Source organism: Providencia rettgeri (assembly GCF_023205015.1).
GTDB lineage: Bacteria > Pseudomonadota > Gammaproteobacteria > Enterobacterales > Enterobacteriaceae > Providencia > Providencia rettgeri_E.
Genome location: NZ_CP096258.1, coordinates 2,364,532 through 2,422,202 on the forward strand (window position 1 = coordinate 2,364,532; position 57,671 = coordinate 2,422,202).

Sequence of the window (57,671 nt, forward strand, 5' to 3'; positions counted from 1 at the left end):
ATTGATTAGCTACTTTTTACCGCATTCCAAAGCGTCCAAACTGCATTATCATCATTAGGCAGCCATAAGTTTCGGCCAAGTTCTATCCAAGAGCATGGTCGATGAAAATCTGAACCAACGGATGTATGTAAGCTAGCATTATTGGCTAATTCAGCTAAGTATTGTTTTTCATTTGGGGGTTGCTGGCAATGAGAAACTTCCATGGCATCACCTTCACACTGTTTAAAATACGCAACCAACCGTTTTAGCCATTTATTGGATAGTTGATACTTAGCAGGATGCGCCAATACCGCAACACCGCCTGCTGCATGGATTGCGTCAATGGAGGCTTGAATTGTGCACCACTTCGCAGGGACATATCCTGTTTTCCCTTTTGATAAATAGCGCTTAAACACGTTATTAATGGTTTTTTCTTTTCCTATTTGCACGATATATTGTGCAAAATGTGCCCGTGTTACCTGCCCGCCACCAGAAATGCACTGTGCGTTCTCCCACGCATCATCAATGCCTGCTTTTTGTAATCGCCTGCCCATCTCAATACCACGTTCGAAACGACGCTCAGATTGCTCTTTTAACAATTCAACCATAGCTGGATGCGAAGGAGAAAAATTTAATCCCACAATATGTATTTCAATATTTTCCCAAAGCGTCGAAATTTCAACACCATTGATGAGCTCAATTGGCCTTTCATTTTCAGTAAGATAGCGGCGGGCCTCAAGTACCCCCTCACAAGTATCGTGATCGGTAATTGCTAAAATATTAACCCCTTTTTCAATCGCGCGTTCGATTAACGCGGCAGGAGTGAGTTCACCATCCGAGGCAGTCGTATGGCTATGCAAATCATAACGAGTCACTAATGGCGTCGAGGTTGTCGACATATTGATATCTTCTCCAATTTCCATGAAAAACTATTTTCCTAATAAATTAACAAAGTCCTTGACATAAATATCATGATCCAGTTAACTAGTACGCAAGATAACTAAAACCGAAAATAATCAATTTATCCAGTGAGGCATACAATGACTTTATTTAACTTATCAAATCGTTGGTGGCGTGACTTCCCAAATTGGGCGGAAGCCGCACGCGCATAGTTATTGTATGTTTCAGTGCCAGACCCGCCCTTCCTCGGCGGGTTTTTTAATGTCAAAAATTAATGTAAGGCAACAAAATGAACGAACAAAGCACCACATTAGCACATTTTACGTATCTGGATAGCCCAATTAATTATCAGCCTGATCCAACATTATTATTTAATCATCTGTGTCATCAAGTTCCATCAACAATGCTGTTGGAATCTGCTGAAATTAATAATAAAGCTAACTTACAAAGCTTGCTTGTTGTCAACAGTGCGCTGCGTATTCGTGCTTTTGGCCAAAAAGTTGAAATCGAAGCGTTAACGCCAAATGGCCAGGCTTTACTGCCAAAACTGTTAGCGCAATTAATAGATTTAATCGCACATCATAACCTGCAAGAAAATAGCTTAACGGTAACCTTTAGCCTGCCAGCAACAGATTTAGACGAAGACAGTCGTCTAAAGGCGGCATCTTGTTTGGATGTTTTGCGTGCGCTACCCGCGCTCGCGCAAACTTATTCAACAAAACCTGAAAATATGTTTGTTAGTGGGCTATTTGCTTACGATTTAGTCGCCAGTTTTGAAGATTTACCCAGCGTTAATACCGTTAATCAGTGCCCTGACTATTGTTTTTTTGTTGCTGAACATTATTTAGTGATCGACCATCAAAATCAGGCTGCTCGGCTAAAAAGTGTCTTATTTACGCAAAATGAGCAAAATGTCGAAACTGTGAAGCAACGTCACTCACAAATTATTACTTCGTGCCGGCCTTTCTTACCGGCGCTTCCTTTAGCAACGGCGCCCGATTTTTCTGTATCGATAAACAAAAATGACCAAGAATATGGGGAGGTTGTTACCTCATTAAAAGAAGCCATATACCGCGGTGATATATTTCAGGTTGTCCCCTCTCGTAAATTTACGATGCCGTGCTCGCATCCTTTGATTGCGTACCAAAAACTCAAAGCACAAAACCCAAGTCCTTATATGTTCTACATGCAAGATGACGCATTCACACTTTTTGGCGCTTCGCCTGAAAGTGCTCTCAAATATGCGACAGAAAACCGCAAGGTGGAAATTTACCCAATCGCTGGAACTCGCCCTCGAGGCCGTAATGCACAAGGTGAATTAGACCTTGATTTAGATAGCCGAATTGAGCTTTCCATGCGCTCAGATGAAAAAGAGCTTGCTGAACACATTATGTTAGTTGACCTAGCACGCAACGATTTAGCCCGTATTTGTGAAGCGGGTAGCCGTTACGTTGCCAATCTAACTAAGGTTGATCGCTACTCTTTCGTGATGCATTTAGTTTCTCATGTCGTAGGAACATTACGCCAAGATTTAGATGTTTTTCATGCATATCAAGCCTGTATGAATATGGGGACTTTAACGGGGGCACCAAAGGTCAAAGCAATGCAGCTGATTGCGCAATATGAACAAGAGCGCCGCGGATCATACGGCGGAGCCGTAGGATATTTTCAAGGAAATGGTGATTTTGATACCTGCATCGTCATTCGTTCTGCTTACGTAGAAAATGGCATTGCCACTGTACAAGCGGGAGGTGGCGTCGTTCTAGACTCAGTCCCTCAAGCCGAAGCCGATGAGACCCGTAATAAAGCACGTGCAGTGATCCGCGCAATTGCCCAAGCACACCAAGTTAAGGAGTTATTCTAATGGCCAACATTTTACTGCTCGATAACGTTGACTCCTTTACTTATAACCTTGTAGACCAACTGCGTGCAGGTGGCCATAACGTGGTTATTTACCGCAACACCGTCAATGTAGAACACATTTTATCTGTATTAGAACAAATGGTTTCACCAATTTTAGTCTTATCGCCCGGTCCAGGAAAACCGAGCGAAGCAGGTTCAATGCCAGAAGTTTTAATGCGAGTAAAAGGCAAAATTCCTGTTATCGGTATTTGTTTAGGCCACCAAGCTATCGTAGAAGCCTATGGTGGAACCGTCTCTGCCGCTGGTGAAATTTTGCATGGTAAGTCATCAATCGCCACACATGATGGTTTAGCCATGTTTAACCATCTTGAAAACCCAATATCCGTGGCTCGTTACCACTCCCTAGTTGGTAGCCAAATTCCAGAAAGCTTGACCATTTGTGCCCAGTCAAATGGCATGGTCATGGCTGTTCGTAGTGATAGCGATAGAGTATGTGGATTCCAGTTTCATCCTGAATCCATTTTAACAACGCAAGGTAAACAGTTGTTAGAAAACACCGTGGCATGGGCTCTTTCTACTCCCAATGCAATCGAATCCTCTCATTCGCACTAACGGAAGACTAAAGAGCCAATTATGCAAAATATTTATGATAAATTATTTAAAGCGCAACCGCTGACTCAGCAAGAAAGCCAGTTCTTATTTAATGCCATCATTCAAGGTGAATTGACAGAGCCTCAGTTAGCAGCAGTATTAATCAGCATGAAAATGCGTGGTGAACAACCGCAAGAAATTGCGGGTGCTGCTCTAGCTTGTTTAGAAAATGCGCAACCCTTTCCTCGTCCTGACTACTCATTCAGTGATATTGTTGGCACGGGAGGTGATGGCGCAAATAGTATCAATATTTCAACAGCGAGCGCATTCGTTGCTGCGGAATGCGGTATTAAAGTCGCTAAACACGGTAATCGCAGTGTTTCGAGCCGTTCAGGATCTTCAGATTTACTTGCAGCTTTTGGTATCGCTCTAGATCTTAGCGCACAAAGTGCTCGTGACGCATTAGATGAACTTGGAGTTTGTTTCTTATTTGCACCGCAATATCACAGTGGGTTCCGCCATGCGGCCCCTGTACGTACTCAACTAAAAACTCGAACGTTATTTAATGTATTGGGGCCTTTAATTAATCCGGCTCGCCCTCCGATTGCCCTTATCGGTGTTTATCAAGCGTCATTGGTAAAACCCGTGTCTGAAACATTACAGATGCTTGGTTTTACCCGTGCTGCTGTGGTACACAGTGGGGGGATGGATGAAGTTTCATTACATGCAGTCACGCAAGTTGCTGAATTAAAAGATGGCAAAGTACAACATTACCAATTAACAGCAGATGATTTTGGGTTAGCACCATATCAATTACGTGACTTAGAAGGCGGTACACCAGATGAAAACCGCCTATTACTTAGCCATTTACTTCAAGGCCATGGGCAAGCCGCTCACGAAGCCGCGGTTGCGGCCAATGTTGCCATGTTGATGCGTATTAATGGCCATGAAGATTTAAAACAAAACAGCGAGCATGCACTCGCAATCATTCGTAGCGGTAAAGCATTTGACCGCGTTACAGCACTCGCGGCAAGGAACCAATAAAATGAAAGCGACTGTCTTACAAAAAATTGTTGATGATAAAGTTGATTATTTAATTGAACGCAAAACCAAGCAACCGTTAGAGAGCTTTATTGATGATATTCAGCCTAGTCAGCGTAGCTTCTATCACGCTCTAAGCGCAAAACGCCCTGTTTTCATTTTAGAGTGCAAAAAAGCATCTCCGTCAAAGGGCTTGCTGCGTGCAGACTTCGACCCTGCTATGATAGCCAAGGCATATGCACCTTATGCCAGCGCCATCTCAGTTCTCACAGATGAAAAATATTTTCAAGGCAAAATGGATTACCTGACGATTGTCAGTAATACCGTAACACAACCCGTGTTGTGCAAAGATTTTATTATTGACCCATACCAAATCTATCTCGCACGTTACTATCAAGCGGATGCTATCTTACTGATGTTATCTGTCTTAGATGATGATGAATATATAGCATTAGCTGAAGTTGCTCATCAACTGAGTATGGGAATTTTAACAGAAGTCAGTAATGAAGAAGAATTAGAGAGAGCGATTCAGTTAAAAGCCAAGGTTGTTGGCATCAATAACCGTGATTTACGTGACCTTTCTATTGATTTAAATCGAACTCGTGAACTCGCGCCTCGCTTAGCTGAAGATACCATCGTAATTAGTGAGTCGGGGATCAATTTACATCAGCATATCCAATCACTTAGAAAATTTGCAAATGGCTTTTTAATTGGCAGTGCCCTAATGGAGCAAGCCAACCTAGATAAAGCTATTCATCGCCTATTAGTTGGAGAGCATAAAGTCTGTGGTTTGACCCGCGAACAAGATGCAAAAGCCGCATTTGAAGCAGGCGCATACTACGGCGGGTTAATTTTTGCTGAAACCTCCCCCCGAAAAGTGACGCTGTCACGGGCGAAAAATATCATTCATGCCGCGCCTTTAAAATATGTCGGTGTTTTCCGTAATCAGTCCGCTGACTTTGTTGCCCATATCGCTAAGCAGCTTGCGTTATCTGCTGTGCAATTACATGGCGATGAAGATATTTCTTATATCAATACGTTAAGAACATTTCTACCAAGCTACTGTGAAGTTTGGAAAGCACTCGATATGTCACGAACGACTTTAAATGACTACGACACACAAGGTATTGATGTGTTACTACTGGATAATGGCTCCGGTGGAACTGGCAAAACCTTCGATTGGTCAACTGCCCCCTCGTCCACAACACAGAAATTAATGATAGCTGGCGGGCTTACCCTTGATAACTGCCTAGACGCGGCAAAGTTACTGTGCAACGGATTAGACTTTAATTCAGGGGTTGAAATTGAACCGGGTATAAAAAGCGAACAAAAAATAAATTTGGTGTTATCAGCGTTGTTAGCCGAATCAACGGCTCACTAATACACAACGAAAGATAAAACTCCAACACCAATTAATGTAACTTAAAAAATGGACAATAAATAATGAGCAAATTAGATCCGTATTTTGGCGAGTTTGGTGGGCAATATGTCCCAGAAATTCTTATTCCTGCATTAAACCAATTAGAAGACGCGTTTATCGACGCACAGAATGATGATGAATTTATTCGTGAGTTTCACGACTTACTAAAAAACTATGCAGGTCGCCCGACTGCGCTAACGTTATGTAAAAATCTAACCGCAGGTACAAAAACAAAACTCTATTTAAAGCGGGAAGATTTACTGCACGGCGGTGCCCATAAGACTAACCAAGTATTAGGCCAAGCACTACTGGCTAAGCGAATGGGAAAAACTGAAATTATTGCAGAAACAGGCGCTGGGCAACATGGGGTTGCGACAGCACTGGCTTGTGCATTACTGAACATGAAATGCCGTATCTATATGGGTGCCAAAGATGTAGAACGCCAGTCTCCCAATGTATTTCGCATGAAATTGATGGGCGCTGAAGTTATTCCTGTTCATAGTGGCTCGGCAACATTAAAAGATGCCTGTAATGAAGCATTAAGGGACTGGTCTGGCAGCTATGATAAAGCCCACTATTTATTAGGAACAGCGGCAGGTCCTCACCCATATCCAACAATTGTACGTGAATTCCAACGCATGATTGGTGACGAAGCAAAACAACAGATCCTCGAAAAAGAAGGCCGTTTGCCTGATGCTGTAGTAGCCTGTATTGGCGGTGGTTCAAATGCCATAGGTTTGTTTGCCTCTTTTATTCCAGAAGAAAATGTGAAATTAATTGGGGTTGAACCTGCTGGGTTAGGTATTGATTCAGGGCAACACGGTGCACCGTTAAAACATGGCCGTGTCGGGATTTATTTCGGTATGAAATCACCGATGATGCAAACCAGTGAAGGTCAAATTGAAGAATCGTATTCCATCTCTGCAGGATTGGACTTTCCCTCTGTAGGGCCACAACACGCGCATTTAAACAGTATTGGTCGCGCTGAATATGTTTCTATTACCGATGATGAAGCCTTGAATGCGTTTAAATTATTATCACGTAAAGAAGGGATTATTCCTGCACTAGAATCGTCTCATGCACTGGCACATGCATTGAAAATGGCAGAGCAAGAACCCAACAAAGAACAATTATTAATCGTTAATTTGTCTGGTCGCGGTGATAAAGATATTTTTACAGTGCATGATATTTTAGCCAGCAAAGGAGAAATCTAATGGAACGCTACACACAACTTTTTGAACGTTTAGCTCATAATAACCAAGGCGCATTTGTTCCATTTGTCACTTTAGGTGACCCAGATGCTGAATTATCATTAAAAATTGTCGATGCTTTGATTGCTGGTGGTGCTGATGCATTAGAGATCGGTATTCCATTTTCTGACCCTCTGGCAGATGGTCCAACCATCCAAAATGCTAATTTACGTGCATTTAAAAGTGAAATCACCCCGACAATTTGTTTCGAATTACTCCGTCGAATTAGAGAAAAGCACCCTACTGTTCCTATTGGTTTATTAGTGTATGCAAATTTAGTCTTCACCAATGGTATCGAAAATTTTTATATTCGCTGCGAAAATGCAGGCGTTGACTCTGTACTCGTTGCAGATGTTCCTATGTCTGAATCAAAACTTTTTCGTGAAGCTGCATTAAAACACAGTATCGCCCCTATTTTTATTTGCCCACCAAATGCTGATGAAAAGTTACTCCAGCAAATTGGCGAACACAGCCAAGGTTATACTTATTTGTTATCTCGTGCTGGTGTGACGGGTACAGAAAAACGCGCTGAAATGCCTTTGACTCATTTAATAAGTCAATTAAACCAATATAAAGCAGCTCCTGCCTTGCAAGGTTTTGGAATATCAGAACCGGAACAAGTCAGAGAAGCCATTAAAAATGGTGCCGCTGGTGCGATTTCAGGTTCCGCTGTAGTTAAAATTATCGAAAATAACCTCAATCGACCTGATATTATGCTTAAATCATTAACGGAGTTTGTTGAAAATATGAAAGCCGCAACACAAAGGTAGATGGACGAATAAAGAGTAATCAAGTCATATTCAAATTTAATGACTTGATTACTAAAATAAGATAATTATTTTTAAAATAGTCTACTTTGACTATTTTAGTATTATTTTCATTTCGACAATAAAAATACGCTAAAATATACTCGACCTTATTCGAATAAAAAAATCTTACATCATCAAAAACCACAAATCATAATATTTATTAATGCAATACGCTAATGTCAAAATCAATAGCTACGTGTTATTACACTGGTGTTTTTTCGTATTAAATCCGTAGCGGAGTAATCATTACCAATTGATTTAAATAATTATTTTCAGGTTAAATATATAATATACCATTTATGTTATAATATAGATATTTTACTCTTCTTACATTCCCCAGTACCGACTTAAGTACAATTAAATTTTAATGAAAATTAATATCATGCATAATTCTTATGCTTTAATGGAATTTTTATTAGCTATTTTTAATTTTATCTATAGTCTATTTTAGGGATATTTATGAAACATTCTTCTAACCATTCAATTACTCATCCTATGATGAAAATTAAACCACTCTTTTTAAATGTATCTATTATTTTAGGTTCAATATCTATTGCTCACGGCGCGGTTATTAATACCAATGGTGCTGGTGTTATAAATCAAAGCAATGGCCCTACTATTGTGCAGATTAAAGGAGCAAGTGACAAAGGTGTCTCACATAACATCTATAGCCAATTTGATGTTGACCAAAAAGGTGTTATTTTAAACAACAGTACGACCAACACAAATACCATTTTAGGCGGCCAAATTAATGGAAACCTAAATTTAGGCAATGGCAATGGCCCTGCGAAAGTTATTTTAAATGAAGTTAATTCAAATAAAGCAAGCACCTTAGGTGGTATGATTGAAGTCGCTGGTGATAAAGCACAAGTTATCGTTGCTAACGCATCTGGCATCACATGTAATAACTGTGGTTTTATCAATACCGATCGTGTGACACTCACAACGGGTAAACCAATTGTCGCTGGAGGTGAAGTTCTTGGCTACAACGTTTCAAATGGTCAAATCACGATTAACAACCGTCTACAGTCAGACTCACCAACAGATATCATCGCTCGTTCGGCAGTTATTCGTGGAAATATTACAGCTAAAGAAATTAATGTTATTACTGGTAATAACTTTGTTGATGCAGATGCAACTAACATCACTAAATTACCAGGCTCAAATTCAACACCTCGTGTTGGTATTGATGTTGCCGCTATGGGTGGTATGTACGCAGATAAAATTACTTTAGTTTCTACTGAGAGTGGAACTGGTGTCTCTAACCTAGGTATGTTATCAGCAGGTTCAGGCGGTATTAAAATAGATTCGACTGGACTAGTTTATAACCAAAATGCACTAATGAATTCGAATGGAACCATCGATATTAAATCTAACGGTGGTAATATCAAAATCGCCGCTGGTACTATCAATAACAACCAGAGGGGGGTTATTCATTCACAGCAAGATATAGAAATTAATACAAATCATTTAACTAACAACAACGGCTCAATTAAAACTAAACAAGGCAATATTGATATTACTTCTACAAACTCTATAGATAATTCATATTCTATCTATCATGGCGCTATCAATGAGCCTGAGCGTGGTATCAGAGCCGGTGGGAAATTAACCATTGATACTACCAAACTCCATAACAATAATTCAGTTCTTTCAGGACAGGACGTTGCATTAACAGGGCGTTATATTATTACTAATGATAGTAATGGCCAAATTATCGCAAAAAGAAGAATCGATATTGATGCTGAAACACTACAAAACCAGAATGCTTTGATAAAATCAACTAACGGCCAAACTAATATTACGCTATCAAGTAATTTATTAAATAACCGTTATGGTGTTATTGATAGTGGTAAGGCATTAAATATTAATGCAAATATCCTTTACAATGACGGTTCACTCATTTCAAATGCAGGTAAATCTAAATACAATGTAACTACTTTAAATAATCAAAATGGATATATCAAAGGGAACAACCTTAATATCAAAGCAACTTATGTTGGAAATGATAAAGGCTTAATTACTGCAGACTCTAATGTTGTCATAAATTCGAGTCAGATAGATAACACTAATTCAGCACAATTCAATAATAGCGGAAATATCTTCGGTGCTGCCGGCTATACTGGTGGTATCTATGCCAAAAATGGTTCTGTAACTATCAAAGGAACTAATTTAAATAATAAATATGGAATTATCTCAGCTAATACGTTCCAAAATGCAGGAACTGATGGCGATGTTAAAATTAACTTAAAAAACAACCTTGAAAATAGCTACGGAAAAATCCTAGCGTCTAAAACCATTAACTTGGATATGAATAGGTTAAATAATACCTATTCTGGCTTTATCCGTGCTGGTAAAGATCTCTCCATTAACGCATTTAGCCGCGTAGAAAACAACAATGGGGTATTAAGTTCATATGGAAAAACTGAGATTACAAGCCCTGTAATTTACAATGGTCCTTATGGCCGCATCTTAGGCTCTACTGTCGTTTTAAACACATCTAATTATTACTAATTAGCTGATTCGGGAGGCCTTTGGTCTCCTGATTCATAATATCAACCTTATATTCACTTAGCTAAAAAACTCGATAGTTATTATTTCTTATTTAAATATTTAATGGTTAAAACATACTAATGTTTATCTTATTTCCCCTTTCATTTTCGTGTTTATACACCTAAGTATAAAACCTTATTCACCCTATAACGGAGTAAATATTACCTTTTGATTTCATTAAAAAAACAATCGCATCTAAAAATATAAAACCATAACTAAATCAATATTAGCATTAACCTCCCATTTTGTTTTTCATTAGTTAGTTAATATAATTAATTTTTAATAAATTTAAATTTAAAGCATAATCTTAGTAATTTCAAATCAGCTAAAAATAAATATTTTCATAACGACAATTTTATTATAAGGGGATATATGAAAACCGTCTTAAAATGCTAACAATGCTATACATAGATAAGATAATTCTCATATAAGATAGAAATTATTTTCTACAAGCCTCTTCTAATTATATTTTAATCATAAGAATATATGTGGTAACCATGAATTTTCGATTTATTTTTTTATCTGCAACTTTATTATCTTTTCCATTATACGTATCAGGTAATACTGCACAAATTATTGACCAACAAATCAATAACCAAACCAGCCAAGATCGCTCTCGCCAACAACAGACTCAACTAGAAACTAAAGATGTCTTAGGTAAAACAAGAGAGCGGTCAAATAATATTTTAGTTTTCGATGATGAAAAAGATTGCTTTCAAATGAAGCAAGTCATTTTGCTCTCTGAACCTAAACTCCCTTCTATGCGTCCTCTTGAAACATATGCAAACCAAGTTGTTGGTGTATGTATTGGTATTAATGGTGTTGAAACCTTAGCAAAAGGCTTACAAGATAAAATAATTAAATCAGGTTACGTTACCACTAGAGTTAATATTCCAGAACAAAATATCAGTGAAGGGACTTTAACACTGCAAATTATTCCAGGCAAAGTGGCTAATGTTAAACTTGCTGAAGGTAGTGATACTTATATTACCTTGGGGGCAATTATGCCCGCTAAAGAAGGAGATATTCTGAATATCCGTGACATTGAACAAGGTTTAGAAAACCTTGAGCGGATCCCTGGTGCTAAAGTGAATATTGAATTAGCGCCAGGTAAAGAGTTTTCCACATCTGATATTTCCATACAAAGAGAAAAATCTTCTCACTTCAATGTAGGTGGATATTACAATAACCCTGGAAGCCGCCAAACAGGTAAAGATCAAGCTGGCGTAACCCTATATGCTAACAACTTAACCAGTTTAAACGATACTATATATGTCTCTGCAGGGAAAAATTTAAAAAACCAAGCACGCAATAGCACTAGTAATGCGTCTATTTATTATGCAGTTCCCTATAATTATTGGCTTTTCTCATTGTATGCAAGTAAAAGTGACTATAAGCAAACTATTAATGACTCTGTACTTAGTTATAAATATTATGGTGATAGTAAATATTATAACGCCACTGCCAGTAATGTCTTTTTACGGGGGCAAACATTTAAAGATACAGCATCAATTCAGTTAATTAAAAGAAAGTCAAAATATAAGTTGGAGGATGTAGCACTACTTTCTCAACAACGTGACCTTACCAGTCTTAAACTCGGCGTTAGCCACCGTCAAAATATCAATAATTCAACCGTCGATGCTTCAATATATTACCAACGCAATGTACCTTGGTTTGGCGCTGAAGAAAGCTGGGATATGAAGTATGGTGATGTTAGCACTATGGGCCGTGTTTATACTGCCGATATTTCCGGTATGTTTCCTTTTGTCTTTGACAATTTTATTATGAGTTATAACCCACAACTATTTGTACAATATTCACGAGATCGCTTAACCATTCAAGATCAATTCTCGTTAGGTAACCGTTGGACTGTACGTGGTTTCGATGAGGAGTTTTCATTAATCGGAGATAAGGGATTTTACTTACGAAATGAACTAAACTTTTATATTCCTGACTTTTCCTTTTACCCATACTACGCACTTGACTATGGTCGAATATTCGGAGGTGTATATCCACTTGGTCTCTATTCTGATGACCAATTATTAGGAACGGCTATAGGCATGAGGGGTAATATTAATATCTTCAGTTATGATTTGTTTTTAGGTGTACCACTTCATAAACCAGATGAATATGAAACTAGTAGCGTTAATGCAGGGTTAAACGTACAATGGTTTTGGTAATTTAATATTGCAAATTTGAATAATATCTTAAAGCTGAATATGCTCCTGTATTCAGCTTTTTTATTTCAAGGTAATTAGTCTCAATTTGTTATTATTTGCCCTAAATAGTGACAGCCAATAAGTAGCTTTACTTTATTATCACTCTATAAAAACAATTAATATATTATAAAACATCATTATCAATAATAATTGTTACTTTTATGATCGCTGACTATTAAATATATGTTTGACACTAATAAAAATTGAAAAATCCGAGAATACGAATATTCTCGGATTTCCTACTTCTCTCTAATCCTTCAGAATTCAGGTACTACCTGTATTGCGTCCTATCAAATTCTTAGAAACGGTAACCCGCACCGAACATAAATACAAATGGGTCTAAACGAGTATTCACTTTATACTGTTCACCACCTGCTTTAAATTTCACATCACTCTCAATATTCATCCACCAAAGAGAGGCGTTTAGCATCCAGTTATCAGTCAGCATGTAATCCATACCTGCTTGTGCTGCAAAGCCCCACGAGCTTGATAAATCTAGATCAGATAAGCCAGCTTCTTTCCCTGTTGAGTTAAATTTCTCATCAAAGAAGAAGGTATAGTTAACACCAGCACCTAAATAAGGGCGTAATTTATCTTCTTTACTACCAAAATAATACTGCGCCATTAATGTTGGTGGTAAATGTTTTACCGTTGCAATATTACCTGTAGGACCTGTACCAACTTTATGTTCAAACGGAGTTGCTGCTAATAATTCAACACCAATATTATCAGTGATCATATACCCAAATGTTAAACCTAATTGAGTATTATTATTTGCATCAAAGGTACCTAAATTACCTAATCCATTAATTTTAACATCATCTCCTCCAACATTAGGTCTGACTGTTGCAGTACCCGCGCGGAAAAGAAAGTCGCCAGCTTCATGAGCAATAGAAATTGCTGGAGCTAAAGTTGCAGCAGCTAATACAAGCGCAGTGAGTTTTTTCATTATCAATCCCATTCCTGTTTTTTATTTTAGGAAAATATACCGTATTATTTAAATTGATGTTCAAATCAAGATCACATCTTTTGATAATTTATAGGTAAACCAATAAATGTCGCTTTATTATTTCATCTCTTATTTTTTTATTTTTGATTTAAATCAATTTTTAGAAAATAACTAACAAAATAAAAACTTGATTTCAAAATATATATATTCCCCCAGAAACTTAAATATATATTTAAAATGCAACTTAGATACTTCCACTTATTTTGGTTAATTAAATTGAACTTTTATATCCAATATATTTCCTTAACCTCCCGGTTTTTATTATCTTTCTCTACCTCTAGGCGTGATACTCGGTTACAATTGGGCTAAAATTTTGATCCCGTTTGTAGATAGGAGCAGTGTCATGTCCATTTCGGCCAACTCACTCATTAGTGATAGTATCAATTTCTTTAAAAATCAATTGAGTGGCCTTTTCACTATTGTGCTCTTAGCCACCGTAGTGAGCCTTGTGATCTATGCAGTGATGATCCCTAGTGAGCAGATGATAGCTGTTCTAGCACAAGCACAAAGTAAGATGATTGAATCCGGTAATACGGGCTTACAAGACTGGATTTTAAGTCTATCCGAAGAAGATAAAAGTAGTATATTACGCGTTTCTTTCGGGTTGATCCTTTCCGTCACTCTTGGAAGTTTATTCCTTATTTGTGGTACGTTATCCTATATCTCTGGTATGTCTCGCGGTGAAGAGATGACCGGGCTTCAGGCAATAACATCGTCACTGAACAAAGCACCATCTATGTTTCTTCTATTGGTTGTTTGCTCACTGCTTATCCAATTAGGCATCACAATTATGGTTCTACCTGGTATTGTACTCGCCATTGGTTTCTCCTTAGCACCAGCAATTTTAATCTCAGAAAGTACCAATTCATTCAGTGCGATGGGAAAAAGCTGGAAATTGGCCTATGCAAACTGGCGTGTTGTCTTACCGATGATTTTAATTTGGATGGCAGCTCAAATGCTTATCAGTGTGCTATTGGGCAACATTAATATGAATCATATCCTTATTAATGGCATCTCTTTTCTACTCAATAATGTTGTAGCTGCATTCGCTTTAATTTACTTTTATCGTTTATATATGTTAGTCACTAAAAATTAATCTAACCCATAAAACAGAAAGGTATCAAAAGGTACCTTTCTATTTATGTTATTTCTAAGAGTTATCTGAAAGAATTTCCGTTGGTGTAATTTGATTTTCACCGTCATGCTCTAATATATCTGAATCCCTTTGGTACTCTTGTGCTTTTCTTTCCTCAACACATTTCATTTGGATTTGTTGCTTACTTTGAATTAAACGAATAGCAAAATAAATATCCGGTACTACTAATAGGTCATCATCTGAACGATTGATTTTATTTTGTTCTAACCAGCGATTTAGCGAAGTTCTACGCCCTGCTAATACCAAAGTTACCCCTTTGGCTTTCAAAGACGTTACAATGTCATTCAATGTAGAAAAGACGCTCACATCATTATGCGTAAAACTGACGGCAGCATCCACAATCACCCAAGCAGGTCTTTTTCGTTGATTATCTATATGTTTATTCAATCGCTCTTTAAAGTAATTCACATTAAAATAAGTGAGGGGGGAATTGAATCGATAAATCAGGACGCCATCGACTTCCTGAATATTATTTTCGGATGTCATAGAATGAAGCATACCATGTTCATCAACACCTAATAATTGGTCTGTTGGCCTAAATATGACTCGGATAAACTGCAACAAACCCAGTAGAACAGCTAAGCCGACACCACTGATCAAACCAACCACCAGCACTGCACATAATGTAAAAATACATAAGAAAAAAGCTTCTCTATTGCGTTTGCGCATTGATAAAATGCTACGAAAACTCAGCAATGAATAAGTCGAAATAATTAAAACCATCCCTAAAGCAGCCATAGGGATATATTCCAATAAATTCACAGAAAAAAGTAAAACCGCTAAAATTGTTACCGCCGCAACGAGAGAAACCAATTGTGTTTTCCCTCCCATCATATCATTAACCGCTGTGCGGCTACTCGCAGCACTAACTGCGAATCCCTGGCCAAAAGCAGAAGCAATATTTGCCATCCCTAACGCTCTTAATTCTTGGTCTGCATCGACGGTATAACCATTTTTGCTTGCAAAACTGCGAGCCGTCATCATAAAACTGACAAAGCTAATCACGGCTAAGTTTAATGATGGAATAACGAGGTCTCGGAGTAAGCTCGGTGGAAAATCAGGCATTGGTATATGGGGTAGCCCTTCACCTAAATCCCCTACTGTGCTAATACCATATTGCTCAAGATTAAATAAAATACTTGCCGCTGTTGCCAAAACCATTGCAATTAATAAAGATGGCCACTTACTACGCACTCGCTTAATCACTAAGGTAATCACCAATGTCACAATAGCAAGGAATAATGTTGGAATATGTGTTTCTACTATCGCTAATGGAAAAGCTATTAATCGCTCAATAAAACCTGAAGGTAAGGTCGTAATACCAAATATTTTACTGATTTGACTAACGATGATCGTGAGAGCAACCCCATTTAATAAACCTTGCAATATTGGTCTAGATAAAAAATCGGCAAAAGTCCCTAAACGAAATCTTGCAGCAATCAAACACCAAATCCCAGTCATAAAACTCATGACAATAATCAGCTGCCAACGAACAGTTTCGTCTCCCATTGCGAGTGGAGCAACTGCAGCTGCAATCACCGCACATGTTGCGGCATCAGGCCCAATAATTAATTGCTTCGACGTGCCAAACAGCGCATAGAAAAACATAGGTAAAATACATGAGTATAATCCAACAATTGCATTCACCCCCATTAATTCGGCATAGGCAATAGCAACAGGTAAAGCAACCGCAGCGACAGACAACCCTGCTTTAACATCAGGGCCTAGGTCTGTACGTTGATAGTTAAACAGTGTTTTTAAACCTGGCATCCAGACAAATAGCCTTGCCTTTATCATGGGAGAAAAGCACCTATAAATTAGTAAGTTAAATTATTTTCCATACTATATATATCCGAACTAATAAAGTTTATCTAGAAGTAAGTCAAATAATCGTAAAATAGTGCAAATATGATTGGTAACAAAGCATGTTTATTGGTAAAAAGGTGCAAACTTTTAACAATTAAAGCCAAAATCGGTTAAACTAGTCTATTACCTTTACGTTGAGGCGCTGCATTCACTGTTATGAAACAACTTATTGATTTTATTCCTTTGATAATCTTTTTTATTGTCTATAAAAGATACGATATTTTCTATGCGAGTGGTGCTTTAATGGTTACCACTCCTTTGGCGTTATTAGCAACTTATCTTATCTATAAGAAAGTTGAAAAAGTTGCAAAAATTACCTGTGCAATCGTGATGGGCTTTGCTGCCTTAACGCTTATTTTCCATAGTGATGCATTTATTAAGTGGAAAGTCACTATTATCTATGGTGCATTCGCTGGTGCATTACTCTTTAGCCAATGGTTTACTGAAAAGCCTTTAATTCAGCGAATGTTAGGTAGTAACCAAGAAATAAAATTAGCCGATAGTTATTGGATAAAACTCAATAGTGCATGGGCTATTTTCTTTATTTTCTGCGCATTGCTGAATATTTACGTTGCTTTCTGGATGGCTCAAGATATCTGGGTCAATTTCAAAGTCTTTGGTCTGACAGCAGGAACATTAATATTTACAGTACTGAGTGTGGTCTATATTTTTAAAAATATGGTTAAAGAGCCCGCAGAAAAACACGAAGAATAATTAAAAATAGTGTTAAAAACCTGCTAATACACATTGATTAGCAGGTTTTTTTATATCTTAATAACGTTTTTCACCAAATGCTTTTTCAATTTTTTTATCTGTATTGTACTGTGATAGCGCATATACCGACCAAATGGCAGCGGGTAACCAACCAATAAGGGTGATCTGTAAAATTAAGCAAATGATCCCAGCAAAAGGACGCCCTATCGTAAAAAATTGCAACCAAGGTAATAATATTGCCAATAACAATCTCATTTCATACCTCTAAGTAAATAAATAAATTTCATACTATTGAGTATAGCCAATTCAATCAATTGACTAAATATAAAAAACACTTCTTGCTTTTTCTTTGCAAAAATTGATCTTATTGCCAAGTTTAAAACCCGTTTATCAGCAATGGCTACTCTATTTATCTTGTTTTTGCAGCAATTCAATTAAATCGCTATTATCAATCAATAACTGAGTAGTTCCGGTTTACTATTGCATATGTAATTTGTTATAAATGCAAAATCAAAAGTAATAACCCTTTTAATAAGAGTCAGATATGCAATTGCCGAACGGTGAGTTAGTTTTACGTACATTAGCCATGCCTGCAGATACTAATGCAAATGGTGATATTTTTGGCGGCTGGTTGATGTCACAAATGGATATAGGTGGCGCTATCTTAGCAAAAGAGATTGCGCTAGGACGCGTGGTCACTGTGGCGGTAAACGGTATTAAATTTCAAAAGCCCGTTGCCGTAGGCGATGTTGTTTGTTGCTATGCACGCTGTTTAAAAACGGGGAAAAGCTCAATTACCATTAATATTGAGGTTTGGGTAAAAAAAGTCGCAACGGAGCCTGTTGGCCAACGTTACCGTGCTACTGATGCGATATTTACTTATGTCGCAGTTAATGATGATAGTACTTCACGTTCATTACCCAAAGAAAAACAACATTTTCAGTTAGCAAGTTCAGATCAAAAAACTAACGAAGCCTAAGTTTTTGCTCCATTCATTATGTAAAAAACAAAAAGCACCATCATCGCTGTGGTGCTTTTTTTGTACAGACTGATTATAACCATTAGACTTGGCTAACAGTGCCATCCAATTTGAAATAAATTTCAGTCACGTAGCCTTTTGCCGGTTGCTTTTCAAAAGTCCAACGGTTCATTGCGCGTTTCACGTCTCGCTCAAACAGCCCTTTAGGTGTAGCTTCAACAAATTCAATATTTGTCACTCGGCCATCATCATTAATGTCATAGCGAACTTTCACATACCCTTCTTTACCTAAACGACGCGCACGTTCTGAATAAGCAGGAGCTTGTTTATGCAGAGCCCTCGGGCCGCCTTTCTTAGTCGATTGACTATTACTTGCCCCTGTATTATTTGCAGTCTTGATAGGGCTATTATTCGTTTTAGGTGCAATGACGTCTGATTTCAGATTGTTCATGGCCAGCTGCTTCTCAACTGGCTTAACATCTTCTTTAATTTTTTTCTTTTCTTCCTGTTTTGGTTTTGGCTTAGGCTTTTTCTTCACCTCAGGCTTTTTCTTAGGCAGTGCAATGACCGGTTCAACTACCGGTTCGGGTTCTGGCTCAATAACAGGTTCAGGTTCTGGCTCTACTGGTGTTTCAACCTGCTCAACGGGCTCAGAAGCGGCTTCAGGGGCGGCAAAAGAAACCATAGCAATCGTCAATGGCTCCGGGTCTCTAACCAAGTTTGGTTGATTAAAAATCCATGCCATCGCAAGGCCCGCATGAATAGATAATGAAATGACGATTATTAAAGTCCAACGCATCCAACGCATATGCAATTTCTACCCTACACCTGTCTACCAAAAAGAATATGACTGATAGTTTAAATGCAAATAGCAATCATATTCAATAAGGTTTGTCATACAAAGTGAAAAATGTGAGTGTACGCTGTAATAACCTTACTCAATCCATTGAGTAAAAAGCAGGGAATGCCGACGATGGTAAATATCAATTTTACGCATTGCATAGATGCGCATGTTTCGCCTAGAATGCCCTTCTAACCAGCGTCTACGGCGACGTAGGGATTGTCTTAACATACGCCAACGCCCTACTTCATGCCTACTACGTCTCATTTAATCGTGTCCTTTTATTGTCTAAAAATTAGTGGAAAAAAATATTATATTCCTTTGAAAAAAAGAACCAAGAGGAAGTTTTTCTGTCGGCTTAGCACGCTTCCTTTGATTTCATCAAGGTAATATCAATTTAAGAAACTATTATTTCCTAACGAATTCCTCTATTTCACAAAGCTTTTACTGCAAAATTTTGCTAAATTCTATTAAGTTGATATTTTGCTAACAGTTTTTTTAGCTAAATTATCTTTTTCCGAACCTTTTTTCTTATTAGTGAGGCATCTGACCCGTTATGGCAACCGTCTATACACTTATGAGTTGGCTTTTGTTCTTCCTATATTGGCTAATTATTGCAGCAATTACCGTCCGCATTTTAGTCAAAAGAAGGCCTGTCACCTCAGCCATGACATGGCTCCTGATCATTTATATTCTGCCATTAGTCGGAATTATTGCATATATTGCCTTCGGTGAGCTTCACCTTGGTAAACGCCGGGTTGATAAAGCGCGTGACATGTGGCCTTCTGTCGCTACTTGGTTAGAAAATTTACGGAATTCAAAACATATCTTTGCCACTGATAACAGCCCTGTTGCTGAGCCATTATTTCAGTTAATTGAAAAGCGCCAAGGCATTGCTGGGGTTAAAGGTAATAGAATTCAACTTCTAACCACTTGTGAAGATTCATTAAAAGCGATTGTCAATGATATCAACAATGCTCAGCACTCGATTGAAATGGTGTTCTATATTTGGCAGCCTGGTGGTTTAGTCGATGGGGTTACCGAAGCATTACTCAACGCCGCTAAACGGGGGGTTAAGTGCCGAATTATGGTGGACTCCGCGGGAAGTTGGCATTTTTTCCGTAGCGATTACCCTGAAAAAATGCGCGCGGCAGGTATTGAATTTATAGAATCGCTAAAAGTTAATTTGATGCGTTTCTTCTTGCGTCGAATGGATTTACGTCAACACCGTAAAATAGTCGTTATCGATAACTATATTTCATATACAGGCAGTATGAATATGGTTGACCCGCGTTATTTTAAACAAGATGCAGGGGTTGGCGAATGGGTTGATATTTTAGTGCGTATGGAAGGCCCTGTGAGTACTACATTAGGCATTGTGTATGCTTTTGACTGGGAAATGGAAACTGGCCAACGCGTACTTCCACCACCGCCTGACAGTAATATTATGCCTTTTGAACAAGCGAATGGGCATACAACTCAAATTATCGCCTCAGGCCCAGGTTTCCCTGATGAGTTGATTCAACAGTCGCTGATGACTGCGATGTTCTCTGCACGCAAACAACTGATCATGACTACCCCTTATTTTGTGCCTAGCGATGACCTTTTGCATGCAATTTGTACAGCAGCAATGCGGGGTGTAGATGTCAGCATTATTATGCCAAGACAGAATGACTCATTCCTTGTTCGCTGGGCAAGCCGCTCATTTTATAGTGAATTATTAGCTGCTGGCGTTAAAATTTACCAATTTGAAGATGGCTTATTGCACACCAAGAGCGTATTGGTTGATGGTGAGCTTAGCCTTGTCGGCTCAGTGAATCTTGATATGCGTAGCTTATGGCTCAATTTTGAAATCACCGTAGTCATTGATGATAAAAGTTTTGGTAGCGATCTCACGCTAGTTCAGTATGATTATATTGCACGTTCAACGCGTTTAGAAATCGAAGAGTGGGAACAACGCCCATTCTGGAACCGCGTTGTTGAGCGCATTTGCTACTTCTTTAGCCCATTGTTATAAATTAAGTTAATTAGGAAAGGTCATGACTGAAATACAAAACACACCTTTAATCGATGAAGATGACATCATTGAAATGGCTTATGACCTTTTTCTTGACGGAGCAATGGATAATTTAGAGCCCGCTGACCAATTAATTTTTGCTTTGCAGTTTGAAGAGTTAGGTGCCGCAGAAATTGTTCCTGTTACCCTTAATTGGCAAGAGATGATTACTGAAGAGCTTGATTTAAACCAATTAAGTGAGGTGGTTATTGGGTTAGCTCAAAGCCCTGACGCCGAATTAGACGATATTTTTGCTCGCGTATTAATTAGCCGCCACCCTTCAAAACCATTTCACCATATTTTTTGGAAGAAGTAGTTGATTAAAAGGGACGTTTCGTCCCTTTTAGATTAATTAAAGCAAAAGCCCCCTTTTGACCATCATGAGAAAACCATTACAGTGGGTCAATTTTCAAACAAGACACCGCATGTTTAAAGCTTCCTTCTAATAACGGCCTTGTTTTTGCACACTCTTCATCTGCTAATGGGCAACGAGTTCTAAATACACAACCTGAAGGTGGATTAATTGGCGATGGCAATTCACCTTCTAAAAGCTCTATTACCTTATTTTTTTCTTTATCAGGATCAGGAACAGGCACAGCTGACATCAATGCGCGTGTATAAGGGTGTAAGGGATTATTATATACCTCATCATAGGTACCAAGTTCCACGGCATGTCCCAAATACATCACTAATACACGGTCAGAAATATGCTTAACAACCGCCAAGTCGTGCGCAATAAAGATCAGCGACAATTTCATTTCACGTTGTAACTCTTGCAATAAATTAACAACTTGTGCTTGAATTGACACATCTAATGCAGAAACTGGCTCATCGCAAATCACGAGTTTAGGTTCTAAAATCAATGCTCTTGCGATACCGATACGCTGGCATTGCCCCCCCGAAAACTCATGGGGATAGCGGTTAATCAAATTAGGTAATAAGCCAACCCGCATCATCATTTTTTTCACTTTTTCTGTGATTTGTGATGGTGGCATTTTAGGATGATAGGTTTTTAATGGCTCTGCGATAATATCACCGATGGTCATTCGCGGATTAAGCGAAGCCAGTGGATCTTGGAAAATCATTTGGATATCGCTGCGAACGCTACGCCACTCTTTATCAGTTTTACCTAATAAATTCTGCCCAAGCCAACTTACCGTACCATCCGTTGCTTTCACTAACCCAATGAGTGCCCGAGCAAAAGTGGATTTACCACACCCTGATTCCCCGACGACACCTAATGTTTCACCTTCATATAAACGCAGTGTTACACCGTCTACTGCTTTAAGGCTTTTATTTGGTTGCCAAAACCACTGTTTTTTATCTCGGATCTCAAAGTGGACTTTAAGGTCATTCACTTCTAACAATACCGGTCGATTTTCATGAGTACTCATACCAACTCCTCCAGCGGCTTAAAGCAGGCACGTAACCGAGTTTGACCAAATGTGGTTAATGCAGGTTCTTGGTCAATACATTGCTGAACTGCATATTGGCAACGAGGTGAAAATGGACAGCCTTTGGGTAAACGTAGTAAATTAGGCGGGTTACCGGGAATGGTAGCTAAACTCTCATCATCACCATCAAGGCGCGGAACAGCAGCTAACAAACCAAGTGAATATGGATGAGATGGGTGATAAAAGATGTCTTTAGCGGTACCGTACTCCATCGTGCGTCCCGCATACATCACGAGGACTTTATCACATACCCCTGCGACGACCCCAAGGTCATGGGTGATCAAAATAATCGCCGTATCAAACTCATGTTTTAACTCATTGAGCAACGTCATGATTTGCGCTTGTACTGTCACATCAAGTGCAGTCGTGGGTTCATCAGCAATTAACAATTTTGGTTGGCATAACAATGCCATTGCTATCATGACTCGCTGCCTCATTCCTCCTGAAAATTCATGTGGATACATATTCATCCGCTTACGTGCTTCTGGCATTTTAACGGCATCTAACATCCGAACTGACTCTTCGAAAGCCGCTCTTTTACTCATGCCCTTATGTAACATGAGCACTTCCGACAGTTGAGTACCAATTTTCAAATACGGATTCAATGATGTCATTGGGTCTTGGAAAATCATTGAAATCTCTTCCGCGCGCATACGGTTTAATTCTTTTTCTCTTAAGTTCAAAATCTCACGGCCATTAAACATGGCTGAGCCATTAATCTTGCCATTTTTGGCGAGTAAGCCCATGAGAGCAAACGCGGTTTGTGATTTTCCTGAACCTGATTCGCCAACAATGCCAAGCGTTTCCCCAGCACTTAGCTCAAAATTCAATTTATTCACTGCCGTCACATCACCATCTTGGGTCGCGAATGTCACACTGAGATCATTCACGGATAACAGAGGGCTTTTCATTGAGTTATTTAACATATTATTCCCTCTAGCGATCTTTCGGGTCGAGCGCATCACGCAGCCCATCACCGATAAAGTTAAAACAAAATAGCGTGATGACTAAAAAACCAGCAGGGATCAATAACAACCACGGAGTGACTTCCATTGAGTTCGCCCCATCACTTAATAAAGCTCCCCAACTACTTAACGGTTCTTGTGTCCCTAAGCCTAAAAAGCTTAAGAATGATTCAAACAAAATCATACTTGGAACTAATAGTGAAGCGTATACCACGACCACCCCTAAAACGTTAGGGACAATATGTCGCAGAATAATCTGCCGCGTACTCACACCACAAACAAGCGCTGCTTCAATAAATTCTTTACGCTTTAATCCAAGTGTTTGCCCGCGAACAATACGCGCCATATCCAACCATGACACCATTCCTATCGCCACAAATATCAGTAAAATATTGGTACCAAACAATGTGACTAATAGGATCACAAAAAACATAAATGGGAAGGAGTTTAAAATTTCTAATATACGCATCATGATGGAATCCACTTTTCCACCTACATAGCCAGCTAATGAACCGTACAAAGTCCCTACTACCACAGCGACTAGTGCCGCAGCCACCCCAACCATTAAGGAAATTCGCCCACCGATGGCAACACGCACTAATAGATCTCGGCCTGATGCATCGGTACCAAAATAATGTCCACTGACCATATCAGGAGGCATTGACATCATTTCCCAATCGGTATCGTCGTACAAAAAAGGCGACAACATGGGCGCAAAAATGACAAACAACGTAATTAAAAACAAGACACATAAGCTGAAAATGGCCGCACGGTTGTGCATAAAACGGCGCCGGGCATCTTGCCATAAACTGCGCCCTTCAATATCGAGCTGCTCTGAAAAGTTCGCCAGAGCTTCACTATTTTTCTGGTTCGATAGCATCGTGTTTCTCCGACTTAGTAACGAATTTTAGGGTCAATAACGGCATACAAAACATCGACAATCGCATTAAATGCAATTGTCAGTACCCCAACTAAAATTGTTAAGCTCAATACCAGCGAATAATCACGATTAAGTGCTCCGTTAACAAAGAGTTGGCCGATCCCCGGTAACCCAAAAATGGTTTCAATGACCATTGACCCTGTAATTATCCCTACAAAGGCGGGGCCCATATAGGAAAGCACAGGAAGCAATGCAGGTTTAAGGGCATGGCGTAAAATGATAGTTCTTAGTGGTAACCCTTTTGCACGGGCAGTACGAATAAAATTAGAATGCATAATTTCGATCATCGAACCGCGTGTAATACGGGAAATACTCGCAATATACGCTAATGAAAGCGCAACCATGGGCAGAACCATATGTTTTAGGTTCCCGCCATCCCATCCACCACCAGGGAGCCATTTCAAGTGAATGGCAAAAATCAGCACCAATAACGGTGCCACAACAAAGCTTGGGATAACAACCCCCGTCATGGCAAACCCCATGACTGTAAAGTCCCATTTGGTATTTTGGTTGAGTGCGGCTATCACCCCGGCAGATACCCCAAATAAAACAGCAACAATAAACGCGGTTGCCCCTAATTTTGCAGAAACAGGAAATGCTTTAGCCACTAAATCATTCACACTGTAGTCTTTGTACTTAAATGAGGGTCCGAAGTCACCTTTTGAAAGCTGAATTAAATAATTAAAGTACTGCTTATACATTGGGTCATTTAGATGATATTTAGCTTCAATATTTGCCATCACTTCCGGTGGCAATTTCCGCTCGCCAGTGAATGGGCTCCCCGGTGCTAATCGCATCATGAAAAACGAAATGGTAATCAGAACCAAAAGAGTCGGAATGGCTTCTAACAACCGACGAAAAATAAATTTCAACATCGCTCTTTCCTACTTCTATTGCCCAAATAGGCGAATATCTGGCTCCAATCAATGGAGCCAGAGCAACTTTTATTAGTGTTTAATAATATATAAATCTTTAGTATGCAGGTTATCTAATGGGTCTTTGCCACTATATCCCCCTACATAAGGTTTCACTAAACGCGTATTAACATAGTAGTAAAGAGGAACAACACCGGAGTCGTTATCAAGTAATTTTTCGGCTTGTTGATAGAGTTCTGCGCGTTCATCATCCGTTTTGACTTGCAATGTTTTTTTCATCACGGCATCAAAATCGGTATTTTTATAATGAACGGTATTATTACTGCTGTAGGAAAGTAACATATTGAGGAAGGATGAAGGCTCGTTATAGTCCGCACACCACCCCGCGCGTGCAACATCATAGTTGCCTTGATGTCGGCTATCTAGGAATGTTTTCCACTCTTGGTTTTCTAGTTTCACTTCCGCGCCAATATTTTTCTTCCACATAGAAGACGCTGCAATCGCGATACGCTTATGTAAGTCTGAGGTGTTATATAATAAATTGAATTTTAGCGGATTCCCTTTGTTATATCCCGCTTCTTCTAGCAACTGTTTCGCTTTTTCATTACGCTGCTCTTGTGTCATATTCGCGTACCAATCTGGTTTTTCTGATTTCATTCCGCTGGTAAATGGTGGAGTGAAACCATACGCAGGAATATCCCCTTGAGCTTTAACTTTGTACGTAATCGTATCTCTATCCATAGAAAGCTTTAACGCTTCACGTACACGTGGGTCGTTAAATGGTGGTTTTTCATTATTAATTTCATAATAGTAAGTACACAAGTATGGACTTACCCGTAACTCATTCGGCATGTTTTTTTGTAAGCTTTTAAACTGCTCGATAGGTAAGTTGCTGTATGTCATATCAATTTCACCACTACGATAGCGGTTAACATCTGTAACTTCTGAAGAAATAGGTAAAAAAGTCACTTGGTCAATAACCGTATTCGCATTGTCCCAATAGGTTGGGCTACGCTCTAAGACAATACGTTCATTGACCGTCCAATCCTTCAATTTATATGCTCCATTACCCACAAAGTTCTGGGGTTGCGTCCACTTCGCCCCATGTTGTTCAATGGTTTTTTTATTGACTGGGGACATAGATGAGTGTGCTAATAGTTTCGGAATATAAGGAACAGCTTCACTAAGAGTAATAACTAAGGTTTTGTCATCGAGAGCTTTAATACCAAGTTCTTCAGGTTTTTTCTTTCCAGAGATAACATCGTCAATATTATTGATATGGGCATATTGTAAATAACTGGCATAAGGTGATGCAGTATCAGGATCCGCTAATCGTCGCCAACTGTACACAAAATCTTCTGCGGTGACAGGGTCACCATTAGACCATTTGGCACCCTCGCGAATTTTAAATGTCCATTCCGTAAAATCTTTATTTTCCCAGCTTGTTGCTGAACCCGGTAATATTTCACCATCAGGCCCTACAATCGTGATCCCTTCAAAAAGGTCCCTCGCTAAAGCAGATTCCGGCACCCCTTCGATTTTATGTGGATCCAATGATTGAGGCTCGGAACCATTATTACGAACCATTACCTGTTTTTCAGCCAGCTCAACACCTGCGGGAACCGTTGCTGCAAAACTTGTTGCTATAGAGCCTATTGCCAGCCCAGCCGTTACGCTAAGTGCAATAATCGATTTATTGATTAATTTACTCATCTTATCGGTTACTCCCATACATAATTATTATGATTGTGTGTTGATACATGTTCACCCAGTAGGTGAACACTTTTTATAATTATTTAGATATTATTAATTAGGTTCACTTATATATAACCGTTTAATATCCGTATAATCAAGGGGGTCATTGCCTTTAAATCCACGCACGCTCGGTTTTATCATTCGAGCACTCACGCGATAATAAACAGGAACAATAGCCGAATCCTTGTCTAGCAAGGCTTCTGCTTGTTGGTAAATTGCATGGCGAGATGAAGGATCTGGAGCTGTCAACGCTTGCTCAAGTAAGGCATCAAAGTCCGAATTATTATAAAAAGCGGTATTATTACTATTTTGAGACAACATCATATTCAAAAATGCAGTAGGCTCGTTGTAATCTGCACACCACGTTGCCCTAGCAACATCGTAATGTCCTTCATGACGACTTTGTAATGATGTTTTCCATTCTTGATTTTGCAACGTCACTTGCGCACCAATGTTTTTCTGCCACATCGATGCCGCAACAATCGCTTGCTGCTTGTTTTGATCTGAAGTGTTATACAATAAATCAAATTTCAATGGGTTTTCTTTGTTATAACCCGCTTGTGAAAGTAAATCTTTAGCACGCTGATAACGTTGCTCTGCTGATAAATTAGCCCATTCCGGCAATGTAAAGTCACCATTATTAATAAAGCTTGGCGTAAAACCATAAGCGACTTTTTGCCCTTGCGCGATAATTTTATGGGTAATTATTTCTCGATCTAATCCTAATTTTATTGCTTCGCGTACTCGTGGGTCATTAAACGGTGCTTTTTGATTATTTATTTCATAATAGAATGTGCACAAATAGGGTCGAACATATAATTCATTGGGCCTTTCTTGCTGCATTTTTTTATATAAAACAGGTGGGATTGCAGAATTTGAAATATCAATTTCACCACTACGGTAACGATTAATATCGCTCACTTCGGAGCTAATTGCTAAAAAGGTCGCTTGTTCAATACGGCTATTTTGATTATCCCAATAAAATGGATTTCGTTTGACCACAATACGTTCATTCACCACCCATTTATCCAATACGTATGCCCCATTCCCAATAAAATTTTGAGGCTGTGTCCACTTGTCCCCATACTGTTCAATTGCAGATTTTTTCACGGGTTTCATAGAAGTATGTGAAAGCATATCAACAAAATAAGGTACTGGGTGGCTTAAAGTAACCTGTAAATGTTGCGAGTCAAGCGCCTTCACACCCAGCGCTGTTGCAGGCATTTTCCCTGCTAAAATCGCATCTGCATTTAAAATATACGCATTTTGTAGATAACTTGAATAAGGAGAGCCTGTATTGGGGTCAGATAAACGCTGCCAACTATAGACAAAATCTTCAGCGGTTACCGGTGAGCCATCACTCCACTTTGCATCTTCCCGCAAAGTAAAAATCCAAGAAGTGTAGTTTTGATTGGTCCAACTTTTGGCAACGCCTGGCACTGCCTTTCCGTCTATATCGGTATACACTAGGCCTTCTAATAAGTTTAATATCACATTACTTTCTGGCACCCCTTCCACTTTATGGGGATCAAGAGATGTCACCTCTGAGCCATTATTAATTGTGATTACCTGTTTTACTTTTTCCGTGCCATTTGCTTGTAACGCAACAAATAATAACGAGAGCACACCATAACCAAGTGTTGATTTGAACATCCTATCCCTCACGATTCATTGATGGCGCTATAACCTCATTAGCAACCTTATTTACGCTGATATTTAAGCCCTAAGACTGTTACTTCCTTATAGGCAACCCACTTTACGCCTTAACACTAAAAACAATTTATTAACATTTCCCAGCTAAAATTTTGGAAATTTTAAAAAACACCAGTTGAAAAAATTAAATTACTCTTAAATTACAATGCATTACAAAAAACGATCATGTGACACAAAATAGACTTTAAACTCACACCCAAAACATATCATTAACAAACGCCAATTAGAATAGTGAATAAATTTACGTAGCTCACAATTCCTTACTTTTTATCCCTATTTTAGTAAAAAATGCCACATATAATTACAGGGATCATTTTTTTAATGTGTGATTATTGATAACTAAAATTTTAATTAGCGAATTAAAACTATCTGAAAAGCAGAATTGATGTGTGTAATACGATAGGAACGAACAATAGATATGGCTGCAAATAGCTTTGGTTTGCAGCCACAAAAAGAGAAGAAATTAGATTACAATAAGCCTGGGAATATCGCTTTAACCCCGGTCACAATAAACTCTATCCCCAGCGACATCAGTAAGAGACCCATGATACGCGTCACCACGTTGATCCCTGTTTGACCTAAGTACCGAACCAATAAAGACGCTGAACGAAATAATAACCAACAACAAAAAGCAAAGGCGATACTCGTTAAGGCTAAACCTAAAAAGTTTTGCCAACCATGCCAACGAGATGACCAAACGATACAAGAACTTATTGCCCCGGGCCCTGCCATCAAAGGTAAGGCCAAAGGAACAACACCAATGCTATCCCTAACCGCAGTTTCTGTTTTTTCTTGCTTATTCTGTTTGTCTTCACCAATTTTACCGCTAATCATCGACATCGCAATGGTGACTATCAAAATTCCGCCAGCAATACGGAAAGAATCAATTGAAATACCAAACAATTGCAGGATTGAGTCACCAATTAATAATGATGTACATAAAATGATAGCAACTGATGTATTTGCAATCGTGTTAGTTTTATTTCTCCCGGCATTACTTTGATAGTTTGTCATACTAATAAACACAGGCAATATGCCAACTGGGTTCACAAGTGCAAACAAGCCAATAAAGAATTTTATATAACCCGATAAATCAAGTAATGCGCTACTCACCCATTTATTTCCTTAAGCAGTTCTCTTTAGAGATTCATTGATATCTTTTATAATTTTACCACTGATGTTATTAATTTCCTTGAGCAAAACAATATTTTCTTTAACTTGCTAAATTTGCTCAGCATTTAGTTAGGCATACATAAATTATCTTCGCATATTGTTTTGATAATATTAAATTAAGTAATAGATGAACAACATTTATTCAACTTGTGCAGATATACACATGCTGAAAGGAGTCAGCTTGATGTTTTCGTGATTTAGATCACTTTATTAAATTCCCGTTTTGTTAATCTACTCTTAACTGATAGGCAGAGATAATGAGGATATTAACTCAGCACTGAATAAGGTTTTTAAGCCAATAAGCGATCATGAGCAGCGTTATTATAGATAACATCTATACTTTCATCTCCAAGCATTCCCTAGTTCTATAGATGCATTTTGCTCATTGGCTTAAAAAGTTTAACATTTATCAGGAGTAATCTATATGTCCGTAACTAACGTTACCGAACTCAATGAACTCGTTGCTCGTGTCAAAAAAGCTCAACGCGAATTCGCAACTTTCTCCCAAGAGCAAGTTGATGAAATCTTTAGAGCCGCTGCCCTCGCTGCCGCTGACGCACGTATCCCCCTAGCAAAACTCGCTGTCGAAGAATCTGGAATGGGTATTATTGAAGATAAAGTGATCAAAAACCACTTTGCTTCTGAGTATATCTATAACGCATATAAAGATGAAAAAACCTGCGGCACGCTATCTGAAGACCCAACATTCGGAACAATTACTATCGCTGAGCCGATTGGTATTATCTGTGGTATTGTGCCAACAACAAACCCAACTTCAACCGCAATTTTTAAGTCACTGATTAGTTTAAAAACACGCAACGCGATTATCTTTTCTCCGCACCCTCGCGCTAAAAATGCAACTAACCGCGCGGCACAAATCGTGCTTGATGCCGCTATTGCAGCGGGTGCACCAAAAGACATTATTGGCTGGATTGATTCCCCTTCTGTTGAGCTATCTAACGCTTTAATGCACCATCCTGATATTAACCTGATCCTAGCGACAGGTGGACCAGGCATGGTCAAAGCAGCTTATAGCTCAGGTAAACCTGCAATCGGTGTTGGTGCTGGTAATACTCCTGTCGTTATTGATGAAACAGCGGATATTAAACGTGCCGTTGCGTCCATCTTGATGTCAAAAACATTCGACAACGGCGTTATTTGTGCATCTGAACAATCCGTTGTGGTCGTAGATGAAATCTATAATCAAGTTCGCGAACGTTTTTCAAGCCATGGAGGCTACCTGTTACAAGGAAAAGAGCTTAAGGCCGTTCAAGATATCATATTAAAAAATGGTAACCTAAACGCTGCGATTGTTGGTCAACCTGCCTATAAAATTGCAGAAATGGCTGGTATTACGGTTCCAAAGACAACTAAAATCTTAATCGGTGAAGTCAAAACCATCGATGAGTCAGAACCATTCGCACATGAAAAACTTTCACCATTATTAGCGATGTATCGTGGTAAGAATTTTGAAGATGCGGTTACAAAAGCAGAACAATTAGTTGAAATGGGGGGGATTGGACATACCTCTTGCTTATATACTGACCAAGATAACCAACATGATCGTGTTAACTATTTTGGCCAAAAAATGAAAACAGCGCGTATTTTAATCAATACACCCGCGTCACAAGGTGGTATCGGTGACCTGTACAACTTTAAATTAGCCCCTTCTCTGACCCTAGGTTGTGGTTCTTGGGGTGGTAACTCCATCTCTGAAAACGTAGGTCCAAAACACCTAATCAATACCAAAACTGTGGCGAAGAGAGCTGAAAATATGTTGTGGCATAAACTTCCGAACTCAATCTACTTCCGCCGTGGTTGCCTCCCTATCGCCCTTGAAGAGATCGCAACTGACGGTGCTAAACGCGCTTTTATCGTAACTGATGGTTATCTATTCAATAATGGTTATGTTGATGAAGTGGTTAGCGTTCTCAAAAAACATCACATTGAAACAGACGTTTTCTTTGAAGTTGAGGCAGACCCAACATTAACGGTTGTTCGTAAAGGTGCAGCCCAAATGCAAGCATTCCAGCCTGATGTGATCATTGCGTTAGGTGGTGGTTCACCGATGGATGCGGCTAAAATCATGTGGGTTATGTATGAACACCCAGAAACGCATTTTGAAGAATTAGCATTACGTTTTATGGACATACGTAAACGTATCCACCGCTTCCCTAAAATGGGCGTTAAGGCTAAATTAGTTGCTATCACAACGACTTCGGGGACTGGTTCTGAAGTCACGCCATTTGCGGTAGTGACTGATGATAAAACAGGCCAAAAATATCCATTAGCAGACTATGCCTTAACGCCAAATATGGCAATTGTTGATGCGAACTTAGTCATGAATATGCCTAAATCTTTAACCGCTTTTGGTGGTTTAGATGCGGTCACTCATGCGTTAGAAGCTTATGTTTCTGTTTTGGCTAACGAATTTACTGATGGCCAAGCACTTAAAGCACTAAGTCTATTAAAAGATTACTTACCAGCCAGTTACCATGAAGGGGCTAAAAACCCTGTAGCAAGAGAACGTGTCCATAACGGAGCAACACTTGCAGGTATTGCATTTGCAAACGCATTCCTTGGTGTATGTCACTCTATGGCGCATAAACTTGGTTCAGAGTTCCACATCCCTCATGGGCTTGCTAATGCATTGTTGATTTGTAACGTCATCCGTTTTAATGCGAATGATAACCCAACAAAACAAACTGCATTTAGCCAATACGACCGCCCTCATGCACGCCGCCAATACGCAGAAATTGCGGATCACTTAGGGCTCACTAAAGTCGGTGATCGTACAGGTGAGAAAATTGAAAAATTACTCGCATGGTTGGAGGAAATAAAAGCCGATTTAGGTATTCCTAAATCTATCCGTGAGACGGGGGTGACAGAGGCTGACTTCTTAGCTCGCGTGGATAAACTGTCTGAAGATGCATTTGATGACCAATGTACAGGTGCTAACCCGCGTTATCCTTTAATCTCTGAAATTAAACAATTATTACTGGATTCTTATTATGGTCGCGAGTTTGTTGAACATCAAGACGCACCCGTGATTGAAAAAGAGGAAAAAAAAGCGCCTCAGAAAAAAACAGCTGTAAAAAAAGAAGTTGAAAAGAAAAATACTAAGAAATAATGTTTCACACATTATTTAAAATAAAGGCACTGCAATAATTGCAGTGCCTTTTGTTTAGCTATTAAAAAATGAATTACTGCAAGGACACATAAAATTAATATTATATACAACGGTTCTACTCGCTGAGTCTAGCCCGTAGATGACCATAATAAGTTGATAACAGAGAGCTATTTAATTCCCTATACCGAGCTACTTCCATTTATCGAAAGTGAAGTGCCTGTTTAGGTATAACCCCCTCATTCATCAATTGGGCTTGTTTTATTGCTTCTGAATAGTGCTTACGACAAACAGAAATATACTTTTCATTGCCGCCTATATCCACTTGTAAGCCTTTATATACAGGTATCCCATCACTTCCTATACGTAATACCTTACTCGCCTTACGGCCACAATAACAGACCGTTTTTAGCTCGACTAACTTATCAGCCCAAGCAAGCAAGTATTGGCTACCTTCAAATAATTGCCCTGCAAAATCAGTACGCAATCCATAACATAAAACGGGAATATCCTCGTTATCGACTATGTCACATAATTCTTCAACTTGTTTTTTTGTTAGAAACTGACACTCATCAATAAGAACACAATGCACTTTTTGTACGTTATTTTCTTTTTTTATCAGCTCAGCCATATTTGTTGTCGCTGAGTAGAGTAACGCTTCTGCTGATAAACCGATACGTGATGAGACTTTGCCTTGTTCAAAGCGGTTATCTATCTCTGCAGTAAAAATAACCGTACGCATCCCTCTTTCATTATAGTTATACGATGATTGCAATAATGACGTTGATTTTCCCGCATTCATAGCTGAATAATAAAAATAAAGCTGAGCCATTTGGCTGTTCCCTCAAAATTAATATACAGAATAATTTTACCATAAAACAGACTTCAGGATTAACAATAATGGTGTGCATGTCCTTTACTTATTGAAAATTTAACTTTTTTTCCGACCATGCTCTTACCTTATTGCAAATATTGCTTAGCTTATATGCAATAAAAACCAATTTGATATTAACTATAAACAGTTTCAATTAAAGCACATTCTCCTAAAAAACATCATCAAAAAAAGAAATTTTAAGGAATCTATCCCTTCAGTTCATTCCGAGTAAAAGTAAAATGAGACTCCCCTCTTCTTTTTCGAATAATTTAATCGCTAAAATTTTTAGCTTATTGCTATTTTTCGTTTAGTTCAGTTATTGATAATAGCTATATATATATCTACGAAAAGTTTATTTTTCTTTTGTAAAAAAATTGCAATCGTTAAAGATTACTTTTAAACTAAGGAAGTAATTTAGCTATTGCAGAATTTAAAATAGCATTCTATTATTACTGTACACATGCCAACTAATAATTTGAGACCAGGAAAATGAGCGAATCATTAAAAGCGTTAAATAACATCCGTACTCTTCGTGCTCAAGCTCGCGAAGTAACTTTAGAATCTTTAGAAGAAATGCTGGAAAAATTAACCGTCGTTGTTGAAGAACGTCGTGACGAAGAAAACCAAGCTCGCGCGGAATTAGAAGAACGTAACCGTAAATTGGAAAAAGTTCGTGAAATGATCCTTGAGCAAGGCGTAGATTTAAATGACCTTCTGCAAACAATGGACTCAGGTAAAAGCACTGGTACCCGTGCTAAACGTGCTGCACGTCCAGCTAAATATAAATATGTTGATGAAAATGGCGAAACCAAAACTTGGACAGGCCAAGGCCGTACTCCAGCTGTAATCAAAATTGCCATTGAAGAACAAGGCAAATCTTTAGATGATTTCTTAATCTAATCGCCTTAACATGTATTCTAAACACCCTTTTATAAGGGTGTTTTTATTTAAACCTATATATATTATTTTATATTAACCTGTAATAAGAAAAAGCGCTTAGCTATTATATCCCCCTTCACCACGAAAACCTCATAGCTACCACCCATGCTCAATAAACAGCGCTGTTTAAGCCACTACTGTGTATTACACAATCAACAAAATAATCATGATAAATAAAAATTAGCAGTAAAGATATGTAAGCTTAATTAGATAAACTTAAATATTATCAGTGATTTTATTTATGCAATCCCCTTATATGTTAATTTTTGCACGCTATACACTTATAGAGTGTGTAGATTAAACAGCCTAAAACAGAGTGTTCCCCCCTTAATACTGATGTTTATTGTTAATAATCTATTTTTTACGTATAAAAAAGGCTAACAAATTAAGTTAGCCTTTAATAAAAATTCATTGTGAAATTTTTATTTTTCTGAATTCAGAGAGACTGACAATTTTTTCAACCACTGAGTGAACTCATCTCCCAGTGCATCATGTTGCATTCCATATTCAACAAACGCTTTCATATAACCTAATTTATTTCCACAGTCATGACTTTTACCACATAAGTGGTAAGCTTCTACTGGCTCGTTATTTTCCATCATTAATGCAATGGCGTCAGTTAATTGAATTTCATCCCCTGCACCTGGCGCTGTTTTGGCTAATGCGTCCCAAATCTTTTCAGATAAAACATAACGGCCAACAATAGATAAATTAGATGGAGCTTCTTCACGTTTTGGTTTTTCAACCATACGAATAATTCTTTTACTATCCCCAGGCGCTAACATCTCGCCATTACAATCCACAATACCATAGCTAGATACATCTTCCTCTGGGACTGGCTCAACTAAAATTTGACTTGCCCCTGTAGACTCATATTGCTCTAGCATTTCTCGCAAGTTAAATTTAGTTAAATCGGTACTGTAGCGGTCTAAAATGACATCAGGCAAAATAACTGCAAAAGGCTCTTCACCGACTAACGGTTTAGCACACAAAATAGCATGCCCTAATCCTTTTGCTATTCCTTGTCGTGTTTGCATAATCGTTACGTGGCTTGGACAAATAGATTGAACTTCATCTAATAGCTGGCGTTTAACACGCGCCTCCAAAATAGCTTCTAATTCAAAGCTTATGTCAAAGTGGTTTTCAATGGAATTTTTTGATGAATGGGTCACTAAAACGATTTCATTGATCCCCGCAGCAATACATTCATTAACAACATATTGAATCAGCGGCTTATCAACTATAGGCAACATTTCTTTTGGAATAGCTTTTGTTGCAGGAAGCATACGAGTTCCTAAACCCGCAACAGGAATTACCGCTTTACGCACCTTGCGCTGTGTCATATTTATCACTCCAGATATCATCTTAGCCTCTCAAAATTTACTAAAGTACCAAGAGGCATTTTAAGTGCGCAGAAGTATATCAGGAAATATTCATGAATAAATAGCGACGAGTCCGAATAGGGTTATTTAGATTACAGGAATACGCATTTTAGGCATTAATTATGTTTCGGGATTAAACATAAGTTTTATTTTCTGACTATTATTACGAATTAAGCACTGCCAAGCATTTCCTTTTACCTCTAAATGATTAGATTGATAAAATTTTAGCGTACCTAAAGGCAGGTTTCTAGGTAACTTAACATGTGTATTTTCTGTCGTTATTTCCGCTTCTAAGCCCGCACTCGCCATAATAATCGATTTATTTTGTGTATTAAAATACCCTAATAATAATGGAAACTGCCCATTAAACCCTGAGTCTTCCAGTAGGTAATTTATTTGATTAATGATCCTATCAATATTGGGTAGTTTTTTGTCTGGATAACTTACCGCACTTTTTAAGAGGTCGTTGAACACCACACGAATCAAAAATGCAGCCATAATACCTTCTTGCGAAGAACGCTCAGTATCAATGCAGTAAAACCCTATTTGGCTGTCTGAAATAGCCGCTAAGTCTAATAATAAGCCAAAGCGATTAGCCTCATTAAGCTGACGATAGTTAATTCGATAACTATTTATAATTTGATGTACTGGCGGTTGTAACTGTTTCAATATTGCCAACATATCTTGCGTATGCTCTTGCATTAACACAGAAATTTGATTAGCGTCCTCCCCATTCAGCGCTGTGAAGCTATTTTGCTCAGGATACAGTGCCGAAAGGAGTGTCACTTTAACTTCATCTAAATTTTTGATTGGTTTTAACAAAGCATCTTTTGCACCTAAACGAAACATTCGGTCTAACTGCGTAAAATCTGTTGTTGCTGTGATCACAATGACTGGAATATCAATATTACGCGCAACTAGCTCGCGCATAAACGCTTCACCATCCATAACTGGCATATTTAGGTCGCATAGAATAATATCGGGATTGATGCGCTCTTCAGTTAACATCTCTATTGCTAATTGGCCATTATCTGCGGTATAGATCTCAAGACCCAGTGTTTCTAGGTAGTTTTTTAAAATTGTACAGAAGGTGATTTCGTCTTCTATTATGAGTACTTTTCTATTTTTCATAAGATACCTACTGCAAGAGCCTAGTTTAATTAACAATACAATTATTCATACGATAAAATCATTTATTCATCATCATTTAAGTATAGTGACTTTTCAATCTTATACTTATTTTTATAGGGAGTGTTATGAAATCACAAGCAGAAGATAAGTGTTGCTGTGGTAACGAAGCACAATTTGTACAATGTTGTGCCCCTTTTTTACAAGGAAAATCAATCCCACAGACGCCAGAGCAGCTTATGCGCTCAAGATATAGCGCTTATGTACAGCAAAATGCCGATTATCTAATTAAAACATGGCACCCTGATTGCCAGGCTCAAGAATGGTATCAGGAAATTACAAATAGTTTTTCGATGACACACTGGCTTGGTCTTCGTGTTATTAGTTCTTCTTATGCCAAAAAATCCAATGAAGCCTATGTCGAATTTTCGGCTTGCTTTATTGATGAAAAAGCTGATCATAAGCAGCTTATTCATGAACGTTCGCGTTTTATTAAGATGGATTCGTGTTGGTATTATATAGACGGCATTACGCCCAAAGTTGGTCGCAATGATTTGTGCCCTTGTGGCTCTGGTCAAAAATATAAAAAGTGTGGACATCCAGACTAGTCACCCTTTATTTGATGTCTGTCTAAAAAGGCACACGTAATACTCAACCCATCATTTTCTTTTTTATATCGCTTTGTTAGTTAAGGATTAGGCTGTTTCATGCAACACAAAATTGTACAGAAGAAAATTCTCAGGACAATTTGCCCTGACGCGAAAGGATTAATCGCGAAAATCACCAATATTTGTTATAAGCATCAACTCAATATCGTACAAAATAATGAGTTCGTTGATCACCACACTGGCCGCTTCTTCATGAGAACTGAGCTAGAAGGTATTTTCAACGATGAGACATTATTAGCTGACCTTGATGATGCATTACCAGTTGGGTCTCAACGCGAATTAAACACAGCGGGTCGACGCCGTATTGTCGTCATGGTAACAAAAGAAGCTCATTGTCTGGGCGACCTACTCATGAAAAGTGCTTATGATGGGTTGGATGTTGAAATTGCGGCGGTTATTGGGAACCACGATACACTAAAGAACTTAGTCGAACAATTTGATATCCCATTCCACCATATTAGTCATGAAGGCCTAACTCGCGAACAACATGACGAAAAAATGACAGCGCAGATTGACCAATATCAGCCTGACTATGTTGTATTGGCTAAATATATGCGCGTATTAACACCTGCATTTGTGCAACATTATCCAAACCAAATCATCAATATTCATCACTCATTTTTACCCGCATTTATTGGTGCCCGCCCCTACCACCAAGCTTATGAGCGTGGCGTAAAAATTATTGGAGCCACTGCGCACTTTGTTAATGACAACCTCGATGAAGGTCCAATCATTACACAGAATGTAATTAATATAGACCATACATTCACAGCGGATGATATGATGCGTGCAGGGCGTGATGTCGAAAAAAATGTCCTCAGCCATGCACTCTATTGGGTCTTAGCTCAACGTGTATTTGTATATGGTAATCGCACTATTATTTTATAAGCCAAAATAGTGGCTTATTTAACAACGATTTGTTGATTTAACAGGCATTAAGAATAAAAAAACAGCAACCAACCATTTTATTGAAAATTAATGCTTTACAGCGGCGCGTCATTTGATATGATGCCGCCCGCTGTCAACGATTACAGCAATTTAAAACCTGGTGGGATACCCAAGCGGCCAAAGGGAGCAGACTGTAAATCTGCCGTCACAGACTTCGAAGGTTCGAATCCTTCTCCCACCACCATCAATTAGTTTCACCTCCTAGTTTATCCACAACTCCCATAAAGCGATTTAACACACTTGAGTGTGATTTTGATTTATAGATATAACACACACTTTTTCCTAATATTTTGTTCAATGATATATAAATCAATGATTTATCAACCAACTCTTCCTCTGGATAATGATCTATAATACCAATGAAATCACCCTCTTGAATGAAACTTTGGCAACAACCTATATTATCCATTTGTCTCACACTCGTTTTATTATCAACTGTTTCAATTTTTGCCAATAAGTCACTCATCAATGAACTTTTATAAAATGCAGGATCACATAACCATGTACTTTTTTGTAATAGTGTCACCAGGTCATAATTAAATTTTTCATACAGCTCTTTTCTGCAATAAATACCTAATGGTGAGTTTTCTATTATTTTTTGTAATGAAAATCGCTCACTAACCACCTGTTCTGAACTAAGTATAAGTGTATTCCCATCATAATCGACAATTTCATCTACTTCATCATAATTAAACCTTAATATATTTACTTGTACATTATTTTGATGTGCTGATTGATATAAATTAATTAAATGATTTTCCTTCCCCCAGTCATAATAAATATTAGCTTCATTGATTATATAACCCGAAAAATGTTTTTTCGTTATTTCCTTCTCCTGTAAATAAAGATCTCTTAGATCATTATAAAGTTCTTGGCCATCCTTAGTTAATGTCATTCCAAATTTTTCTCGTTTAAAAAGCCGTTTACCTAGGCTTGTCTCAAAGTCTTTGATTGACTTTGCGATGGGAGGTGTCGTACGGTTCATCACTCTTGCAGCCTTACTTAACGAGCCATTCTCAACAACCGCCATAAACGCCTCTAATTTTCTTGAAAAGAACATATCTATGACCCCATTCCGTTTATTAAAATGTTAATCAACATACTTAACTTTCTCATTAATAATTATATTGATTAGCCCATAAATTAATCTATAAAATAAAAAGTCAATCTTGATTTTTTATTGAATGATTAACAATATTTCATAAAAGTATTTTTATAATTTCCATCATTACAAAGCAATATATTATACTGTTTAGATTGATTATTTTTTATGACCCCACTATTAAATCACATTAAAATATAAATAACCAATTGACTTTAAATGAAAATAAAACTAGTTAATATTGAAATTATTAATTTAATTTCAATAGGAAATCAAACTCTAGTACATAGAATAAATTTGACTAACTATGATATTTTTTGATTATTTATATATATTATTATCTTTATATTATGTACTGAGTTTTGACTCTATATTAACAATAGGTCATCTCATGTCTATTGTTATCATAACCACTTATAAATAACCTAATCGTTGAAATATGCTTCGTGGGGTTACAGTATTGCTACCATCTGGTAGAATAAGCATAATAATCATAAAACTAGGTGATAAAAAACCATGAAATTCATATCGTTCAATATCAATGGCCTTCGAGCTCGCCCTCACCAACTCGCTGCAATCATAGAAAAACATCAACCTGAGGTTATTGGCTTACAAGAAACAAAAGTCCATGATGATATGTTTCCTTATGAAGAAGTTAGTCAGCTCGGCTATCATGTTTTTTATCACGGTCAAAAAGCGCATTATGGTGTTGCGCTTTTGACTAAAAATGAGCCTCTTGCTGTCCGTAAAGGCTTCCCTACTGACGATGATGACGCACAGCGTCGTATTATCATGGCTGACATTCAAACTGAACGAGGCCCATTGACTGTGGTAAATGGTTATTTCCCGCAAGGGGAAAGCCGTGACCACCCCACTAAATTTCCGGCAAAAGAAAAATTTTATCAAGATTTACAAAGTTATATTACATCAACGCAAACTGCAGAGTCACAGTTACTCATTATGGGTGATATGAATATCAGCCCAACGGATCTTGATATCGGTATTGGTGATGTAAACCGCAAACGTTGGTTAAAAACCGGGAAATGTTCTTTTTTACCCGAGGAACGTGAGTGGTTAGCCAAATTATTAGGCTGGGGTTTAGTTGATACATACCGTGCAAAAAACCCTGATGTTTCTGATTGTTACTCATGGTTTGACTACCGTTCTAAAGGCTTTGATGATAACAGAGGCTTACGTATCGACTTACTGCTTGCATCAAATAAGCTAGCAGAACGCTGTATCGCTACGGGGATTGATTATGACATTAGAGGGATGGAAAAACCGTCAGACCACGCACCTGTATGGTCTGAATTTGACCTAACAAAATAATTTTCCTCACGAGGTATAATGCAAAAAGGCGCTTTACGCGCCTTTTATTGTTTTACCTGACCCATCCTAAATAAGGTTGACACTTTTCCAATCTAAAATTGGAGAGTGTAATGAAAGCAATCACTAAACGAACTCAACGCGATTATTCCCTCGCTTTTAAATTACAGGTTGTTGACCAAGTAGAAAAAGGCGAACTCACCTATAAACAAGCTCAATATCAATATGGGATACAAGGATGTTCTACCGTTTTGGTATGGCTTCGTAAACATGGTAGATTAGATTGGTCTGAAGGTACGCCCAATACTCTTTATAAAGGTACTGCTATGACCCAAACTCCTGAGCAACAAACCCCAGAACAACGCATCAAACTACTCGAAAGGGAACTTGAAGAAGCTCGGCTTAAATCCGATTTCTTTGAAGCTGTTGTCAAAGTTATGGATAGAGACTTCGGAGTTCGCTTGTCAAAAAAGCGCAAGGCCGAGTTATTAAAGAAAAAACGGTTAAAAACCTCACCGTAACAATAGCTTGTCGTTTTATGAATATTAGCCGGCAAGCCTACTACAAGCGACAGGATAAGACTGAAGAACGACAAAAAATCGATACGGCCATTATTGATATTGTTAAGTCTGAACGCGCCTTTCATCCCAGACTGGGAGGGCGTAAGTTACATTTTATTTTAAAGCAAAAACAAATGATTATTGGTCGTGACCGGCTATTTACTTTATTGAAGGAACATCGGTTACTTGTGCCGAATAAGCGGGCTTATCATAGAACAACTTTAAGCCATCATCGTTTTCATCGACATCCAAATTTAATTAAGTCAGGATTTATCCCCACACAGCCTGAGCAACTCTGGGTAGCGGATATTACCTATTTATCGACACATGAGGGTGATACCTATTTAAGTTTAATTACGGATGCGTACTCGCGAAAAATCGTGGGATATCATTTAGATGACAATATGAAAACAAGTTCGGTGAAGAAGTCGCTGGTTCAGGCTTTAAAAAAACGCTGTTCGACAACATCGCTGATCCATCATTCAGATCGTGGGCTACAGTATTGTTCGTCGGAGTATCAAGAAATACATAGAAATCATAATATTCAATGTTCTATGACTGATGGCTATGATTGCTATCAAAATGCCTTAGCAGAAAGAATTAATGGAATATTAAAAATGGAGTATCTTCTAGTAAAACCAAGAAATTTAGAGCAGGCACGAAGGTTGGTTGAAGAATCAATCCAGATTTATAATGAAAGGCGCCCGCATTTATCATTAAACTATAAAACGCCCGATGAGGTTCACCGAGCGTTTTATGCCTGAAAAGTTGTCAACCTATATCAGGACTAGTCAACCAGACTCAACTAATCTTCTTTCTTTTTCGTTTTTTTACCCGTTTTTGCTGGTTTTTTCCCTGTTTTTACTGATGGGGCCGGTAGCTCTCGAAATGCCCTCAAATTTGTAAACTGGCGCGCATGGTGAATTAATTGCATCAAGGTTTCGTTAAGCGGCTGCATAAAGTCATCGTAGCGGGATTGTTTTTCACTAATTTGGGTTAACACTGACTCCCAATGGGCCGTCATATCCGGCAACGTCGCCATATCAGGTAAGACATGGATCAGGGCTCTACCCGCTGGAGAGGAATGGATATAGCGCCCTTTTTTATATAAAAATTGACGTTTGAAAAGTAAATCGATGATCCCTGCACGCGTTGCTTCGGTGCCTAATCCATCCGTTTCTCGCAATACTTTTTTTAATGCTTTATCTTGCACAAAACGCGCAATTCCTGTCATCGCGGATAATAAGGTCGCATCCGTAAAAGGGCGTGGGGGCTGTGTTTGCCGCTCAACCACTTCCCCTTTTTCACACAAAAGCTCATCATTTTTACTCACAACGGGTAGCGGCATACCATCGTTTTCAGCATCACGCTCTTTATTGCCTAGAACAACTCGCCAGCCAGCTTCAGCAAGAAACCGCGCTTTTGCAATAAATTTACCCTTTTCAATTTCGAGATCAATCGTGCACTTACGGTAAACCGCATCAGGCATAAACTGGATAATATATTGACGTGCAATCAGTTGGTAAATTTTACTTTCATTTTCAGTTAGCTTTGTTGCTGCCGTTTTCGCTGTTGGAATGATTGCATGGTGGGCATCCACTTTTTTGTCGTCCCAACAACGGTTTTTTTTATCCAACTCTGTCAATTCAAATTCAGTGAGATCTGGTTGATGTACCGCAATTGCATTCAATACACTGTGCCGCCCTGCAAAATGTTCATCAGGCAGATAGCGGCTATCTGAACGCGGGTACGTAATTAATTTGTGCGTTTCATACAAGCGTTGGCAAATATCCAACACTTCTTGCGCACTCAATGCATACTTTTTAGCGGCTTCAATCTGTAAAGATGATAAAGAAAAAGGCAACGGTGCAATTTCAGATTCTCGCTTATCCTGATATTGTGTCACGATGGCAGGTTTGCCCTCGATACGTGATACTACATGCTCTGCGAGCGGCCGATGGAATAAACGCCCCTCTTCGTCTTGGTAATCAATACAGGAGTCGCTCGGCTGCCATATTGCGACAAAGCGCTCATCCTTTGGCGTAACAATATGAGCTTTTACCTCGAAATAATCTTTAGGAACAAAGTTTTCGATATCTTCATCTCGCCTGACGACTAACCCCAAAACTGGCGTTTGCACTCGCCCAACAGAAAGAACACCTTGATACCCCCCCCGTTGACCTAATAGCGTATAAGCCCGAGTCATATTGATGCCATACAACCAATCTGCTCGTGCTCTTGCTAAGGCAGAGACGCAAAGAGGAATAAACTCGCGATTTTCTCTTAAACGGTCAATTGCCCGCTCAACCGCTTGAGGATTAAGGTCATTAATTAAACAACGTTTTACTTCTTTGCGTTTTTCAGGATCGAGCTTTAAAAAATCAAGCACTTCGTCCACCAGCAATTGACCTTCTCTATCAGGGTCCCCTGCATGAACGACGGTTGAAGCTTGCTTCAGCAATGTTTCAATGGTTTTTAATTGTTTAGTTACTGCGGAACGGGGCTTCAACTGCCATTTATCAGGGATAATTGGCAGATCCTGAAGATTCCAACGTGCGTACCGAGGCTCATAGGCATCCGGCTCAGCCTGTTCTAAAAGGTGGCCAATACACCATGTTACGGTTTGGCCATCACCACATTGAATAAAACCATCACCTCGTTTATGAGGTTTGGGTAATACATCTGCAATGGCCCTTGCTAGGCTCGGTTTTTCCGCAATAAACAAACGCATAAATTAATCTATCACTTCAACTAAAGGAACATTATCCTGATGGGGTAATAATTTACCGATAGACTGTAACAAAACACCTTGCTGCTGTGCAATCTCTTTAATTTTAGACACTTCGGAAGGTTTTACTGCAATGAGTAGGCCCCCAGAGGTCTGCGGGTCACACAGTAGCTGGCGCTGCATATCATTCATAGGGCCAATAAGATGACCATAGCTGTCGAAGTTACGGGTTGTTCCGCCGGGAACACAGCCGGCTTCAATATATTTTTCGACATCCGCTAATTTAGGAACTTTATTGAAAGAAATTTCGGCGCGAACGTTAGAGCCTTCACAAATCTCACTTAAATGACCTAATAACCCAAAACCGGTCACATCTGTCATCGCAGTAACCCCCTCTAAAGGTGCAATGACAGCGCCTATTTTATTCATTTGGCACATGGTTTCAGACGCAAGGTGCTGGTGTTCAGGTGCTAACACGCCTTTTTTCTCTGCGGTTGTTAACACACCGATCCCTAAAGGCTTAGTTAAAAACAGTTCACAACCTGCTGTCGCCGCACTATTTTTCTTCACATATTCAGTATTCACCACACCTGTTACCGCTAACCCAAAAATAGGTTCAGGCGCATCAATGGAATGCCCACCAGCCAATGAAATACCGGCATCTGCACAGGCAGCTCGGCCACCTTCAATCACTTCTCGAGCCACTTCTGGCGGTAATTTAGCAATAGGCCAGCCTAAAATGGCGATTGCCATGATGGGTTTTCCGCCCATCGCAAAAATATCGCTTATCGCATTCGTTGCGGCGATACGGCCGAATTCAAACGGAGAGTCAACGATCGGCATGAAAAAGTCAGTTGTGCTGATGATGCCAATCCCATTACCTAAATCATAAACAGCGGCATCATCTTTCGTTTCATTACCGACTAACAAATGGGGGTCATGAAATTTTGCTTGTTCTGTGTGTAAGATTTGTTCTAATACTTTCGGTGCAATTTTACAGCCACAGCCTGCGCCATGACTATATTGCGTTAATCTAATTTTTTCAGTCATTATTATTCTCTTTAGAAGTGAGATACAAAACCGGTCATGTCGGGCGTTTGTACTTTTGTTGGTGCTTTAAGCTCTGGTGTTCCTAAATAAAGAAACCCAACAATACGGTCGTTATCTCCACAACCTAGTCCTGCACGAACCACGGCATCTTCTGTCCATGCCCCTGACCGCCATATACCGCCAAAACCCTGAGCTACTGCAGCCATTTGCATCGCCTGCACAGTACAACTCGCAGCAACTAATTGTTCCCATTGTGGTACTTTGGGGTGATCTTTTAATTTTGCAATCACCGTAATAATTAATGGGGCACGAAAAGGTGCATTACGTGCTTTTTCTTCTACCTCAGCGCCTAACTGCCCTTCAATTGCTGCTTTTTCTAATAGCTGACTGAAGCGTTTAATCCCCTCATTTTGCATAACAACAAAATGCCACGGTTTTAACGCACCGTGATCGGGTGCTCTCATCCCTGCAGCAAGTATGTTATTAAGTTCTTCGCCTTGCGGTGCAGGTGTTGTGAGTCTAGAAGCTGAACGGCGGTTCAACAAAAGGGTTAGAGCATCCATTTTTGTCTCCGTTTAAGAGTAAACTGATATGATAATCATTAAATTAGATAATTATACCCATGCTATCTATTGTTTAAGCTTAAAGGAAAATCGCTTACACTAATACAACAATAACAATGATCCGCCAGGTAAAATTACGTTATAAATTCATTGAATTGTATCATTTGTTATACGTGAAAAATATCATTGAAACATTGTACCGTGCGTATCTTAATTTTGTTATGCATAAAGATAGCCCACAATTGCAACTAATTGTATTGATATAACTTAGATATCAAGCGTTCGATGTGATGATCGGGTAACGGATTTGCTTTTGAGTATATTGTTGTTAATTCGTGCTGCAGGTGGAAATAGTCCAACTGTAGAAAGATATATTTATGTAATATCCAAAAATAGTTTGTGCCATTAATCAACGGTAAACCAATGAAGCCAACACCCTTTGGTGCAAAATATGCAGGATAGGAGAAAACATGCGTCAACTATGGGACATCATCGCTACCATCTTTAGAATCAGCTGGCGAGCACTAAACTTTATTAGGGAATTCGTTTTCAACGCTATTTTCTTAGTATTATTTTTTGTCGTTATTGGGTCGATTGCCCTTTACCAAACAGATACTCAACCCGAAAAAAATTATTTTGGTGCTTTATATGTAGATTTGCAGGGCGTTATTGTAGACCAAGTTTCTGCTCCCGACCCATTTGGTCGCATGAGTCGTGAACTGCTGGGGACTTCAAATAGCCGCATGCAAGAAAATTCACTATTCGACATCGTTGACACCATCCGCACCGCTGCAAATGATGACCGGATCACAGGGATGGTATTACGCCTAGATAATTTAGTTGGCGCTGATCAGCCCTCATTAGCTTATATCGGTAAGGCGATCAACGAATTTAAACATTCTGGAAAACAGGTTTACGCCATCGGTAACAGTTATAATCAGTCACAATACTACCTTGCTAGTTACGCTGATGATATCTACCTCACCCCACAAGGGGCTGTTGGCGTGTATGGTTTTGCAACTAATGGCCTATATTACAAGACACTATTAGAAAAACTTAAAGTCAGTAGCCATATATTCCGTGTAGGTACTTATAAATCTGCAGTTGAGCCGTTAATGCGTGATGATATGTCCCCTGAGGCACGTTTAGCCAATAAACAGTGGTTAGATGCCCTTTGGAACAATTACCTCGCAGAAATCGCCAAAAACCGTAATACAACCAGCGCACAAATTTTCCCTGGGGCTGATGCTATTTTAGAACAATTACGATCAGTCAAAGGCGATAGCGCGCAGTATGCTTTAAAACAAAAGTTGGTTGATAAACTTTATACCAACGAACAAGTTGAAGACTTACTCAGTAAACACTTTGGTTGGAATAAAGAAGATAAACAATTCAATAATATTAGTATCTATGATTATTCCGCTAAAATAGCAGATACCAATACAAGTCAAGGTGGCAATATCGCTGTAATTGTTGTTCAAGGAGCCATCATGGATGGCCCGCAAACAGCAGGAATTGCCGGAGGCGATACCATCGCAGCACAAATCCGCGATGCTCGCCTTGATGATAATATTAAAGCGATTGTCTTACGTGTTAACAGCCCGGGTGGAAGCGTCAGTGCTTCTGATTTGATCCGCAGTGAACTGGCTTCTGCCCATGCAGCGGGCAAACCTGTTGTGGTTTCTATGGGGGGTATGGCGGCATCAGGTGGTTACTGGGTATCAACGCCTGCGGACTATATTATTGCCAGTCCAAACACATTGACTGGTTCAATTGGTATATTTGGCGTGATCAATACCTTTGAAAAATCCTTAGATTCTATTGGTGTATATACTGATGGTGTATCAACGTCACCATTAGCTGATGTTTCGTTGACGAAAGGGATCAGCCCACAATTTGCAGACATGATGCAAATCACCATTGAAAATGGCTATGAAACATTTATTGGCTTAGTCGCTAAAGCTCGCCATAAAACACCTGCGGAGATAGATAAAATTGCGCAAGGCCGTGTGTGGATCGGGCAAGATGCATTGAAAAATGGCCTTGTCGACCAGCTAGGTGATTTTGATAATGCGGTAGATAAAGCCGCTGAGCTCGCTAAACTCAGTGACGTTAAGTTAGATTGGATGAAGCCCGAACTGACCTTTATGGATCAATTGCTACTTGAATTAACCACAAACGTTCAAGCCGTAATGCCAGATGTGCTACACGTGTTTTTACCTCCTGCAGTCGCGACGGACATCCGCCAGCAAGCTCAATTTTTCTTAAAAATGAATGACCCGCAAAACCGTTATGCTTTTTGCTTAAATTGCGCAGAAATTAATTGATCGCAAAATCCCCTTCAGAACCAATGAAGGGGATTTCTCTCACAACCCCATCAATAACCTTATATCAATCTAATTATTCGTAAGTTAACGATAGTAATACGCTAACAAATACGTCAAAATCCTGATAATCACTCTCCTTCGATAAATTGGATAAATTAGGTAATAAGATGCAGAAAAAATCCATTTATGTTGTCTATACTGGCGGAACAATTGGCATGCGCCATTCACCACAGGGATATGTGCCGGTTTCCGGTCATTTACAAGCTCAGTTAGCTCAAATGCCCGAGTTTCACCGCCCTGAAATGCCTGAGTTTACGATCCGTGAGCATCAGCCGTTGATTGATTCATCTGATATTACCCCTGAAGATTGGCAGCTTATCGCTGATGACATTTGTGAAAACTACCCACTTTATGATGGGTTTGTCATTTTACATGGCACTGATACCATGGCTTTTACTGCTTCCGCGTTATCTTTCATGTTTGAAAACTTGAAAAAACCGGTGATAGTGACAGGGTCACAAATCCCCTTGGAAGCATTGCGTTCTGATGGGCAGACGAATCTATTAAATGCATTATATTTAGCGGCAAACTACCCCGTTAATGAAGTCGGACTATTTTTTAATAATAAATTATATCGCGGTAACCGTACCGTTAAAGCCCATGCTGACGGCTTTGATGCGTTTAGTTCGCCTAACTGCTCACCACTAATGGAAGCGGGCATCAATATTCGCACATTTAATACATGCCCTGCTCCTATTGGTATTGGTGAATTTAAAGGCCACCAAATTACACCTCAACCTATCGGCGTGGTGACACTTTACCCTGGACTTTCCATTGAGATTGTTCGCAATATTCTTCAGCAACCCGTTAAGGCACTAATATTGCGCTCTTACGGTGTCGGTAATGCCCCTCAGCAACCCGAATTACTCCGTATACTTCGCGAGGCAACGAATCGGGGAATTATTGTGGTGAACCTGACACAATGCATTTCTGGTCGTGTTAATATGGAAGGCTATGCCACAGGTCACGCGCTTGCAGAAGCTGGAGTGATCAGTGGATACGACATGACTTTTGAAGCCGCCTTAAGTAAGTTGCACTACTTACTTAGCCAAAATTATACCCCTGCGTTAATCCGTGAGCTAATGCAGAATAATTTACGCGGTGAGTTGAGCTATGCTGATGAATAATAGATAACATACTGAGGACACAATGAAAACAGCTTTACTGTTAGTCGATTTACAAAACGACTTTTGCACCGGCGGGACATTGGCAGTAAATGAAAGCGAACATGTCATTGATGTTGCGAATAAAGCAATCGCTATTTGCCAACAAAAACAGATAGACATCATTGCAAGTCAAGATTGGCATCCCGCGACACACCTTAGTTTCGCAGCTAATTCAAACACACAAATTGGCGAAGTCGGTGAATTAAACGGCATTACACAAGTTTGGTGGCCGATTCATTGCGTTCAAGGTGAACACGGTGCTGAGTTACACTCAAATTTAAATCAATCGCTTATTCGTGAAATTTTCACCAAAGGGGAAAACCCACAGGTTGATAGCTATAGTGCTTTTTTCGATAATGATAAAATTAGCCAAACTCGTCTTCATGCATGGCTACAAGAACACCACATTTCGCATTTAGTTATTATGGGAATTGCGACGGATTATTGTGTCAAATTTACTGTACTAGATGCATTAAAACTAGGCTATACCGTGGGTGTTCTCGTTGATGGGTGTAGGGGTGTTAATCTAGCGGCTAATGACAGCCAAGACGCCTTAGCCGAAATGCAAGAACAAGGTGCAAGGCTAATTACCTTAACCGACCTACATTAGCGCATTTTTATGGACAAGTTTTCTCAATGATCTATTTCCAATGGCTATATTCTCAATAACAATATGAGAAAACTTGTTCAGTGACACTGTCACTATGCCGCGCCACATTGAATAAACAAACTATTTTGTAGAATAACCGTTATTCATCATTATGTTGCGGTTTTAAGGTCGCCAGCATTTCACCTTGGAACAACATTTTTAGCTCTTGTTTGCTCTTCATCGTAATTTCACCATTAGTCCCTACCGTCATATGCTCTGGGTCATGGTTATGTCGTGACTGCCACAATAATACCATTTGTAAACTATGTTCTTTCTGTTCCGGTGTTAACATCACCCCATCCGGCCATTTACCGAGTTCAACGGCGGTTACTAGGCGTTCATAAATTTCCGGGGTCATCATTGCCAACAATTGTTCAAGTTGTTCTGGATTAACTTCAACGCTCACGGTAAGGCTCCTTCAAATACACAATTAGCACGTTATTTTGTTTTTCTCGATTTCAGCTAATAGCTGAATCGTTTTTGTTATTCTTATACAATAGCTTCAGCAACCTTCAGCTCTTTATCCACGCGTCTTTTCACCACTATCATCATCAATAAAGCTTAATGATGCTGAATTAATGCAGTAACGCTGACCAGTAGGCTGAGGGCCGTCTGGAAATACATGCCCTAAATGCGCATTACAGTGTTGACAGCGAACCTCAATACGATGCATTCCATGAGAGAAATCCTCAATGTATTTGATAGCCTCTTCATTAACCGGTTGATAAAAGCTTGGCCAACCACATCCTGCATCAAATTTGGTCTCAGACATAAATAAAGGTGTACCACAACATAAACATTCGTACACACCGTCTTTACGGTTATGCAATAATTGACCACTAAAGGGGGGCTCGGTACCGGCTTGCTGTGTAACGTAACGCTGCATTTCATTTAACTCTGAAATATCAATAGGTTGGTTATCTTTATTTGACATGTCATACCTACATATTTAAATAACTAGACGGTTTAATGGTTATCATACATCAATTTCAATCAACAAAAAATTAACAACATTTTCTGTAAAACTATTCTAAACTAAGAAGCATCTTACTTTCCGTTTTGATTTGTGAACCGTATCACATATATCACTGATAGATGGTTTCATTATGCCGTACAATCCCGATAATACGTGCGGCTGTATTTGCCGCTGAAGTGGCTGACAAATAAGCAATTGGTGGTATCAGAATTGATTTTTTTCAATAATTGACACGATTCCGCTTGACGGCTGGCAAGGTTTTGGTAACTTTAACTACAACTTAATTCACGAATAAATAGCTGGTGGAAATACTATGACTATCAAAGTAGGTATTAATGGTTTTGGTCGTATTGGCCGTATCGTTTTCCGTGCTGCACAAGAGCGTTCTGACATCGAAATCGTTGCTATCAACGACCTCCTCGATGCAGAATATATGGCGTACATGCTGAAATACGACTCAACTCATGGTCGTTTCAACGGTACTGTTGAAGTTAAAGATGGTCACCTAGTTGTAAACGGCAAAAAAATCCGTGTAACAGCAGAAAAAGATCCTGCAAACCTGAAATGGAACGAAGTCGGTGTTGACGTCGTTGCTGAAGCAACAGGTATCTTCTTAACTGATGAAACTGCACGTAAACATATCCAAGCAGGCGCTAAGAAAGTTGTTCTGACTGGCCCTTCTAAAGATGATACTCCTATGTTCGTTATGGGTGTTAACCACAAAGCTTACGCAGGTCAAGAAATCGTTTCTAACGCATCTTGTACAACTAACTGCTTAGCTCCACTGGCTAAAGTTATCAACGACAAATTCGGTATCGTTGAAGGTCTGATGACGACTGTTCACGCAACAACTGCAACTCAAAAAACAGTTGATGGCCCTTCGCATAAAGACTGGCGTGGTGGTCGTGGTGCTGCTCAAAACATCATCCCATCATCAACAGGTGCAGCTAAAGCTGTAGGTAAAGTTATCCCTGAACTGAATGGCAAACTGACTGGTATGTCTTTCCGTGTACCTACGCCTAACGTTTCTGTTGTTGACTTAACTGTTCGTTTAGAAAAACCAGCAACTTACACTCAAATCTGTGATGCTATCAAAGAAGCAGCAGCAGGCGAGCTGAAAGGCGTTCTGGGTTACACTGAAGATGACGTTGTATCAACTGACTTCAACGGTGAAAAACTGACTTCAGTATTTGATGCTAAAGCTGGTATCGCACTGAACGACAACTTTGTTAAATTAGTTTCTTGGTATGACAACGAAACGGGTTACTCTAACAAAGTATTAGACCTGATCGCTCACATCTCTAAATAAGAGCTGTCGCGTAATCTGTCTAACTGAGCCGCCAATTGGCGGCTCTTTTGTACCGTATCCAATAACAATTAACACTTCATATTTTCTGCTATATCGCTTATGGTTGATCTCTCATTGGATACGCTATAAACACAACTTATTTTAGAATGAATACTATTCACTGCGGCTTTAAGTATGCTGGGCAGATACTCTAAATAATTCAAGTGAACGAACACCGTCAACAATGCTGCAGTTTAATGTATGACGAGTATTCACTCTGTTCCATTAACACAGGCCTAATACCATGCACGATAAACTTTTTGCATTACCGGTCATCAAACAAATCTCCGCTTATATCACTCAACGCCAACTTGATGAGCTTCCACTCATTGTTATCTCGCATCCCAAGGTGCGTGGGGCCGTCAGTTTACAAGGCGCCCAACTTATTGATTGGCAACCTGCAGGGCAAAAACCTTGCTTATGGCTAAGTTCTGAGAGCGCTTTTAAAGAAGGTGTTGCTATTCGTGGCGGTATTCCTATTTGTTGGCCTTGGTTCGGTCCTGTTGCCAGCCCTAGTCATGGTTTTGCTCGAATTCTACCTTGGCAATTTACTGCACATAATGAACATGAAGATGGTGTTATTTTAACCTTCACATTAACAGATACAGAATATACCCGTAAATTATGGCCCCATGAGTTCACTCTGATCCTGCGTATGAAACTAGGTGAAACGTGCGAGCTTGAACTAGAAAGTTATGGGGACTTCGAAACGACTGCCGCATTACACAGTTATTTTAATATCAGTGATATTCAAAAAGCCACTGTCTATGGGTTAGGTGGCCACTATTTCGATAAAGTTGCAGATAAAGAAGTTTATGAAAATGAGCCACTAAAGTTTAATAAACATACCGACCGTATTTATTCAGAGCCAGAAGAATATAGCCTCTTACGTGATGATGGATGGGCCCGTACAATAGAAATTCACCATTACCATAATAGTGATGTTGTTTGTTGGAACCCTTGGGCGGAATTATCATGCAGTATGGGCGATATGCCAAATAATGGCTACAAACAGATGGTTTGTGTAGAAACAGCAAGGATCAACGTCCCAATGAAAAGTGATGCGCAGCACCCTGCCCGCCTTTCATTAGTGATGGTCAGCCGCGATAATAAGCCGCAAGATTAATTATTCATTCTAAACATATAAAATCTAAGCTCATCAAATTTCTAGATAGATAAAATTAGCCCCTGACAATCATCATGATATCAGGGGCTATTTAATTTACTGTTCTATAACGAACTTAGAATGTGTAAGTGACGCCCGTCCACATAATGGCAGAAACATCTTTATTTACCATTGGGCTATCTTTCACTTCACTTGGCAGGCGGTCAACACGGCCCATTGCGAATACCGTCCAATTTTCATCAAAGCGGTAATTTCCTGTCACTTCAACGTATGGTGTCCAACTTGAACCTGGGTTATAGCGTTTTAAACCGCTATTACGTGATTCTTTTGAAGACACGCCATATTCATAACGATTTTGGTTCTTACTATCCCATTTAATACCAAGGCCCGGAGTGATTGACCATTTGTCACCTTCAAAGCCATATAGGTAGGCAAACTCACCACGAATACCATTACTGATACCTAAAATATCACCAGAAATATTCGTTCTCAGCGTACCCCAATCAGCTTTATGACGATAAGTCAGCCCCGTCATCACCGTATCACGGCGGCGGTCTAACTCGCGCATCGCTTTATCATCATTATCTTTAGGTTTAAAAAATTGTGGATAATAATAAGCATCTAATGAGAGTTGGTCTTGCTTATCGTTCCATAGGTAGTAACCCGCAGCTAATGTATGAAAATAGAAATTCTCGCTGTCATAATTAACAATAGGTACTGGCGTGACATAATCACGGCTCTTAATTCCTTTATAAGGTGTTGATTGCGCTAATACCGAGCCACCAACAGACCAAGTTCCAGCAAAAGCGGTCCCAGATAACACACTCAAAGCCACCGCAAATGTCGTTAATTTAATTGCTTTTGACATATTATATTTAACCTAAAAATAATGAGAAATAGATCACATACTATATGTATATTAATATAGTTACAATCCAAACATTCTTAACCAAAATCACACTTAAAGCCAAATTTTCACTATTTTTAGCGTGACTGATTAATATTTATTCTACTTTATTTTCATAAGAAACAGGAACTCTTTTCGCGAGTGCGCAAAGTAGCTCATAACCAATGGTGCCAGCTGCTTGTGCCACCTCATCAACAGGTAAATTTTGCCCCCATAATTCCACTCGCTCACCCAGTTTAACATCGTCACAATCACTGATATCAATGGTCAGCATATCCATCGAAACCGCCCCCAGTAGTGCACAACGCTTTCCTTTGCACCATACTGGTGTTCCATTTGCAGCATGCCGAGGGTAACCATCGGCATAACCACACGCCACTGTCGCAATACGCATCGGTTTAGTTGATGTAAACCGGCTGCCATAACCAATTGATTGACCTGCTGGAATTTCATGGATAGCAATCACTTCTGATTGTAATGTCATCGCTGCCTTCAAGCCCAACCCAGATATATCAGTAGATTTTCCACTTGGAGACGCACCATACAGTAAAATCCCCGTACGGATCCAATCATATTGCGTATGTTTATGCCACAGTGTTGCCCCTGAATTTGCGATACAGGTTTCTAAAGATAAGTGTTCAAATTGCTGGATTTGTTGAAAAGGCTCAGCAACGCCGGTTTTGGTATCTGAATTAGCAAAGTGACTCATTAACGTTAAACTACGTACATTCGGCATTTTAGATAACCGTCGTACGACATTTTCGTAATCGTTCGGTAGAAAACCTAACCGATTCATTCCACTGTTTAGCTTAATATAGACTGAAATCGGTGATGATAATTGAGCATTCTCAATGGCAAATAATTGCCACTCACTATGCACGCTTGTCGTTAAATTATATTGATCAATCAATTGCAAGTCTTGAGGCTGGAAAAAACCCTCTAACAATAGAATTGGCCCTTTCCACCCTTCTTTTCTCAATAAAATGGCCTCATCAAAATCTAATACCCCAAAGCCATCCGTTTCTTTTAGCGCAGGCCAAATCTGCTTGATGCCGTGACCATAACCGTCTGCTTTCATAACTGACCAAATTTTTGATTTTCCAACATGTTGCCGTACGACAGACAAATTATGTTGTAAATTTTGTAGATGAATAACAGCACTTATTGGACGCGGCATTTAAATTCCTTAATACATTTAATTAATTCTAAAATTACAATGATACAAAAACATCAAATACTTAGCGCGCTGGTGTTAAATCACCCTGCGTAACCAACTTGGTATTAAAACCATCAAGATATCTAAATACCGATAGATCATCAGACGCTATTTCTGGTGTATTCCCTGAAATGATATCTGCCAGCAACTTCCCTGCACCACAAGCCATTGTCCAACCCAGTGTCCCATGCCCAGTATTTAAATATAAATTACCGTATGCTGTCGGCCCCACTATTGGAGTACCATCTGGTGTCATTGGACGCAGGCCCGTCCAAAATTGTGCTTGTTCGATATCACCGCCGCCTTGATACAAATCTTGTACCACCATTTTCAATGTTTCGCAGCGTTTTTTCAGTATATTCAAATTAAAACCAACGACTTCAGCCATTCCACCGACGCGAATACGCTCATCAAATCGCGTTACTGCAATTTTGTATGTCTCATCCAAAATGGTGGAGGTTGGCGAACGCTGATCATCAATAATCGGCATGGTTAATGAATAGCCTTTAAGCGGGTAGACTGGGATTTTAACCAGACTTTGTAACATTGAGGTAGAATAAGAGCCCATTGCAACGACATAGCGGTCTGCTTGCAAAATTTCACCATCAATTTTGACGCCAGTCACCTTATTACCTTCAGTTAAAATCTGCTCAACATGGCCACCAAATTTGAATTTAACGCCTGAGTTTTGTGCCATTTTGGCTAGTTTTTTAGTAAATTGCTGACAATCCCCCGTTTCATCATTCGGTAACCGCAATCCACCGGTAAGCTTATGCTTAACAAATTCTAACGCAGGCTCGGCTTTAACGAGTTCATTTGATGTCAGTAATTCGTATGGAACCCCTTCTTGCTGTAAGACCGCAATGTCATTAGCCGCATTATCAAACTGCTCAGCAGTACGAAAAAGCTGTAAAGTCCCCCCTTGGCGGGCTTCATATTCGATACCCGTATCCGTTCTTAATTGACGAATACAATCACGGCTGTATTCTGCAATACGAACCATACGGCTTTTATTCATTGCATAATGTTGGATATCGCAATTTTTTAACATCTGCCACATCCAACGCAGCTGAAATAGCGTGCCATCTGGACGTATCGCTAAAGGGGCATGTTTTTCAAACATCCATTTCACTGCTTTAAGGGGGATCCCAGGTGCACCCCATGGGGTTGCATATCCAGGAGATATTTGCCCTGCATTAGCGGCGCTTGTTTCTTCTGCCACATCATGTTGTCTATCCACCACTAGCACTTCGTGCCCTTCTTGTGCTAAATACCACGCGGTTGTCACACCGATCACGCCTGCGCCTAACACTAGAATTTTCATCGCTTCCCCACAAAGTAAAAGTCTGCACCATTTCTTTTAGGATAATATTCTAGAAA

Annotated in this window: 49 protein-coding genes, 1 tRNA gene and 1 other annotated feature; of the genes, 25 read left to right on the forward strand and 25 right to left on the reverse strand. The window is 39.2% G+C overall.

Annotation, left to right across the window (positions count from 1 at the left end; all coding sequences use genetic code 11):
• Nucleotides 1-5: 5 nt before the first annotated feature.
• Nucleotides 6-878, reverse strand: coding sequence for an RNase RNM (gene rnm / locus M0M83_RS10855; protein WP_248468447.1), 873 nt, complete (start codon nt 876-878; stop codon nt 6-8).
• 162 nt (nt 879-1,040) lie between these two features.
• Nucleotides 1,041-1,142 (forward strand) — a sequence feature (Trp leader region).
• Nucleotides 1,143-1,168: 26 nt separating this feature from the next.
• Here rnm and M0M83_RS10860 point away from each other — a divergent pair.
• The 8 genes from M0M83_RS10860 to M0M83_RS10895 all read left to right on the forward strand — a co-directional run bounded on the left by M0M83_RS10860 (nt 1,169) and on the right by M0M83_RS10895 (nt 12,586).
• A complete protein-coding gene (locus M0M83_RS10860) occupies nt 1,169-2,743 on the forward strand; it encodes an anthranilate synthase component 1 (protein WP_248466569.1) in 1,575 nt (524 codons plus the stop codon).
• On the forward strand, nt 2,743-3,354 hold the full coding sequence (locus M0M83_RS10865) for a glutamine amidotransferase-related protein (RefSeq protein ID WP_125893123.1): 612 nt from the start codon (nt 2,743-2,745) through the stop codon (nt 3,352-3,354). Before M0M83_RS10860 ends, M0M83_RS10865 begins: the two co-directional genes overlap by 1 nt.
• A gap of 21 nt (nt 3,355-3,375) precedes the next feature.
• Nucleotides 3,376-4,377, forward strand: coding sequence for an anthranilate phosphoribosyltransferase (gene trpD / locus M0M83_RS10870; protein WP_125893121.1), 1,002 nt, complete (start codon nt 3,376-3,378; stop codon nt 4,375-4,377).
• A gap of 1 nt (nt 4,378) precedes the next feature.
• A complete protein-coding gene (gene trpCF / locus M0M83_RS10875) occupies nt 4,379-5,755 on the forward strand; it encodes a bifunctional indole-3-glycerol-phosphate synthase TrpC/phosphoribosylanthranilate isomerase TrpF (RefSeq protein ID WP_213912681.1) in 1,377 nt (458 codons plus the stop codon).
• A gap of 62 nt (nt 5,756-5,817) precedes the next feature.
• Nucleotides 5,818-7,008 carry a tryptophan synthase subunit beta gene (gene trpB, locus M0M83_RS10880; RefSeq protein ID WP_213912680.1) on the forward strand — a complete coding sequence of 397 codons (1,191 nt, stop codon included), beginning with the start codon at nt 5,818-5,820 and terminating at the stop codon, nt 7,006-7,008.
• Nucleotides 7,008-7,814 (forward strand): tryptophan synthase subunit alpha, encoded by an 807-nt coding sequence (gene trpA, locus M0M83_RS10885; RefSeq protein WP_248466570.1) that lies wholly within the window; start codon nt 7,008-7,010, stop codon nt 7,812-7,814. Before trpB ends, trpA begins: the two co-directional genes overlap by 1 nt.
• A 498-nt stretch (nt 7,815-8,312) precedes the next feature.
• A complete protein-coding gene (locus M0M83_RS10890) occupies nt 8,313-10,367 on the forward strand; it encodes a filamentous hemagglutinin N-terminal domain-containing protein (protein ID WP_248466571.1) in 2,055 nt (684 codons plus the stop codon).
• A gap of 536 nt (nt 10,368-10,903) precedes the next feature.
• Nucleotides 10,904-12,586, forward strand: a complete 1,683-nt coding sequence (locus M0M83_RS10895) for a ShlB/FhaC/HecB family hemolysin secretion/activation protein (RefSeq protein ID WP_248466572.1) — start codon at nt 10,904-10,906, stop codon at nt 12,584-12,586.
• A 337-nt stretch (nt 12,587-12,923) separates the two neighbouring features.
• Here M0M83_RS10895 and ompW read toward each other — a convergent pair whose 3' ends face one another.
• Nucleotides 12,924-13,574 carry an outer membrane protein OmpW gene (ompW, locus tag M0M83_RS10900; protein ID WP_213912677.1) on the reverse strand — a complete coding sequence of 217 codons (651 nt, stop codon included), beginning with the start codon at nt 13,572-13,574 and terminating at the stop codon, nt 12,924-12,926.
• A gap of 403 nt (nt 13,575-13,977) precedes the next feature.
• Between ompW and M0M83_RS10905 the strand changes: the two genes are divergently transcribed.
• Complete coding sequence (locus M0M83_RS10905; protein ID WP_248466573.1) at nt 13,978-14,730, forward strand: YciC family protein; 753 nt, start codon at nt 13,978-13,980, stop codon at nt 14,728-14,730.
• A 54-nt stretch (nt 14,731-14,784) separates the two neighbouring features.
• Here M0M83_RS10905 and M0M83_RS10910 read toward each other — a convergent pair whose 3' ends face one another.
• Nucleotides 14,785-16,587, reverse strand: coding sequence for a SulP family inorganic anion transporter (locus M0M83_RS10910; protein ID WP_248466574.1), 1,803 nt, complete (start codon nt 16,585-16,587; stop codon nt 14,785-14,787).
• Between the two features lie 225 nt (nt 16,588-16,812).
• On the opposite strand from M0M83_RS10910, the gene M0M83_RS10915 reads away from it, so the two are divergent.
• Entirely contained in the window at nt 16,813-17,370 is a 558-nt protein-coding gene (locus M0M83_RS10915; RefSeq protein ID WP_125893103.1) for a septation protein A, read from the forward strand.
• A gap of 57 nt (nt 17,371-17,427) precedes the next feature.
• Here M0M83_RS10915 and M0M83_RS10920 read toward each other — a convergent pair whose 3' ends face one another.
• Nucleotides 17,428-17,625, reverse strand: a complete 198-nt coding sequence (locus M0M83_RS10920; protein ID WP_248466575.1) for a YqaE/Pmp3 family membrane protein — start codon at nt 17,623-17,625, stop codon at nt 17,428-17,430.
• A gap of 289 nt (nt 17,626-17,914) precedes the next feature.
• Here M0M83_RS10920 and yciA point away from each other — a divergent pair, with 289 nt between their 5' ends.
• On the forward strand, nt 17,915-18,349 hold the full coding sequence (yciA, locus tag M0M83_RS10925) for an acyl-CoA thioester hydrolase YciA (protein WP_125893101.1): 435 nt from the start codon (nt 17,915-17,917) through the stop codon (nt 18,347-18,349).
• An 82-nt stretch (nt 18,350-18,431) separates the two neighbouring features.
• Here the strand turns inward: yciA and M0M83_RS10930 are convergent, their stop codons facing one another.
• Together M0M83_RS10930 and M0M83_RS10935 are read right to left on the reverse strand one after the other, a co-directional pair.
• On the reverse strand, nt 18,432-19,157 hold the full coding sequence (locus tag M0M83_RS10930) for a TonB family protein (protein ID WP_248466576.1): 726 nt from the start codon (nt 19,155-19,157) through the stop codon (nt 18,432-18,434).
• A 126-nt stretch (nt 19,158-19,283) separates the two neighbouring features.
• Nucleotides 19,284-19,457 (reverse strand): YciY family protein, encoded by a 174-nt coding sequence (locus tag M0M83_RS10935; RefSeq protein WP_004254127.1) that lies wholly within the window; start codon nt 19,455-19,457, stop codon nt 19,284-19,286.
• Between the two features lie 289 nt (nt 19,458-19,746).
• Between M0M83_RS10935 and cls the strand changes: the two genes are divergently transcribed.
• Nucleotides 19,747-21,207 (forward strand): cardiolipin synthase, encoded by a 1,461-nt coding sequence (gene cls, locus M0M83_RS10940; protein WP_125893097.1) that lies wholly within the window; start codon nt 19,747-19,749, stop codon nt 21,205-21,207.
• A 22-nt stretch (nt 21,208-21,229) separates the two neighbouring features.
• Nucleotides 21,230-21,562, forward strand: coding sequence for an HI1450 family dsDNA-mimic protein (locus M0M83_RS10945; protein WP_125893095.1), 333 nt, complete (start codon nt 21,230-21,232; stop codon nt 21,560-21,562).
• Nucleotides 21,563-21,638: 76 nt separating this feature from the next.
• On the opposite strand, the gene oppF is transcribed toward M0M83_RS10945, so the two are convergent.
• From oppF to M0M83_RS10980, 7 genes are all read right to left on the reverse strand, one after another.
• Nucleotides 21,639-22,640, reverse strand: coding sequence for a murein tripeptide/oligopeptide ABC transporter ATP binding protein OppF (oppF, locus tag M0M83_RS10950; RefSeq protein ID WP_004254119.1), 1,002 nt, complete (start codon nt 22,638-22,640; stop codon nt 21,639-21,641).
• Nucleotides 22,637-23,626, reverse strand: a complete 990-nt coding sequence (locus tag M0M83_RS10955; RefSeq protein ID WP_125893092.1) for an ABC transporter ATP-binding protein — start codon at nt 23,624-23,626, stop codon at nt 22,637-22,639. The genes oppF and M0M83_RS10955 overlap by 4 nt, the downstream gene beginning before the upstream one ends.
• Nucleotides 23,627-23,636: 10 nt before the next feature.
• A complete protein-coding gene (oppC, locus tag M0M83_RS10960) occupies nt 23,637-24,545 on the reverse strand; it encodes an oligopeptide ABC transporter permease OppC (protein WP_125893091.1) in 909 nt (302 codons plus the stop codon).
• Between the two features lie 14 nt (nt 24,546-24,559).
• Nucleotides 24,560-25,480 (reverse strand): oligopeptide ABC transporter permease OppB, encoded by a 921-nt coding sequence (oppB, locus tag M0M83_RS10965; RefSeq protein WP_125893089.1) that lies wholly within the window; start codon nt 25,478-25,480, stop codon nt 24,560-24,562.
• A 72-nt stretch (nt 25,481-25,552) separates the two neighbouring features.
• Nucleotides 25,553-27,193 carry an oligopeptide ABC transporter substrate-binding protein OppA gene (gene oppA / locus M0M83_RS10970; protein ID WP_125893087.1) on the reverse strand — a complete coding sequence of 547 codons (1,641 nt, stop codon included), beginning with the start codon at nt 27,191-27,193 and terminating at the stop codon, nt 25,553-25,555.
• A 93-nt stretch (nt 27,194-27,286) separates the two neighbouring features.
• Nucleotides 27,287-28,888 carry an ABC transporter substrate-binding protein gene (locus tag M0M83_RS10975; RefSeq protein ID WP_248466577.1) on the reverse strand — a complete coding sequence of 534 codons (1,602 nt, stop codon included), beginning with the start codon at nt 28,886-28,888 and terminating at the stop codon, nt 27,287-27,289.
• A gap of 528 nt (nt 28,889-29,416) precedes the next feature.
• Entirely contained in the window at nt 29,417-30,061 is a 645-nt protein-coding gene (locus tag M0M83_RS10980) for a YchE family NAAT transporter (protein ID WP_004254112.1), read from the reverse strand.
• Nucleotides 30,062-30,545: 484 nt separating this feature from the next.
• On the opposite strand from M0M83_RS10980, the gene adhE reads away from it, so the two are divergent.
• Nucleotides 30,546-33,251: a bifunctional acetaldehyde-CoA/alcohol dehydrogenase gene (gene adhE, locus M0M83_RS10985; protein ID WP_213912673.1), complete on the forward strand. Its 2,706-nt coding sequence runs from the start codon at nt 30,546-30,548 to the stop codon at nt 33,249-33,251.
• A gap of 199 nt (nt 33,252-33,450) precedes the next feature.
• On the opposite strand, the gene M0M83_RS10990 is transcribed toward adhE, so the two are convergent.
• Complete coding sequence (locus M0M83_RS10990) at nt 33,451-34,080, reverse strand: thymidine kinase (RefSeq protein WP_213912672.1); 630 nt, start codon at nt 34,078-34,080, stop codon at nt 33,451-33,453.
• Nucleotides 34,081-34,611: 531 nt separating this feature from the next.
• Here M0M83_RS10990 and hns point away from each other — a divergent pair.
• Nucleotides 34,612-35,022, forward strand: a complete 411-nt coding sequence (gene hns, locus M0M83_RS10995; RefSeq protein WP_125893077.1) for a histone-like nucleoid-structuring protein H-NS — start codon at nt 34,612-34,614, stop codon at nt 35,020-35,022.
• A 461-nt stretch (nt 35,023-35,483) separates the two neighbouring features.
• Here the strand turns inward: hns and galU are convergent, their stop codons facing one another.
• On the reverse strand, nt 35,484-36,404 hold the full coding sequence (galU, locus tag M0M83_RS11000) for a UTP--glucose-1-phosphate uridylyltransferase GalU (protein WP_248466578.1): 921 nt from the start codon (nt 36,402-36,404) through the stop codon (nt 35,484-35,486).
• Between the two features lie 159 nt (nt 36,405-36,563).
• Nucleotides 36,564-37,574: a two-component system response regulator RssB gene (gene rssB, locus M0M83_RS11005; RefSeq protein ID WP_125893072.1), complete on the reverse strand. Its 1,011-nt coding sequence runs from the start codon at nt 37,572-37,574 to the stop codon at nt 36,564-36,566.
• 125 nt (nt 37,575-37,699) lie between these two features.
• On the opposite strand from rssB, the gene M0M83_RS11010 reads away from it, so the two are divergent.
• The 3 genes from M0M83_RS11010 to M0M83_RS11020 all read left to right on the forward strand — a co-directional run bounded on the left by M0M83_RS11010 (nt 37,700) and on the right by M0M83_RS11020 (nt 39,371).
• Nucleotides 37,700-38,179, forward strand: a complete 480-nt coding sequence (locus tag M0M83_RS11010) for a YchJ family protein (RefSeq protein ID WP_125893070.1) — start codon at nt 37,700-37,702, stop codon at nt 38,177-38,179.
• 99 nt (nt 38,180-38,278) lie between these two features.
• Nucleotides 38,279-39,127 (forward strand): formyltetrahydrofolate deformylase, encoded by an 849-nt coding sequence (purU, locus tag M0M83_RS11015; protein WP_102138653.1) that lies wholly within the window; start codon nt 38,279-38,281, stop codon nt 39,125-39,127.
• 159 nt (nt 39,128-39,286) lie between these two features.
• Nucleotides 39,287-39,371 (forward strand) — tRNA-Tyr (locus M0M83_RS11020).
• Here the strand turns inward: M0M83_RS11020 and M0M83_RS11025 are convergent.
• The gene (locus tag M0M83_RS11025; RefSeq protein WP_125893068.1) at nt 39,372-40,247 is read right to left on the reverse strand and encodes a LysR family transcriptional regulator; all 876 of its coding nucleotides are present in this window, start codon (nt 40,245-40,247) and stop codon (nt 39,372-39,374) included.
• Between the two features lie 558 nt (nt 40,248-40,805).
• On the opposite strand from M0M83_RS11025, the gene xthA reads away from it, so the two are divergent.
• Both xthA and M0M83_RS11035 read left to right on the forward strand, forming a co-directional pair.
• Nucleotides 40,806-41,618 (forward strand): exodeoxyribonuclease III, encoded by an 813-nt coding sequence (xthA, locus tag M0M83_RS11030; protein WP_125893066.1) that lies wholly within the window; start codon nt 40,806-40,808, stop codon nt 41,616-41,618.
• Between the two features lie 110 nt (nt 41,619-41,728).
• Nucleotides 41,729-42,939, forward strand: a protein-coding gene (locus tag M0M83_RS11035) for an IS3 family transposase (RefSeq protein ID WP_423811116.1) whose coding sequence is annotated in 2 segments (ribosomal slippage) — nt 41,729-42,071 and nt 42,071-42,939 — 1,212 coding nt in all. Because the reading frame shifts where the segments join, the coding sequence is not laid out codon by codon here.
• A gap of 41 nt (nt 42,940-42,980) precedes the next feature.
• On the opposite strand, the gene M0M83_RS11040 is transcribed toward M0M83_RS11035, so the two are convergent.
• The 3 genes from M0M83_RS11040 to M0M83_RS11050 are packed head-to-tail and all read right to left on the reverse strand — an operon-like array spanning nt 42,981 to nt 46,516.
• A complete protein-coding gene (locus M0M83_RS11040) occupies nt 42,981-44,906 on the reverse strand; it encodes a DNA topoisomerase III (protein ID WP_248466580.1) in 1,926 nt (641 codons plus the stop codon).
• Between the two features lie 3 nt (nt 44,907-44,909).
• Entirely contained in the window at nt 44,910-45,953 is a 1,044-nt protein-coding gene (gene selD / locus M0M83_RS11045; protein WP_125893062.1) for a selenide, water dikinase SelD, read from the reverse strand.
• Between the two features lie 11 nt (nt 45,954-45,964).
• The gene (locus tag M0M83_RS11050; protein ID WP_248466581.1) at nt 45,965-46,516 is read right to left on the reverse strand and encodes an NAD(P)H nitroreductase; all 552 of its coding nucleotides are present in this window, start codon (nt 46,514-46,516) and stop codon (nt 45,965-45,967) included.
• A 470-nt stretch (nt 46,517-46,986) separates the two neighbouring features.
• Between M0M83_RS11050 and sppA the strand changes: the two genes are divergently transcribed.
• The 3 genes from sppA to pncA all read left to right on the forward strand — a co-directional run bounded on the left by sppA (nt 46,987) and on the right by pncA (nt 50,679).
• Nucleotides 46,987-48,843, forward strand: a complete 1,857-nt coding sequence (sppA, locus tag M0M83_RS11055; protein WP_248466582.1) for a signal peptide peptidase SppA — start codon at nt 46,987-46,989, stop codon at nt 48,841-48,843.
• A gap of 167 nt (nt 48,844-49,010) precedes the next feature.
• A complete protein-coding gene (gene ansA / locus M0M83_RS11060) occupies nt 49,011-50,030 on the forward strand; it encodes an asparaginase (protein WP_248466583.1) in 1,020 nt (339 codons plus the stop codon).
• Between the two features lie 22 nt (nt 50,031-50,052).
• Nucleotides 50,053-50,679: a bifunctional nicotinamidase/pyrazinamidase gene (gene pncA / locus M0M83_RS11065; RefSeq protein WP_248466584.1), complete on the forward strand. Its 627-nt coding sequence runs from the start codon at nt 50,053-50,055 to the stop codon at nt 50,677-50,679.
• Between the two features lie 139 nt (nt 50,680-50,818).
• On the opposite strand, the gene M0M83_RS11070 is transcribed toward pncA, so the two are convergent.
• Both M0M83_RS11070 and msrB read right to left on the reverse strand, forming a co-directional pair.
• Entirely contained in the window at nt 50,819-51,124 is a 306-nt protein-coding gene (locus M0M83_RS11070) for a YeaC family protein (protein WP_125893051.1), read from the reverse strand.
• 114 nt (nt 51,125-51,238) lie between these two features.
• Nucleotides 51,239-51,652 carry a peptide-methionine (R)-S-oxide reductase MsrB gene (gene msrB / locus M0M83_RS11075; protein WP_125893049.1) on the reverse strand — a complete coding sequence of 138 codons (414 nt, stop codon included), beginning with the start codon at nt 51,650-51,652 and terminating at the stop codon, nt 51,239-51,241.
• Nucleotides 51,653-52,007: 355 nt separating this feature from the next.
• Between msrB and gapA the strand changes: the two genes are divergently transcribed.
• Both gapA and M0M83_RS11085 read left to right on the forward strand, forming a co-directional pair.
• Nucleotides 52,008-53,003, forward strand: coding sequence for a glyceraldehyde-3-phosphate dehydrogenase (gapA, locus tag M0M83_RS11080; protein ID WP_004911198.1), 996 nt, complete (start codon nt 52,008-52,010; stop codon nt 53,001-53,003).
• 283 nt (nt 53,004-53,286) lie between these two features.
• Nucleotides 53,287-54,168: a D-hexose-6-phosphate mutarotase gene (locus M0M83_RS11085; RefSeq protein WP_125893047.1), complete on the forward strand. Its 882-nt coding sequence runs from the start codon at nt 53,287-53,289 to the stop codon at nt 54,166-54,168.
• Nucleotides 54,169-54,283: 115 nt separating this feature from the next.
• Here the strand turns inward: M0M83_RS11085 and M0M83_RS11090 are convergent, their stop codons facing one another.
• From M0M83_RS11090 to M0M83_RS11100, 3 genes are all read right to left on the reverse strand, one after another.
• Nucleotides 54,284-55,036 (reverse strand): MipA/OmpV family protein, encoded by a 753-nt coding sequence (locus M0M83_RS11090; protein WP_125893045.1) that lies wholly within the window; start codon nt 55,034-55,036, stop codon nt 54,284-54,286.
• 136 nt (nt 55,037-55,172) lie between these two features.
• Nucleotides 55,173-56,252: an alanine racemase gene (gene alr / locus M0M83_RS11095; protein ID WP_248466585.1), complete on the reverse strand. Its 1,080-nt coding sequence runs from the start codon at nt 56,250-56,252 to the stop codon at nt 55,173-55,175.
• Between the two features lie 61 nt (nt 56,253-56,313).
• Complete coding sequence (locus M0M83_RS11100) at nt 56,314-57,615, reverse strand: D-amino acid dehydrogenase (protein ID WP_213912664.1); 1,302 nt, start codon at nt 57,613-57,615, stop codon at nt 56,314-56,316.
• Nucleotides 57,616-57,671: the final 56 nt, after the last annotated feature.

Coding starts and splice junctions, on each gene's coding strand:
- M0M83_RS10935 (WP_004254127.1), bottom strand. CDS start 19,457: ATGAGACGTAGTAGGCATGAAGTAGGGCGTTGGCGTATGTTAAGACAA.
- selD (WP_125893062.1), bottom strand. CDS start 45,953: ATGACTGAAAAAATTAGATTAACGCAATATAGTCATGGCGCAGGCTGT.
- oppF (WP_004254119.1), bottom strand. CDS start 22,640: ATGAGTACTCATGAAAATCGACCGGTATTGTTAGAAGTGAATGACCTT.
- alr (WP_248466585.1), bottom strand. CDS start 56,252: ATGCCGCGTCCAATAAGTGCTGTTATTCATCTACAAAATTTACAACAT.
- oppC (WP_125893091.1), bottom strand. CDS start 24,545: ATGCTATCGAACCAGAAAAATAGTGAAGCTCTGGCGAACTTTTCAGAG.
- M0M83_RS10895 (WP_248466572.1), top strand. CDS start 10,904: ATGAATTTTCGATTTATTTTTTTATCTGCAACTTTATTATCTTTTCCA.
- M0M83_RS10975 (WP_248466577.1), bottom strand. CDS start 28,888: ATGTTCAAATCAACACTTGGTTATGGTGTGCTCTCGTTATTATTTGTT.
- msrB (WP_125893049.1), bottom strand. CDS start 51,652: ATGTCAAATAAAGATAACCAACCTATTGATATTTCAGAGTTAAATGAA.
- rnm (WP_248468447.1), bottom strand. CDS start 878: ATGTCGACAACCTCGACGCCATTAGTGACTCGTTATGATTTGCATAGC.
- purU (WP_102138653.1), top strand. CDS start 38,279: ATGCAACACAAAATTGTACAGAAGAAAATTCTCAGGACAATTTGCCCT.
- ansA (WP_248466583.1), top strand. CDS start 49,011: ATGCAGAAAAAATCCATTTATGTTGTCTATACTGGCGGAACAATTGGC.
- M0M83_RS10905 (WP_248466573.1), top strand. CDS start 13,978: ATGTCCATTTCGGCCAACTCACTCATTAGTGATAGTATCAATTTCTTT.
- M0M83_RS10910 (WP_248466574.1), bottom strand. CDS start 16,587: ATGATAAAGGCAAGGCTATTTGTCTGGATGCCAGGTTTAAAAACACTG.
- M0M83_RS10865 (WP_125893123.1), top strand. CDS start 2,743: ATGGCCAACATTTTACTGCTCGATAACGTTGACTCCTTTACTTATAAC.
- M0M83_RS11090 (WP_125893045.1), bottom strand. CDS start 55,036: ATGTCAAAAGCAATTAAATTAACGACATTTGCGGTGGCTTTGAGTGTG.
- M0M83_RS10990 (WP_213912672.1), bottom strand. CDS start 34,080: ATGGCTCAGCTTTATTTTTATTATTCAGCTATGAATGCGGGAAAATCA.
- M0M83_RS11010 (WP_125893070.1), top strand. CDS start 37,700: ATGAAATCACAAGCAGAAGATAAGTGTTGCTGTGGTAACGAAGCACAA.
- pncA (WP_248466584.1), top strand. CDS start 50,053: ATGAAAACAGCTTTACTGTTAGTCGATTTACAAAACGACTTTTGCACC.
- hns (WP_125893077.1), top strand. CDS start 34,612: ATGAGCGAATCATTAAAAGCGTTAAATAACATCCGTACTCTTCGTGCT.
- trpA (WP_248466570.1), top strand. CDS start 7,008: ATGGAACGCTACACACAACTTTTTGAACGTTTAGCTCATAATAACCAA.
- M0M83_RS10860 (WP_248466569.1), top strand. CDS start 1,169: ATGAACGAACAAAGCACCACATTAGCACATTTTACGTATCTGGATAGC.
- M0M83_RS10930 (WP_248466576.1), bottom strand. CDS start 19,157: ATGCGTTGGATGCGTTGGACTTTAATAATCGTCATTTCATTATCTATT.
- gapA (WP_004911198.1), top strand. CDS start 52,008: ATGACTATCAAAGTAGGTATTAATGGTTTTGGTCGTATTGGCCGTATC.
- M0M83_RS10955 (WP_125893092.1), bottom strand. CDS start 23,626: ATGTTAAATAACTCAATGAAAAGCCCTCTGTTATCCGTGAATGATCTC.
- trpD (WP_125893121.1), top strand. CDS start 3,376: ATGCAAAATATTTATGATAAATTATTTAAAGCGCAACCGCTGACTCAG.
- M0M83_RS10890 (WP_248466571.1), top strand. CDS start 8,313: ATGAAACATTCTTCTAACCATTCAATTACTCATCCTATGATGAAAATT.
- M0M83_RS10915 (WP_125893103.1), top strand. CDS start 16,813: ATGAAACAACTTATTGATTTTATTCCTTTGATAATCTTTTTTATTGTC.
- yciA (WP_125893101.1), top strand. CDS start 17,915: ATGCAATTGCCGAACGGTGAGTTAGTTTTACGTACATTAGCCATGCCT.
- M0M83_RS11050 (WP_248466581.1), bottom strand. CDS start 46,516: ATGGATGCTCTAACCCTTTTGTTGAACCGCCGTTCAGCTTCTAGACTC.
- M0M83_RS11040 (WP_248466580.1), bottom strand. CDS start 44,906: ATGCGTTTGTTTATTGCGGAAAAACCGAGCCTAGCAAGGGCCATTGCA.
- galU (WP_248466578.1), bottom strand. CDS start 36,404: ATGACACAGCGCAAGGTGCGTAAAGCGGTAATTCCTGTTGCGGGTTTA.
- M0M83_RS11085 (WP_125893047.1), top strand. CDS start 53,287: ATGCACGATAAACTTTTTGCATTACCGGTCATCAAACAAATCTCCGCT.
- M0M83_RS10920 (WP_248466575.1), bottom strand. CDS start 17,625: ATGAGATTGTTATTGGCAATATTATTACCTTGGTTGCAATTTTTTACG.
- trpB (WP_213912680.1), top strand. CDS start 5,818: ATGAGCAAATTAGATCCGTATTTTGGCGAGTTTGGTGGGCAATATGTC.
- cls (WP_125893097.1), top strand. CDS start 19,747: ATGGCAACCGTCTATACACTTATGAGTTGGCTTTTGTTCTTCCTATAT.
- M0M83_RS11025 (WP_125893068.1), bottom strand. CDS start 40,247: ATGTTCTTTTCAAGAAAATTAGAGGCGTTTATGGCGGTTGTTGAGAAT.
- sppA (WP_248466582.1), top strand. CDS start 46,987: ATGCGTCAACTATGGGACATCATCGCTACCATCTTTAGAATCAGCTGG.
- oppA (WP_125893087.1), bottom strand. CDS start 27,193: ATGAGTAAATTAATCAATAAATCGATTATTGCACTTAGCGTAACGGCT.
- ompW (WP_213912677.1), bottom strand. CDS start 13,574: ATGAAAAAACTCACTGCGCTTGTATTAGCTGCTGCAACTTTAGCTCCA.
- adhE (WP_213912673.1), top strand. CDS start 30,546: ATGTCCGTAACTAACGTTACCGAACTCAATGAACTCGTTGCTCGTGTC.
- rssB (WP_125893072.1), bottom strand. CDS start 37,574: ATGAAAAATAGAAAAGTACTCATAATAGAAGACGAAATCACCTTCTGT.
- trpCF (WP_213912681.1), top strand. CDS start 4,379: ATGAAAGCGACTGTCTTACAAAAAATTGTTGATGATAAAGTTGATTAT.
- oppB (WP_125893089.1), bottom strand. CDS start 25,480: ATGTTGAAATTTATTTTTCGTCGGTTGTTAGAAGCCATTCCGACTCTT.
- xthA (WP_125893066.1), top strand. CDS start 40,806: ATGAAATTCATATCGTTCAATATCAATGGCCTTCGAGCTCGCCCTCAC.
- M0M83_RS11100 (WP_213912664.1), bottom strand. CDS start 57,615: ATGAAAATTCTAGTGTTAGGCGCAGGCGTGATCGGTGTGACAACCGCG.
- M0M83_RS10945 (WP_125893095.1), top strand. CDS start 21,230: ATGACTGAAATACAAAACACACCTTTAATCGATGAAGATGACATCATT.